Source organism: Micromonospora sp. NPDC049175 (assembly GCF_043197345.1).
In the GTDB taxonomy this organism is placed as follows: Bacteria; Actinomycetota; Actinomycetes; order Mycobacteriales; family Micromonosporaceae; genus Micromonospora.
The window spans coordinates 29,691-84,288 of sequence record NZ_JBICSY010000003.1 but is presented as its reverse complement, the minus strand read 5'-3'; the positions used below and the strand labels follow the sequence as shown (position 1 = coordinate 84,288).

The window sequence follows — 54,598 nt, the reverse complement described above, 5'->3', positions numbered from 1 at the left end:
GGCGTCGAGGGTCGGGTACTCGTCGGCCCGCGCGGCGATGTGGTCGCGGGCGGCGGCCCGCGCCCGCGGGTCCGCGGTCCGGTGCCAGGTGGCTTCGGTGAGCGCGGCGCCGATGACGTAGTTGGCAAGCATCCGCGTGGCCACCGCGAGCGGAAGTCCGCGACAGCCGCCGCGCACGAGCGCCGCCTGTAGGAACTCGGTGCGGGCGAGGACGTTGGGCCCGAGCATCGGGCGTCCGACCAGATTCGGTGCCCAGGGATGGCGCAGCATCGCGGCGCGCCATGCTCGGACGAGGAGCCGGGCGTCCTCCAGCCAGTTGTCGCTCACGTCCGGGATGGGCACGTCGCCGAAGATCCGGTCGACCGCCAGGTCCAGGACGTCGTCCTTCGTCTTCACGTGCCAGTACAGGGCTGTCGCCGTCACGTCGAGCTGCTGGGCGAGGCCGCGCATGGTCAGACCCTCGACCCCACGCTCGTCCAGCAGGGTCACCGCGGCGTCGACGATGCGTCCGAGGGTCAGCGGCGCCTTCCGTCGCGTACGAGATGGCTCCTCGCGTAGCCACACGGGTGGTGGCGTGCGGCTCTCTCGTGGCCCGCCCGGAGGCGTCGGCGGTACGCCCGGATCTGCGCTGGTCATGGCACCACCCTAGTGCAGTGGACAGGAAACTTAACGTCGGTAAGCTAGCTGAACATCAGACGGCAATCCGTTACGTCGGCAAGGAGGTTGGCGAATGCCCCTGCTCCGAATCCACCTCGACAGCGACCGGATCACCGCCCAACGCGTTCTGCGGCTACACCAGGACGGCAAGACACACCACGAGTCGCGGGAAGCGGCACGGGCGGAGGCGTGGCGCCAGGGTCGTACCCCGGCCGGCGACCCGACCTTCGTCGGCATCACCAACGGCCGCCGCCACGTGCAGCTGCTCTACGACGTGGAGGTCTATTCCGACACGGCGGGTTGAGCGGAGCCTGCGGCCGTCCCCTCGCCAGGGGGAGCGCGCTCCCCTGCGCCGGGGAGGAGGAGTCGTCCACCGCCGCAGATCATCGACTCATGACTGCCGGTGTGTGGCTGCTGGTCGCCGAGACGGACGGCAGGGCGAGCCGGCGTGACACCGTCCACAGGGGAGTGACATGTCCGACCGTACCGCTCGTCCGCACCGACCCCCAGCCGCCGACCGGGTAGGACGGTGGGCGCTGGCGTGCGGCCTCTTCCTCGTCGGCGAAGGGGCCCTGCGCCTGTTCTGGATTGCCGGCGGTCGATGGGCGTACACCGCCTGTGACCGGACCGATCTGGTCGATCCGGCCGGGGGATGCGGCGCCGACCGCGTCGAGACACTGCCCTTCTGGGCGGGCTGGGGACCGCTGGCGGTCGGCGTCGCCCTCGCGCTCGTGGTCGTGGGCGCGGTCCGCCTCCCCGGCCGGGCCGCGACCACGGGTGGCTGGCTCGCGGCGGCACTGCTTCTGGTCACCGCGTTCCCGCTGCACCTGCTCTTCGAGGTCCCGGCGGCGTTGGCGGGACGCCCCTCGGACTGGCGTGACCTCGGCGCCCGGCTCGCCCTGCTGGCCGGTGGAATCCTCTTCGCCGGGGTGGCGAACGCGTCAGGCCCCCGACGCGGGCCGGTGACTCCCGGCTACCGGCCGGTGCCCCGGTGGACGCGCCGCTGGGCGTACGTGGCGGCCACGCTGCCGGTGGTCGGCTGGGCCGTACCACACGGGCTCTGGGTGCTCGGGGTTCCGTTCGGCATCTCCGAGCGGGAACTGCACGACATCAACAACACCCTCTCGACGGCGACGGGGGTGGCGATCACCGTCGTCCCACCGCTCGCCGGGCTGCTCGTTCTCGGGCTGGTGCAGCGGTGGGGGCAACAGTTTCCGCAGTGGGTGCCGGGGCTGGGTGGTCGTGCGGTGCCCCGGCTGCTGGCGGTGGCACCGGCCGGGGCCGTGGCGCTCACGCTCGTCACCTACGGCGTGCTGAGCAGCGTGGTGTTCGTCGGCCGGCTGGTCGCGGGCGAGCTGCCCTGGTCGGACCTGCTGGACGGGTGGGCGGTGACCGCCACGCTGCTGGTGTTCCTCGGCTGGGGCGTGGCGCTGGGCGTCACGACCGCCGGCTACGCCCTGACCACCCGATCGCGTCAATCCTCCACCACCTGAGCCGAGCAATCCGGCCATACATTGACACTTATCGTTACGACAGTGATAGTAACTGCACACACAGCTCCCCTCGGATCGCCTGCGGGGCCCATGGTCGGCGGGCAGGCGCCATCACCACACCGCCGCGCCGGGAGCGTGATCGACGCATCCGCTGGAGGAGTGAATGAGAAGAAGATCGAAGATCTGCGTGGGACTGGCGGCCGCCGTCGTCCCGATCACATCCATGCTCATGGCGCTCGGCGCGACACCGGCGGACGCCGCGATCGGCGGTTCCGGCCCCTATCCCGCCGACTACGAGACCTCGACCAGCCTGGCCAACCACACCATCTTCCGGCCACAGACACTCCCGTCCGAACGCCTTCCGATCGTCGTCTGGGGCAACGGCGGCTGCTCGGCCAACGGCCTCTCCCAGGGCAACTTCCTCCGCGAGATCGCCTCCCACGGCTTCCTCGCCATCGCCAACGGGGCTCCGAACGGATCCGGCTCCACCAACTCCCAGCAGCTCACCCAGTCCATCGACTGGGCCGTCGCGGAGAACTCCCGGCAGGGCAGCAAGTACTACAACAGGATCGACACGACGAAGGTCGCCGTCGCGGGCTTCTCCTGCGGAGGCCTGGAGGCCTACGCCGTCTCCAACGACCCACGCGTCACCACGACCGGCATCTTCAGCAGCGGCTTGTTGAACGACGCCGACGACTACCAACTCCGGAGACTGACCAAGCCGATCGCCTACTTCGTCGGCGGACCCAGCGACATCGCCTACCCGAACGCCATCGACGACTGGGGCAAGCTGCCAGCCGGGCTGCCCGCCTTCATGGGCAACCTGAACGTCGGGCACGGCGGCACGTACGACCAGCCCAACGGCGGTGAGTTCGGCCGGGTGGCGGTGCTCTACCTCAAATGGCGACTGAAGGGCGACACCACCGCCGGTGCCAACTTCGTCGGCCCCAACTGCGGTCTGTGCCGCGGCCAGTGGAGCGTCCAGCAGAAGAACCTGACGCTCGACGACGGCACGCCGCCGACCACGCCACCGCCCACCACGCCGCCCCCGACCACACCACCTCCGACCACACCACCCCCGACCACGCCGCCGCCCGGCGGCACCCCCGCCTGCACCGCGGTCTACTCCGTCCAGGACCAGTGGAACGGTGGCTTCGTCGCCAACGTCACCGTCACCGCGGGAACCACCGCGCTCTCCGGCTGGCGGGTCTCCCTCAACCTGCCGAGCGGAGCTTCGGTCACGTCGGTGTGGAACGGCGTTGCCACCGGTAACAGCGGCACGATCACCGTCGCGAACCAGAGCTACAACGGGCGACTGGCCGCTGGCCAGACCACCGCTTTCGGCTTCCAGGGCACCGGAAACGGCACCGGGACCACCGCCGCCTGCACCGGAAACTGAAGCGCACCGGATCGACCAGGCCGCCCGGCGGGCCGCTGCCACAGCGGTCCGCCGAGCGCGCTGTGGTCCTGTCACCCCCCGAGTTGCGAGGTCCACGGGCAGAACACCTAGCGCAGTTGCGCGATCCTGGCCCGGGTGTCGGCCGGCGCCTCGGGGTGCCCGCGCTCGACGCCGGCCCGGACGTCGGCCAGTGTCGTGCCGGTCAACTCCCGCCGCCAGGCCAGGTCGGCGCCCCGCATGGCCTGGGCGAACGCGCAGGACTGCCGATAGTCGACACCCGCGTGCTCCCCCGGCCCGTGGCGGAGGATCTGGTCGCACTGGAACAGCTCCTCGGGGCCCTCGATCGCGGTGACGATGTCCAGCAGGGAGACCGTCTCCGGCGCACGGGCCAGGTGGAAACCCCCGCGCGGACCCGAGGTCGACGTCAGGATCCCGGCCCGGACCAGGGCCTGCAGCAACTTGTTCAGGTAGGCCGGCGGCAGCTCGTAGAACGCCGCGAGGGCGCCCGTCGGCACCGGGGCGTCCAGCCAGCTCAGGTTGAGACACGTGTGGAGGGCCCGTTCGACACCCTGACTCATCCGCATAATCCTGGACCCTACCTGTCCAGGAATTGGGATCAGTGTCACCCTCTCTGGCCTCGACCGTTTCTGGACATCTAATGTCTAGAAATCAGCGATCATCGAGGGAGTCGACAATGACACTGGTACGCGCGGCCCAGGCCGAGGTCCTCGACAGCGACCCGACCAGCGTGATCACACTGCTCCTCGACCCGGAGCACACCGATGGCGCCCTGACCAGCAACCGCACCCTGCTCAAACACGGAGCCGACGGCGCGCCACCACACCTGCACACCCGCTCCGGCGAGCTGTTCTTCGTGCTCGACGGCGCCCTCGAGATGCTCGTGGGCGACGAGTTGCACACCCTGCACCGGGGAGACACGCTCTTCGTCCCGCCGAACACCCCGCACGCCTTCGCCGCCGCCGACGGACAGGACGCCGACTTTCTGGTGGTGATCACCCCCGGCAAGCCCCGGTTCGACTACTACCGGCTGCTCGACACGGTGCACCGGGGCGAAGCCACCTGGCAGGACGTCCGCGAGACCCAGGACCACTTCGACAACCACTACGTGGACAGCCCGCTGTGGGCAGGCCGACGCGGCTGACCACGAGCCGCCGACCACGCGCCGACGGATCGGGGAACCCCGCCCCGCGGTGACGTGCCCCCTGCGCGTCGACCGATCGGCGCGCAGGGGGACGTGAGCCACCATGCCGGACTCACCCGGCTCGACGGGTCAGCAGCCGATCCGGCTGGTCCCCATCGCGACGTCGTCGTACCAGAGGGTGTCGGCCCCGCCGCCGTAGCTCTCCCAGCCCAGCTTGAGGTCGGTGAGCTGGGGCCGCCAGGTGCGGTTGTACCACTGGCCGTCGATGTCGTGCGTCGGTACGCCGTCCGCGGTCAGCCCGGCGATGGCGGTGCCGTCCAGCCAGGTACGGAGCTGACCCGCCGAGCCGTCCACCATGAACTCCAGGCAGGTCCACCGGTTGGTGGGCAGCGGAATGCTCTGCGCCACCCCCGCCGGGCTCTGCTCGGGCAGGGTCGCGTCGTCGGAGGCGCGGTTCCACTGCAGGGCACCGTTCTGGCCACCGATCCGCAGGTCCTTGTTGCCGTCGGCGGCGTCGGTCATCGCCATCATCGTGGTGTGCTCGGTGGGCTGGGCCGTGGTGTGCCGTACCCAGATGCGGCCGTACCGGACACTGCCCAGGCTGCCGAGGTTCTTGGTGGACCTGATGAAGACGTGGTTGCAGTAGCCGGCCGCGCCGTTGATCCGGACCGCCCGGCTGCCGCTGTGCGTGGTGGCCGTGTCGATGGTGGCCGTGCCGGCGCCGGAACAGTCCGGGTTCACCACGGTCCAGTCGCCGGATGGTGTGGAGCCGGTCTGGTTCTCGAAGCCGTCGCAGAGCACCGCCCCGGCACACCCGGTCGGCGGCGGGGTGGTCGGCGGCGGCGTCGTGGGCGGCGCGCTGGTGGGTGGCGGCGTCGTCGGTGGCGCGCTGGTGGGTGGCGGCGTCGTCGGTGGCGCGCTGGTCGGCGGCGGCGTCGTCGGGTTCAACGTGGTGGGCACGCCGGTCGGGCTCGGCCCGGTGCCGTTGCACGGTACGCCGTTCAGGCTGAACCCGGTCGGCGCGCCACCGCTGGCGCCGTACGTGCCCTGCACGCCGAACTCGGCGACCCCGGCGGCCGGGATGCTGCCGTTGTACGACATGTTGCGGGCGGTCACCGTCGAGCCGGACTGGCTGACCGTGGCGTTCCAGCCGTTCGTGACACGTTCGTCGCCGGCGTACGTCCAGGTGACGGTCCAACTGGAGACGGCGGTGTCGCCGGGTGACACCTTCACGTTTGCGGTGAACCCGCCGGGCCACTGGTTGGGCGTGTAGTCGACCCGGCAGCCCTGGGCGGCTGCGGCCGGGCTGGTGAGCAGGACCGTTCCGGTCGCGGTCACGGCGGCCAGTGCGGCGACGACCGCCAGGGTCGGACCGGGGCGGGCGCGGAGAATCGTCATGAGAGGTCCTTCTGCCATCGAGCGGGAGGGTGGCGGCGCGGCGGCGCGCGTCCTGGACGGACGCGGCACGCCAACGCGCCCTGGATGCGGCGCGGCGGCGCGCCACAACGGCTGGTCGGTGCGTACGACCGCGGTGCCCGGCTCGGGTTGGACCTGTCAGTCGCCGACGCCCGGTTACCCGGAACCTCGGCGACGCCCCGCCTCAATCTATTGACGCGAAGCGATGTAATCAAGCGCCACCCGTCCGGGTGGGATCACGCCACGTGACGGCCGCCCACGCGTTATTCGGTGGACCGGTCGGCCCCGGCCGTGCCAGCGTGACCCGAAGCTGGACCCGGGCCACCATCGGCCCGGCGTCACCAGGGGCAACGAACGACCGACGGGAGCACGGCGATGCGCGGACTCGAAACCTTCCCGCCCATCCGGACGCGAGCTTTCGAGGACCCGTCAGCCCATGCAGACCATCAACCTCGGCATCGTCGCCCATGTCGACGCCGGTAAGACAAGCCTGACCGAACGCCTGCTGCACGCCACCGGCGTCATCGACCGGCTCGGCAGCGTCGACGCGGGCACCACCCAGACCGACACCGGCGACATCGAGCGCCGCCGGGGCATCACCATCCGCAGCGCCGTGGCCGCGTTCGGACTACCCGACCGCCAGGTCAACCTGCTCGACACCCCCGGGCACAGCGACTTCGTGGCCGAGGTCGAACGCGCGCTCGGGGTGCTCGACGCGGCGATCCTGGTGCTGTCGGCCGTCGAGGGAGTGCAACCGCACAGCCGACGGATCATGCGGATCCTCCGATCGCTCCGGCTACCCACACTGATCTTCGTGAACAAGATCGACCGGGTGGGCGCCCGCACCGACGAGCTGGTCGCGGACGTGCGCCGACTGCTCACCCCGGCCGTCGCCCCGCTGGGCACGGTCCGCGCGCCCGGCACCCCCGAGGCCGCGTTCCGGCGAGATGATCCGCGGTACGACCACGGCGGCGCCCACCGGCTCGCCGAGGCCCTCGCCGAGCACGACGACGAGCTGCTGGCCGCCCTGGTGGACGACCTGCCGCCCGACCCGGATCGGATCGACAGGGCGCTCCGGGTCCAGGTCGCGGCCGGGCGGATCCACCCCCTGCTGTTCGGCTCGGCGATGTCCGGAGCCGGCGTACCGGAGCTGCTGGACGCCATCGCGACCCTGCTCCCGGCGTCACCACCGGCGGAACCCGACCCGCGAGCCCGGGTCTTCGCCATCGAACGCGACCCGGCCGGCGAGCGCGTGGCGTACCTGCGCTCGTACGGCGGGCAGCTCCGGGCCCGCCAGCGGGTCGTCGCGTACCGCCGGGAGCCGGACGGCCGGGTCACCGCGACCCGCGCCCGGATCACCAGGCTCGACGTGGTCGGCGCGGCCACCGACCGCGCCGAGCCGACCGGGCGGGACCATCCGCCGGCCGCGCTGACCGCCGGGTACATCGCCCGCGTCGCCGGCCTGACCGGGGTACGCCTCGGCGACCAGCTCGGCAGCCCGGCCGGCCTCGACGGGCGGTCGTACTTCCCGGCGCCGACCCTGGAGGCGGTGGTGCGACCCCGTGATCCGGCCCGGACGCTGGCCCTGCACGCCGCGCTGCTGGACATCGCGGACACCGACCCGTTCATCCGGACCCGGGTGGCCCCGGACGGCGGCACGAGTGTGCTGCTCTACGGAGAGGTGCAGCGGGAGGTGCTGGCCGCCACGCTGGCCGAGGCGTACGGGATCGAGGCCGAGTTCGGGTCGGGTCGACTGATGCACGTCGAGCGGCCAACCGGCACCGGCGCGGCGGTGGAGATCATCGGGCACGGCTTCTTCGGCACGGTCGGGCTCCGGGTCGAACCCGGCTCGGGGGTGGACTACCGGCTGGAGGTCGAACTCGGCTCGCTGCCGCTGTCGTTCCACAAGGCCATCGAGGAGGCCACCCGGGCCGCTCTCGACCAGGGCTGCCACGGCTGGCCGGTCACCGACATCCGGGTCACCCTCACCCACAGCGGCTACTGGTCGCCGATCACCACGGCCGGGCACTTCCGGGACCTGACGCCGTACGTGCTCATGCGGGCGCTCGCCGAGGCGGGCACCCGGGTCTTCGAGCCGTGCCGCCGGTTCGAGGCGGAGGTGCCGACCGACCGGCTCGGCGCGGTCACGTCGTATCTGGGCCGGCTCGGCGCCCGGATCGACGGCACCGACGAGAGCGCCGCCGGTTGGCGGATCGGCGGGGTGCTGCCGGCGCGGCGCGAACCGGAGGCGCAGCGGCGGCTGCCGGACCTGTCCAGCGGGGAGGGGCTGTGGTCGTCGGCGCCCGGCGGGGACCGCCCGGTGTCCGGCGACCCGCCGTGTCGCCCCCGCACCGACGGCAACCCGTTCGACCGGGTGGAGTATCTGCGCTTCCTCGCCCAACCACGGAGCCGGCCCTGAAGCCGGCCGCACGGGCGCGCTCAGCCGACCTCGGGGGCGCGGCGAGCCGTACCGAACCGCCGTTGGTAGGCGGCGGGACTGATCGACAGCTTCCTGGCGAAGACCCGTCGCATGCTCTCGTAGCTGGGGAACCCGGCGAGGGTCGCGGCCTGTGTCGCGGTGTGGCCCTGGTCGAGCAGCGCCCGGGCCAGGTCGAATCGGATGCTCTCCACGTAGCGGGCCGGGGTCGTGGACAGCTCGTCGTGGAAGAGCCGGGTGAGCTGTCGGGTGCTCACGTTGAGGCGTCTCGCGAGTTGACCGAGTGAGTGGTCGCCACGGGGGTCCGCCGTCACCAGGTCGGTTACTCGCCGCAGAGCCGGTGAGCGCGGCGGCGGCCCCTGCAACGGCGCGGAGAACTGGGACTGGCCGCCCGCACGCTGCATGTACACCACGAGGGCGCGGGCGACGTCACGCGTCAGGTCTGGCCCGTGGTCCTCTTCGACGAGGGCGAGCGCCAGATCGATGCCGGCGGTCACTCCCGCCGAGGTGTACGTGGTGCCGTCGCGAACATAGATCGCGTCGGGCTCGACCCGGCAGGTCGGACACCGGGCGGCGAGCTCGTGCGCGACCTGCCAGTGCGTGGTCGCGCGCTTGCCGTCGAGGAGGCCGGCGGCGGCGAGGACGAACGCCCCGGTGCAGATCGACGCGACCCGGCCGGCCGTGGCCGCCGGTATCCGTGCGGCGTCCGCCAGGTCGACGGGGACGTGGGCGCGCGGGTAGTGATCCGACCCGGCCACCAGCAGGGTGTCGAAAGCGGGCCCCGGGGAGACGGCATCGTCGACCGCCATCCGAATCCCGAGACTCGACGTGACGTCCGCGCCGGTCGGCGACAGCAGCATGATCCGGTAGTCGGCGCCGAACCGGTTCGCCTCCTTGAACACCTCCGCCGGGCCGGCGACGTCGAGCAACGTCACTCCGTCGTAGACGAGGATCGCGACGGAATGGGGGCCGCCGTTCACCACCGCGGTCTGCTCGGCGCCGGACGCGCGCGGTGGGAGGCCCGGCTCCGACGGTCGCGACCGGCACCGGGCCGGCGAGCCGGAGGAATGGACACGATTCATCTGTAGCACGCCGCCGTGTGACGGGCCGCACCTCCGCGATCTCAGCCCGTCCGGATATGAGGGTTTCCTGGCCGGAGAAAGGCGGCGGCGTACGACGATCGGGGGGCAGCATGGGGTCGCAAGCAGCTACCGACACGTTTCCGAAAGGCCAGGAACCATGCCAGAGGTCATCGCGGGGTTGGCGATTCCGGACACCGCAGCCGTCACGGAGGCGACCAGGCACATCCAGGAGACGGCCGGGCCTCTCCTCTACCACCACTCCCGCAGGGTCTATCTCTTCGGCCTGATGCACGCGCACCGGCTTGGCGTGGAACCGGACCCGGAGTTGCTCTATCTGTCGGCGATATTCCACGACTCCGGTCTGCTGACCCCCTTTTCCGACGTCGAGCAGCGCTTCGAGATCGATGGCGCCGACCACGCCCGCAGGTTCCTCCTGGACCGGGGGTTCCCGACGGCCGCCGTCGAGACCGTCTGGACGGCGATCGCGCTGCACACCACGCCGGGTGTTCCCGACCGGATGGGCCCGGAGATCGCCACCACCTACCTCGGTGTCCTCACCGACGTGCTCGGCCTCGGCCTGGACGGACTGGACCGCGGTCAGCTGGACGCCATCCTCGCCGCCCATCCACGGGGTGACTTCAAGGACGAGTTTCTGCGAGCCCACGTCGACGGGCTGAAGAATCGTCCCGACACCACGAACGGCACCGTGAACTCCGACATCCTCGAACACTTCATCCCCGGCTTCCAGCGGGTGACGACCGTCGAGCGGATCGTCGGATCGCCCTGGCCGAGCTGAGCCGCCGGTCCCCACCGGCACGCCCACCGACGAACTCTCTGGAAAGGCTTCGAGCATGCGAGCGATCACCGTGCGCGACCGTAGCGCGGGTGTCGGCGGGCTCACCCTGACCGACATGCCCTACCCGCACCCCGCGGAGAACGACGTCATCGTGCGCGTGCACGCCGCCGGCTTCACGCCCGGAGAGCTCGACTGGCCGGCAACGTGGTCCGATCGCGCCGGCCGCGACCGGACCCCCACCATCCCCGGGCACGAGCTGTCCGGGATCGTGGTCGAACTCGGCTACGGCACCACCGGCCTCACCGTGGGCCAGCGGGTGTTCGGACTCACCGACTGGGCCCGCAACGGATCCCTGGCCGAGTACTGCGCGGTGGAGGCCCGCAACCTCGCCCCGCTCCCGGCCGGGATCGACCACACGGTGGCCGCGGCGCTTCCCATCTCCGGACTGACCGCGTGGCAGGGGCTCTTCGACCACGCCCATCTGACGACCGGCCAGACCGTCCTCATCCACGGCGCCGCGGGTGGCGTCGGCTCGATCGCCGTCCAACTCGCTCGGGAGGTGGGCGCCCACGTGATCGGAACCGGCCGCGCCGACGACCGCGCCGCCGCGCTCGCCCTCGGCGCGCAGACCTTCGTCGACCTGGCGGCGGACGAGCTGCGGCACGTCGGCGAGGTGGACGTGGTGCTCGACGTCATCGGCGGCGACATCCTCGAACGATCGACCGACCTGGTACGCCCGGGTGGAACCCTGGTCACCATCGCCATGCCGCCCACCGTCCAGCCGAGGAACGGGCGAGCCATCTTCTTCGTCGTCGAACCTGATCGCGCCCGGCTGACCGACCTCGCCCAGCGCCTCCGGAGCGGGCGGCTCAACCCCGTCGTCGGCGCGGTGCGCCCGCTTTCCGAAACGGCCGCCGCATTTGCCCCCACCCGCCGTACACCCGGCAAGACGATCATCCAGGTGGTGGACGGACAGGGGACGCCGCAGTCGTGACCCGTACGCGATCGTCAGCGGCGCGCTGATCGCCGGCACAGACCCCTGGTCGTCCACCGTGGACCCCGCCGTGGGTGGTTCGCCAACGCCTAGGCTGTGGTGACCGAGCATGCCGAGAATGAGGAGTGCGCCCTGATGCGCTCGACGACGATCCTGTTGGAGCGCCTGCTCGCGGCCGGGATGGGCGAGGTCGTCGCGGTGGAGCCGGTGGCCGGCGGGGTCGCGGCGGTCGCGGGCATAGCCACCCGTCGGGACGCACCGCCGGTGTTCGTCAAGGCCTTCGCCGACGCGCCGGCCGACGGCGTCTTCCGGGCGGAGGCCGACGGGCTGGCCGCCCTGCGCGAGCTCGGCGGCGTGCCGACACCCGAGGTGCTCCTGGCGGACCGTGGACTGCTCGTGTTGTCGGTGTTGCACCCGAGGCCGCACAGCGAGACCTTCTGGGAGCGGCTCGCGCACCTGCTCGCCGACATGCACCTGAACACGACCCATCCCCGCTTCGGTTGGCACCACGACAACTGGCTGGGCCGCCGCCGCCAGGTCAACACGTGGCAGGACGACGGCCACGTGTTCTTCGCGGAGCACCGGCTGCTCCGGTGGCTCGGGGAGCCCCGGGTGGAGGCGGCACTCGACGCCGCAGACCGGGCGGCCCTGGAACGGCTCTGTCACCGACTGCCCGACCTGCTGCCGGACCGACCCGCGTGCCTGACGCACGGCGACCTGTGGACCCAGAACATCCTGGCCACCGCGGACGGGCAGCCGGCGCTCATCGACCCGGCGGTGTCCTACACGTGGGCCGAGGTCGACCTCGCCCACGTGTGGTCCACCTCGCCCCCGCCGGAGGCGCGACGGTTCTTCGAGGTCTACGCGGACCTGACCGCGCTCGACGCCGACTGGCGCGCTCGGATGCCGATCATCCAGCTACGACAACACCTCGCCGTACTGGCGCAGTTCGACGACGACTGGGGCGCGGCCGACCAGATCCGGGCCGTGCTCGCCCCGTTCCGGACGCGTACCTGACCCGTGGAACGGGGACGGAACCCCTCGAATACGGTGACCTGAAAACGGGGGGTGAGCCATGGCGCCGGAGGTATCGCCGCGAAGGGCCAGGGCCGTGCTCGTCGCGCTGTCCCTCGCCGCGTTCGCGTTCATCACGACCGAACTGCTGCCCGTGGGCCTGCTGACCCACATCGCACCCGATCTCGACAGGTCCCGCTCCCAGGTGGGTCTGCTGGTCAGCGGGTACGCCGTCGTGGTCGTGCTGGCGTCCGTGCCGTTGGCCCGGCTGACCCAGCGGATCCCCCGACGGCACCTGCTCGGCGGCACGATGCTCCTGTTCGCCGCCGCGAACGCCACCGCCGCGCTCGCGCCCACGTACACCGTGCTGGCCGGCTCCCGACTCGCCACCGCCCTCGCCCAGGCGCTGTTCTGGTCCGTCGCCACGGCGACCGTGACCGGCCCCTTCCCGGTCGCCGTACGCGGCCGGGTGGTGGCGCTGTTCGCGACCGGGGCGACGCTCGCCCCGGTGCTCGGCGTACCCCTGGGCACCTGGCTCGGGCAGCACGCCGGTTGGCGGGCGGCGTTCGCGGCGCTGGCCGGGGTTGGTCTGGCCGTCGCCGCTGCGGTGCTCGTCTTCCTGCCCTCCTATCCCCCGGCCGCCGGCGGCGCCTCCCGGGGGACCGCACCGGACGGACGGCGCTTCATCCTGTTGCTGGTCGCGACCGCCCTCGGCATCGGCGGCTTCATGACCCTGCAGACCTACGTCACACCGTTCCTGCTCGACGTCAGCGGCTTCGCCGACGCGGTGCTGGCGCCGCTGCTGTTCGCCGCCGGCGCTGCCGGCGTGGTCGGCACGCTGGCCGCGGCCCGGACCCTGGACACGTGGCCGACAGCCTCGTTGCTGACGCCGCTGAGCATCGGCACGGCCTCGCTGTTCGGCCTGTACGCGCTCGGCGCGCTCCGGCCCGGCGCGGTCGCGCTCCTCGCCGGGATCGGCCTCGCCTACGCGGCGTTCGGCTCCGCCGTGCAGAGTCGGATGCTGCAACTGGCCCCGGGCAGCACCGACATCGCGTCGGCCGGCGTCAGCACCGCCTTCAACGCCGGCATCGCCGGCGGTTCACTGCTCGGCGGCGCCCTCCTGCCGACCTCGGGGCCACGCCCGTTGGCTCTCGTCGGCGGGCTGCTGACGCTTGTCGCCCTCACGCTGCTCGCCGTGGACTCGCGTGGCGGCCGCACCGTCGGGTCGGAGCCGACCGTCGCTCGTCGTGGGAAACCCGATCCGTGCGCCGCTGCGGTCACCCACTCCCCCCGCTGACGACCGCCATCATGATCAACATACGCCGCCGCCGCTGACTCATCAGCGCGAAACAGGCGGCGAGCACCACCAACTCCACCTCGGCCCACTCGCCGGTGACGTCGACGCGGATCGGCCCACTCGATCGGCGAGAAAGACGCACCGCGATGCGGTGCCCGTCGCGTACCAGCTCACCGCCGCCACGACCGGGCGACCAACGCGCCACCCCGCCGGGCCCCGGCACGTGTGACCGACTCGGGTCGAGCCGCACCGCCACGCCGTGCTCGCCCCGGGCGATGAACCCGATGCGTCGACGGTCGGCCGGTTCGACAGTCCAGCGGCCGGTGCCGGTGCGGATCTCACCGCACCGCCAGGTCCAGCCGGTACGCAGCGAGGCGCACGGCCCGGAGTCGAGGACGAAGGCGCCATCCTGCTTGCGTAGGGTCAGCGCGGTCATCGGTCCAGCCCCTTCGGGCGCGGCCGGGACAGGCCGAGGATGAGGGCGACGCCGACGCTCAGGTGCAGCAGCGCGAGAGTCGCCTTCGCTCCCCCGCCGACGCCGCTCGGCGGCCCGACCAGGAGCGACAGCAGCAGGACGGCACCCGCGACCGAGGTCCACCAGACACGGGGACGGTTGGTCAGGCGTTCCAGCGCCGCGAGCAGCGCCCAACCGGCCAGCGCCGCGACCGCGGCGGCCACGACGACCGCGGCCACGGTGACCTGCCGGGTCGAACTTCCCGACCGGACCGCCAGGTCGACGCCCGCCACCGAGTGCAGAAGCGCGAACTCGGCCGTCGCCACCAGGATCGTGCCGGCCGCCACGGCGGCTCGTCGTGGGAGAAGGTTGTTCGTCATGCTCCGAGTCTGCGGACCGGGGCCGGCCGGACACGTCGGTCCGGACGCCGCGGCACGTACGTCCGCCGGCGCTGAGGCGTACTACCAAAGGAGGTGGTCCGCCCCGCCGCGAGCCCAGTAGCCTGCGCGAATGGATACGGCGACGTGCGAGGTAGCGCAGCCGAGGATGTGGCGTTCCGTCCCGGTGGGCGTGACGACCGTGGCGGTCGGCGTCCTCGTCGCGTCCATGCTGTGGTCCGCCGTCCGTTCCAGCTCCGCCGCCCTGGTCGGCACCGACGTCGCGCTGGCGGTGACCGCCCTGACCCTCGTACCGGTGGTCGTCCGCCGCCCGGAGATCGGTGGCGTGCTCGCCGGCCTGCTCGTCGCGCTCTCCCCGGTGGCCACGCCGGTGGCCAGCTTCGCGGTGCTGTTCACCGCCCGCAACCGGCCGTTTCGGCAGGCAGCGACGACGGCGGCGGTCGGCGTGGCGGGCGAGGCGGTACAGGCGTTCTGGCGGCCGGTGCCCAGCCTGCCGTACGGGTGGCGGCTGCTGCTGATGGCGATCGCGTACGCGGCCCTGCTCGGCTGGGGCACCTGGGCGCAGGCCCGGCACGCCCTGCTGGCAGCACTGCGGGATCGGGCCCGGCGGGCCGAGCAGGAGCAGGAACGACGGGTCGTCGAGGCGCGGGCGGCCGAGCGCAGCCGGATCGCGCGGGAGATGCACGACGTGCTGGCCCACCGGCTGTCACTGCTGGCGGCGGCCGCCGGCGCGATGGAGTACCGGCCCGACGCCCCGCCCGAGCGGCTCAGCGCCGCCGCCGGGGTGATCCGGGCCAGCGCGCACCACGCCCTCGACGAGCTGCGCGAGGTCATCACGCTGCTGCGCCGCGACGACGCCGAGTCGCCGACCGACGCACCGCCCGGGCAGACCCTCGCCGACCTGCCGCGCCTGCTCGACGAGGCTCGGGCCGCCGGGCAACAGATCGAGGTCGACGACCCGCTCGGGCCGCCGGTCGAGATTCCCCCGGCGGTGGGCCGCACCGCGTACCGGATCGCACAGGAGGCACTGACGAACGCCCGCAAGCACGCGGCCGGGCAGCCGGTCCGGCTGGTGTTCGGCGGTGCGCCCGGCTCCGGCCTGAGCATCGCCGTGAGCAACCCGACCACGCCCGACAGCGGCGCCACCGGCAGCGTCGGCACCGGCCTGATCGGGCTCGCCGAACGTGCCGCGCTCACCGGTGGTCGCGTCGCGCACCACGTGGACGCCGCGGGGCGTTTCCACCTCACCGCGTGGCTGCCGTGGCCGACGTGACGGGTCCGATCCGGGTCGTCATCGTCGACGACGATCCCCTCGTCCGGGGGATGCTCACGCTGATGCTCGACGGCGCCGACGGGATCGTCGTCGTGGGCGAGGCCGCCGACGGCGCCACGGCCATCACCGCTGTGGACCGGCACATGCCCGACGTGGTGCTGATGGACATCAGGATGCCCGGCGTCAACGGCATCACCGCCACCGAGCGCCTACGTCGCCGGCACCGGCCACCCGAGATCATCGTGCTCACCACGTTCGACACCGACGAGCACGTGGTGCGAGCCCTCCACGCCGGTGCCAGCGGCTTCCTGCTCAAGGACACCCCGCCGGAGCAGATCAGCCAGGCCGTCCGCGCGGTCGCCGCCGGTCACCCGATGCTGTCTCCGGGCGTGACGCGCCGCCTCATGCAGCGGGTCGCCTCCGGGGCCGCGTCCTACGAGCGGGCGCGCGAGCGCCTGGCCCTGCTCACGCCCCGGGAACGCGACGTCGTGCTGGCCATCGCCCAGGGGCGCTCCAACGCCGAGATCGCCGGCGAACTGCTGATGAGCGTGACGACGGTGAAGGCCCACGTCTCGCACATCCTGACCAAGCTGGATCTCGACAACCGTACCCAGATCGCCCTGCTCGCCCACGACGGCCGGCTCCTCTGACCAGGTCTGGGCGCTCGGATCGAGCAGCCGATCGCGGAGTGCCGGAGCCGTCCGCGCCCCACGAACGCGGGTCGAGTCGGGGATACTCTCGCCGTGCGCAACGACCTCGACCAGATCGAAGCGGCATTCGTCGGCACGCCACTTGCCGGTCTGCCGATCGGGCACGGCCCGTCGGGCACGGTCCTCGTCGCCGACCTCGACCCCGAGCGCCTGCGGGAGGCGTGGCAGGCGGCCGACGCACTGGTGCCGGTCACCGGACGGCTGCCGGTCCTGGTCACCGACGACTTCGACGACACGATGACGATTCGGCCGGAGCCCGAGCGGGGGCCGTCGACGTCGGAGCTGCACGCGTTCGTCGAGGCCGCGCGGTCCTCCGAACCCTGGTCGGCCTTCCGCCACCACGGCGAGGACCACGTGGCCGACGAGGACGAGATCGAGTTCCACGCGCGCGGCGTGGCCGGTGTCGACCTGACGGCCCTGGTGACGGATGTGGTGCTGCCGACTCCGGTCCCCGAGCTGGAACGGACCCTGTACGAGCGGCTGCTCGCCGACACCGAGCTGCACGCCCGGGGTGCTGGACAGCGTGCGGTTGGTGACGCAGTACGACTACTGGTACACGCCGGACAGCGTTCAGCTCATGTTGCTGCCCACCGCTGACGTGCACGCTTCCGCGTACTGGGTGGACTTCTTCGGTGCGTTGACCCGGGAGGACCAGCAGCAGCTCGCCGAGGTGCTGGCGCAGTGGCGGCACCTGTGGGATGCCCGTCTGGTCGCGTCGTGGGGCACCATGCTCCAGTTCCAGGTGGGTCGTCGCCCGACGCCGGGCGACGACGCGTGGGCCGCGGCCGGCCAGCTGAAGGCACTCGCCCCGAACCTCGAGCTGAGCCGGTGGGAGGTCGCCGTCGCCCTGCCCGCCGGAGACGCGTGGTTCGTGCACAACCGCCCCTGACGTTGATCGACTCGGTCTTCCTGAAACCGCGGTGTCCGGGCTCGACGGACACCCCGGTTTCAGCGAAGCCGGTGCCGAGGTCCTGGATCAGGACCCGACGGGGACGCTTGTCGTGGTGCCGTCGGCACCACTGACACGTACGTCGGTGGCGGCGGCGGGAAGGAGCGCCGCGTTACGGCCGGCGTCCTGCCACTGCCCGTCGCCGACGCGGTAGCTCAACGCCGACCCCTCGGCGGCGACCAGAACACCCTGGTCGTCAGGCAGTCGTAGCCGCACCGGCAGCGGCGCCAGCCAGTCCACAGTCGTGCTGGCGACCACTTCGAAGGGCAGGTTCCTGCCGGCGAGCAGGGCGATGACGCGGGTCGGGTCGTCGTCGTACTGGATGGTTTCCACGAGGAGCCGCCGGCCGTCGGGGGTTGCCCCGTAGACCGACAGACGGGGAGATCCGTTGTGCGTGTGCGCGCCCCCCGGGTCGAGGTAGTCGGCGATGGCCTCGGTTGGCGCGCTCACCTGCTCGGCAGCCGGGTCGCTGCCCCACACCTGCTGCGCGCCCGGCAACAGGTGGCGGAACAGCGGTGACGCCGGCCGGTCCTGGCCGTCGGGCGCGAGGATCAGTTCGGTGTTGCTGATGTGGATCGCGTTCGCCCGGCTGACCGGCGTCCGGGCCAGCGCGACGGTGAGCTTCGTGCGCTGCGGCGGCACCGACAGCACCGCCGCGCCGTCTCGGAACGCCACCGGAGTGAAGGTCCGCTCGACCCTGCCGTCGGGCAGATACCGCAGGTCCGCAGAGAACTCCACCTGCTGCCCGAAGTCGAGCACCAGCAGCACGTCGCGCTGCGAACCCAACAGTGCCGCCTGCTCGAGGCCATCAGTTCCGGAATCGTCAAGTCGCGTCAGGGTGTCGACGCGTGGGCCGTCGGCGGTGGGTTCGACGAACCCGACAGATCTGTCGTTCGTGGTGTCCCCGGCGACGTAGGCGGCCGGGCCAGCGGGTGTGTTACCGGCCCAGACGACGTGCGGCTCGCCGCGCATCCCCTCACCCATCTGCTTCAGCTGGCGCTCCCACGCCTCACGGACCTGCCGCAGGTAGCCGTCGTCGTCGGCCAGGTCACCGCGGGTGGGCTCGTCGAACAGCGGTGCCACGGCCGGCGCCGCACCTCCGTCGCCAGCCAGTCGGAGCCCGCCGGCCACGGGGAGGGCCACCACGGCCACGCAGACAGCCGCCAACACGGCCCGGCGGCGCACCAACCGGCGCCCTCCACCCCGACGTACCGCAGCCAGCAGCTCCGCCGGGACGGCCAGGTCATCCGTCGCGCGACGCAGGATCTCGCGCACCTCACTGTCGTTCATTGTCATCGCGCACTCCTGGTTCCAGTGATGGGCATGGCGAGACCTGATTCCGCGAGCGCCTCCCGCAGCCGGGCCAACCCACGCGAGGCGTGACTCTTCACCGCACCCGTGGAGCACCCCATGGCCGCCGCGACGTCGGCGACCGGCAGATCTTCCAGGTAACGCAGCACGACCGCGGCCCGCTGCCGAGCCGGCAACGCCCGCAATGCCCCGACGACCAACTCGCGAACCGCGACGGCGTCGGCGTGGTCCCGGGCAACCCCGTCGTGGTCACCCAGCGCCCGCTCCGGACGCCGGGCACGCCAACGCCACCTGTTGATCGACCGATTCACCAGCGCACGTCGCGCGTACGCCTCCGGGCTGCTCCGCACCCGCCGCCAGCGCACGTACACCTGCTCCAACACCTCCTGGAGCAGGTCCTCCGCCGCGTGCCGATCCCCGGTCAACAGGAAGGCAACCCGCAGCAGCACCACCGACCGTGTGCGAACGAAGTCATCGAACTCCGCCCCACGCGAATCACTCATCGGACCTCCCGGGCCTCGTCACCAAGCAAGACACCGCGTCGGCCCGCGCGGTTTACCGGTCCGGCGATTCGTCTGACCGCCGGGTTTCGCCGCCTGTCGCTTTCGGGTAGCGGATGGTTCATGAACCGCAATCTCGTCAAGGCACTCCAGGTTGCCTGGGGCATGCCGGAGTTCCGCAGCGGGTTGCGCCACCTCATCGATCTCGACGAGGTGGCGGTACTGCTGGCCACGTTGTCCGTCGCGGATCATGACCGCGAGGTCGAGCGCAGCCTGGTGAACCTGCTGCGCTCGGCCCTGGACACGATGGAGATTCGGGAAGCCGTGTTGCTGCTGCTGGAGCAGGACGAGGTGCGCCGGCCACTCGTCGCGGCGGCGGTGGAGCCGCTCGCCGACCGCCCGGGTCAGGCCGCCGCCATCGCCTCGGCGGCCGACGATCCCGCGGTGCGGCGTGAGCTGCGAGCCGTGCTGGACAGCGCCACCGTGCGCGAGCTGATCTGGCAGGCGATCGACAACCAGGCACGCGACAACCGGTTCGGTCTGATCCGCCAGGTTGCCGTGCTGTTCGTGCGACATCCGAGCGTCCGGCGGCTCGTGTGGGCCGCCCGTCGGCACGGCGTGTTGCGCGAACTACGTCGCAAGCCCTGATCCGCGTGCGGGCGGCGGGCAACCGTGAAGCTGGCGGCCTCTCACTCCGGCAGGCCGAAGTGCTGGGTGAGCGAGGCGCGCAGCGTAGCGGGGTCCCCGGCGGACCAGGCGACGAAACAGTCGGGGCGTACGAGCAACGCGGTCGCTGTCGTGCCCTCCAGGGGGCCGGTGATCACGTCGACCCGGTCTCGCCACGGCGCGGCAACCGCGCCGTAGGCACCCGTGGAGTCCAGCAGCAGCGGCCGGGCGGCGCGGGTCAGCTCGGCGAGGCGCACCGGGCCGTGGTCACCGTGCACGACCACGTCGGGTGCGGAGCGACCGGCCAACGGGTCCGCGGGGTCGGCGGGGTAACGGACGTCCGCGCCGGACATCAGCGCCGCGATGTGCCCGGTCACCTCCGGCTTGCGCAGCAGTTCGGCGAAGAGTTCCCGCAGGCCGGTGATCTCGTCGCCGGGGCCGACGAGCGCCGACTGGGCCTGGGTGGACATGACGACACGTTCGGCGACGGGGCGACGCTCGCTCTCGTACGTGTCGAGCAGGCCCTGCGGCGCCCAGCCGCGAACGGTGGCGGCGAGCTTCCAACCCAGGTTGACGGCGTCCTGGAGGCCCAGGTTGAGGCCGGGACCGCCCATCGCGGGGTGCACGTGCGCGGCGTCGCCGACCAGCAGCACCCGGCCGGCGCGGTAGCGGGCGGCGATGCGGGTGTTGCCACCAGCCAGCCGCCGCAGCAGGCCGGGGCCGTCCGGTGCGCCGACCGGGACGTCGACGCCGAGCACCCGGGTGACGCTGGCGCGTAGCTCCGGCAGGCTCATCGGGGTCTCGTCGCCGGGCGGCGAGTCGGGCCACTCCGTCGTGCTCAGGATCGCCGGACGGCCGGGAAACGGGGCCCAGACGATCAGACCGCGTGCGGTACGGGTGTGCTGGAACGGCGGGACGACGCCGTAGCCGGGGACGCGCAGGCCGCCGGTCTCGGGGTCGAGGGATGACGCGGGAACGGTCACGCTGGCGGTGCGGGAGACCGACAGGTCGTTCGTGACACCGGGGAAGTCGATGCCGGCGAGGCGGCGCACCGCGCTGCGGCCACCGTCGGCGCCGACGAGGAAGCGGGAGCTGAGCCGCGTACCGTCGGCGAGGTCGACCTCGACCGCGTCGGGGCGTTGGCGGAGGTCGACGACCTCGTGGCCGCGGCGCAGGTCGACGCCGAGCTCGGCGGCTCGGGCGGCGAGGGCGGCCTCGAGTTGGGCCTGCGGCACACCGAGCGCGTAGTGCGGGTTGTCCGCGAGCATCGTGAGGTCCAGCGGGAACGCGCCGAAGACGAAGGCTGGTCGTGGGCTCGGCGGGGTGCTCTCGCCGCTGAGCCGCGCGTAGAGGTCACGCCTGTCGAGCAGGCGGACGACCTGGCCCACGAGGCCGTTGGCGCGGGGCTCGCCGGTGGGGGTGGCGTGACGTTCGAGGACGACCGGGTGGATGCCGGCGAGGGCCAGTTCGCAGGCGAGCATGAGGCCGTTGGGGCCGGCCCCGACGATGAGGACATCGATCATTGTCGTGATCCTTTTCGGGCGTGCGTCATCGCCACGGCAGGCGCGGCGCGCGGCCGGCCCACCGCGGGGTACGCGGCTGAGGATGTGGGTGCGGTGGTGCGTGAGCCGAGGTCGGGCGTCAGCGGGGTGGTGCCGGGAGGCCGGCGGCGAGCTGGGTGAAGGCGTCGGTGATGAGGCGTTCGATCGGGGTGGGCGGGTCGGCGCCGTCGAGATAGTGCTGCATGGCGACGGCGACGGCGGCGCTGGCGGCTGCCGCGACGAGCCTCGGGTACATCTCGGTGGCGAGGTCGGTGCCGGTGCGCTCGGCGACCGCGGCGGCCAACTCGGCCTCGGCGACCGCGACGGCCCGCAACTGCTCACCCTGGAGCGCGGGCTCGGCGAGCATGGTGCGGACGCCTGCCACCCACTGGGCGTGTGCGGGGGACGGCATCGCCTCGACTTCGGGGCCGCGGGTGAACTGCTCCAGCGCGGCCTGGGTGAGCGCCGCCCAGAGCGGCTCGTCGGCGGGGCGTTCGCGGAGCGCGGCGGCGGTGCGCAGACTGCGGTCGAGGTGGCGGGAGGCGATCGCCTCGGCCTTGCTGGAGAAGTAGTTGTTGAAGGTGCGCGGGGACACCCCGGCCGCCTCGGCGATGTCTTCCACGCGGACGTTGTCGTAGCCGCGCTCCACGGTGAGGTGGATCGCGGCCCAGCCGAGCGCCGCCCGCGTCTCGGCCTTCTTGCGCTCCCGTAGCCCCGTCATGCCATCACGGTAGCACTACTTGCGCGTCCCGCAAGTATGCGTGTCACGCAAATATTCACCCACCGACTCGGCGTCCCGCTTCCGGCTGACCGGAATCGTGGATCGCCTCGACGCACCTGGCCAGCAGGTCACGGAGCTGGTGCCGCTCGGCGGGGCTCAGCGCGTCGGCGATCCGCCGCTCGATGCGCACCGCTTCACGGTCGCACCGGAGCAGCGTGGCGCGACCCTTCTCGGTGAGGCTGGTCTCCAGGACGTGGCGGTGCCAGGGGTGCGGCGAGCGTCGTACCAGCCCTCGATCCTCCAGGGCCTTGAGGACGCCGGTCATCGCCTGGGGCGTCACCAGGCAGGCCCGCGCCAGCGCGGCTCCGGACATGCCGGGGTTGTCGGCGAGGGCGAACAGTGCCGCGTACTGAGCGACAGTCAGCTCGGCCGGACGCAGCGCCGCGGCCTTGGCCGCCATCAGCGCCTGTTCGGCGCGCTTGATGTCGAAGCCAAGGCGTTCGTCGGCAGGCATTTCCACAACGGGATCGTATCGGGTTGAACAGGTGTCAGGATCGTTGCTACCGTCAAGCCCTTGATGGGCATCAAGATGCGGAGGCATCGTGAAGGACAAGGTCGTACTGATCACCGGCGCCACCAGTGGCGTCGGCCACCACCTGGCCCGCGACCTCGCCGTCCGCGGGGCCACACTCCTGCTGCACGGACGGGACCAGGCCCGGCTCGACGCCGTCGCCGACGAGTTGCGCGCGTTGACGCCGGGAGTGCGTACGTACCTCGCGGACCTGGCCGACCTCGACCAGGTCCGCGCTCTGGCAGCACGCGTACGCGAACGCGAGCCTCGACTTGACGTCCTTGTCAACAACGCGGCCGTCGGCGCGACCAACCCGACCCGACGCGACGTGAGCCGACAGGGCCACGAACTGCTTCTGGCCGTGAACCATCTCGCGCCCTACCTGCTCACCACCGAGTTGTTACCGCTCCTGACCACATCCGCTCCGGCCCGCGTCGTGAACGTGGCGTCGATGGGTCAGGCCCCCGTCGACCTCGACGACCTCGGGTTCGAGCACGGCACCTACGACGCGGTCGTCGCGTACTGCCGGACGAAGCTCGCGATGATCATGTCCACCTTCGACCTGGCGGCCGAGGTGCCGTCCGACGTGGTGACAGTCAACGCCGTACACCCCGCCCACCTCATGGACACCCCGCTGGTGCGCGCCGGCGGCTTCACGCCGATCACCACCGTCGACGCCGGGGTGCTGCCGACACTGCGGCTCGTCGCGGACCCCGCTCTGGACGGAGTGTCCGGTCGCTACTTCGACCGGTTCGACGACGCCCGGGCCCACCAGCAGGCCTACGACCACACCGCGCGACAGCGGCTGCACGCGGCGACCCGGGCGCTCGTCGCCGGACCGGGGCACTAATAGGTGAAGGTCCAGAGGAAGTAGAAGCCCGGTGCGTTGGGGCCGTACTGGCGGTACTCGCAGTAGTACCAGCTCCACAGGCCGGTCCGGACGCCCTCGCTGCCGTAGCTGTTGCAGAACTGACCGTCGGAGTAGACATTGCGCAGCGTCCCGCCCTGCGGGTCCGCCGCGGCCGGAGTGGCGCCGGCCCCGACCAGACCACCCAGAGCGAGCGTCGCCGCCACCACCAGGGTCGCCCATCTGCGTCCGCGCATGAAGTCTCCTCCCACCACCGTCCACGGCAGACCGAGGCTCCCCATCGAGCCAGGGGCCGGGACATCGAAGTTTGTGAAAGTAAGGCTTGCATGGACGTGCGTGAAGCGATTCCCGACAACGGGCGGCGCCAGCGCGATGATCCGCCAGCGTGATCTCCGTCGAACGGGCAACCGCCCTGGCCACGCGGGGTCGCGTGCCCGGGAATGCCTCCAGCGTGCCGAGGCGGGGATCGAGGCGCTTGGCGACGACGCGTACGGAGAGCTGATCAAGAGTGGCCGGGATCGGCTGGCGCGGCAGTTGGCCACCGCCGATGAGGCGTACGGGTCAGGCGCGGTCGACGAGGTCGAGTCCGGTCAGGTCGGCCGAGAGCGCCCAGAGCCGGGCCGCCGTACCGCTGTCGTCGGGGCTGCCGTCGGTGACCTGACAGTCCACGCAGTAGTCGCCGCCGTACGAGTCGAGGTCGGGTGACGTGGCGGCCCAGACCTGGGTCGCCGCGCCCTGCTCGACGGTCTTGAACAGGCCCGGCGCGGGCGTCCCGTCCACGTCGATCCAGCCGGCGGCGACCATCTCCTCCACCGCGAGGTGTCGTTGCAGCGGAGTCTGGATGTAGCCGGGGTTGACGGAGAAGGCGCGGACCCCGTGCGGTCTGCCGAGCAGGCCGAGGTGGCGGGCGAACAGGATGTTCGCGAGCTTCGACTGGGTGTAGGCCTCCCACTTGTCGTAGCCCCGCTCGAACTGCACGTCGTCCCACCGGATCCGCCACGACGGGTCGCGCCCGGAGGCGACCGAGACGACACGAGCAGCACCGGAGGCGGTGAGCGCCGGCCACAGCAGGTTCACAAGCGCGTAGTGGCCGAGGTGGTTGATCGCGAACTGCGCCTCCCAGCCGGGTCCGACCCGGGTCTGGGGGCACGCCATGACCCCGGCTCCCGCGATCAGGATGTCGAGGGCGGGATGACCGCGGAGAAACCGTTCGGCGAACGCGCGGACGGAGGCGAGGTCGGCGAGATCGACCTGGTCGACCTCGACCCCGGCCACGCCGCTGAGCGCCTGCTGTGCCGCGTCCGGTCGGCGAGCGGGGACGACGACCCGAGCCCCGGCCCGGGCGAGCGCGCGGGTGGTGGCCAGACCGAGACCGGAGTAGCCGCCCGTGACGACGGCGGTCCTGCCGCTGAGGTCGACTCCGGCGAGGACGTCTTCGGTCGTGCTGTGGGCGCCGAACATGGTGTGGGTCGTGTCGCTGGTCATGTCAGCGAAGCTAGGTGCTGGACCGCGGTCTAGGTCAACGGGCTACGGTCGGCGTCGTGTCGGAGAATGACCTGAGCATCGGACAGGTGGCGCGGCGCACCGGGTTGAGCGTGCACACCCTGCGGCTCTACGAGCGCAGGGGCTTGTTGGCCAGCGAGGTGCGGCGGGACGGGTCCGGCAGGCGTGTCTACAGCGCCTGGGACGTGGAGTGGTTGGCGAACTGCGTGAAGTTCCGCGCCTCCGGGATGCCGCTCGCGACGATCAGCCGCCTGGCCCAACTCGTCCGCGAGGGCAGCGGCAACGAGGCCGAACGGCTCGAGCTGCTGCGCGAGCACCGGCGTCACATCATCGAGCAGCTCGCGCGGCTGGGCGACTGCCTCGATCTCGTGAACGGCAAAGTGGCCAGCTACGAGGAACACCTCGCCGCCGGCGCGACCGGAGATCCCTGGCAACAGCAACCCCGGACCACGGCGCAGGCCGAGAGGTACGCGCTTCCCGTCCCCGAGACCCTCCGACACCAGGGCGACGGTGCAGAATCTCGGGGTGAGTAGCCGCGAGGAAGTGTTGCAGGGCAACGTCACGGCCGGGGTCGTGCGAGTGGGGGACACCGTTCGTCGGCCCGCCGGGCCCTGGACGGAGACCGTCGACCTGCTGCTCGACCACCTGCACGCCGTGGGGTTCACCGCGTGCCCTCGTCCGCTGGGCCGGGACGAGCAGGGCAGGCAGGTGCTCGAATACGTCCCGGGCGAGATGGGTGCGGCGTCCGGCACCTACTCCACCCCCGAGCTTCGCTCGATCGGGCAGTTGCTGGCGCACCTGCACGAGGCGCTGGCCAGCTTCGTACCGCCGGCCGGCGCGAGCTGGAACCAGGCCATCCCGCCCGACCGGGAGGAGCTGGTCTGCCACAACGACGTGGCGCCGTGGAACCTGGTCAGGTCCGATCGGGGCTGGGTGCTGATCGACTGGGACGGGGTCGCGCCAGGCTCGCGACTGTGGGACCTCGCGTACGCCGCGCAGAGCATGGCCGGTCTGCGCGCGGACCGGCCGGTGCCGCAGTCGGCGGCACGGCTGCGGGCGTTCGTCGACGGCTACGGTCTCGACGACGCCTCCCGTCCGGCGCTGGCCGTGCTGTTGGGCCGCCGCGCCAGGGCCATGTACGACCTGCTGCGCGAGGGCGCCCGCCAACAGCGTCAGCCGTGGGCCAGAATCTGGACCGAGGACGGTCCCTACTGGCTGGCAACCGCCGACTACCTCGACGCGCACCGCGACGCGTGGCGGGCGGGGCTGGAGTGATCAGGGTGGGACCCGGCTGGTCGACGTCGTCCGGGACCGCGAGGAACCCACGCGGGATGGGAGGATTTCGGCGTGGCAGCCGAAGCGCCGCGCACTGCGCAGCAACGGAAGCAGGACACGCTCACCCGCCTCGGTCGCGACCTGGACGCGTGGGTCGCCTCAGCGGACCGGGAGGGCAACGCCCACCTGGTGCCGCTCTCCTTCCTCTGGGACGGCGAGGCCCTGACCCTGGCCACAGCCGAGTCCAGCCCGACCGCGCGCAATCTACGTGCCTCGCAACGAGTGCGGATGTCGGTCGGTACGACCCGCGACGTGGTGCTCATCGAAGGCACCGTCGAGACGTTCTCGCGCGAAACTGTGCCTGTCGATCTGGCCGACGCTTTCGCCGCGAGGCTCTGGGACGCGCGCGTCGGCACCACCCGCTACGCGTACTTCCGAGTGACACCTCGGCGGATCCAGGCGTGGCGGGAGGAGAACGAGATCGCCGGTCGTGACCTGATGCGTGCCGGTCACTGGCTCGTCTGACCGCTGCCGCAACGCCTCGGCCGCGTCACTGCCGCAGAGCTTGGCCGAGTGGCTACGCGCTGCCGGTTCGGATGAGCAGGTGTACGCCACAGCGGCCTGCCGGGTGTACCGGTGGGCGGAAGCGCGCGGCGGGCACGCTGCCGTGCTCGACCTCGTCGACCGCCTCAACCGCGGCGAACACTTCCCCGCGCTCGTCGATGGTTGACCTGCGGAGGGGCTGCCGGACCGGCCTGCGCGCACCTGGGCGGCTACCGGAGGTGGCGTCGCATCCACACAAGCGTGGCGTCGGCGATCTCGCGCCAGCCGCTGTCGATCGGCATCGAGTGCCCGCGGTCGGGGAACTCCTGGTAGTCGGTGACCGCCGAGGAGGCGCGGTATCGCTTGACCGTGGCCCGGACGACGGCCGCGGGCGCACTGTGGTCCCTTCCGCCGGCCAGCACGAGCAGTGGTCCCCGGGCCGCGTTGGCGGCGTCGATCGTCGCCGGTGAGCGCCGGGAGAGGTTCGCGGACACCAACTCGAAGACCGGTCTGCCGGGTGATGGGATGACCCACTGCCGGTACAACGTGTCGGATTCGGTCGTGGTGAGCGCGTTGCCGTGGCTGTATCGAAACTGCCGTGTGGTCGGCGACAACGCCCGCCGCCGGTTGGCCGGGTTGCGCAGCAGGGGCCAGCCCACCGGAATGCTCGACGGCGCACGGTTGGCCACACCCTTGATCGGTGGAGGTTGCAGCGCCACCGCCGCCACCGCGAGGTCCTGATCGAGGAGGCGCTGGGCCACCAGGCCGCCGGTCGAGTGGCCGATGATGACCGGCCGTGTGCCGAGCGTGCCGGCGATCTGTGCGTAGTGCGAGACGATGTCGTCGATGCCGATGCCGGCGACCCGGTCCGGCTCCTGCCGCGCTTCCGCGACCGTGTTCGGCTCCCCCGGCCAGCCCGGATTCAGCGGGGCATATCCCGCCGTCCGAAACAGCTCGACCCAACTGGCCCAGGACGCGGCGTGCAGGAACATGCCATGGACGAAGAGCACGGGCGTGCCTGTCGCTGCCATCTCTTCCCCTCCCGTGGGCGTCCGGACCAGAGGCCGCGGCGCTCCACCGCCAGAAGCGATGGCGCGGCCTCGATCAGGGGTGCCAGGTGGCAACCTTACGAACCGGCGCGGCCGGACGTCGTCCCCCAGCCGAGGGATCACCTCCCGCAGGCGGGTGCCGGTGGGCACGGCCCGCGCCGTGCGCCGCACGGCAGATCCGGAGGTACGCGTCAGGTCGGGCCGGCGAGGTGAGCCGTACGCTCCTGGACATGTCTGACGTCGCGGCGCGATTCGCCCAGCTCGCCGACGAATACGAGTCCCGGAAACGGGAGGCGACCGCGCTCGTCGCGTCGTGGGACTGGTACACCTGGCCCGGTCTTGATCTGCGCCCGTTGCGCTTCGAGCGGGACCTGCTCAGGCCCGGGCGTCGCCTGGATGCTCGTCCGCCGGTGGATGCGGACGTCCTGCGGCTCGGGTTCGATGCCCAGGGCCGGGTGGCAGTGGTCCAGGAGTACAGCGGTTTCCTGCACGGCCGCCTGTACTACGAGACATTCTTCCGCCACGGCCACGAGGTTGTCGAGGAGGCGCACTTCGACACGGACGGCCCGATCTACCTGCACGAGTACCGCTTCGACGATGGGCTGATGCGCGCGGCGAACATGGTCGCGCGGCACGGCTCGGGGCGCGAGACGTACACGTACACCGATGGGCGGATCAGTCGCGTCGAGATCGAGCGCCACGGCCGTCCAGCTGCCATCCTGGTGGCCGAGCATGACGACCACGGCCTGCGCGCGCTCGTCGAGGTCACCGGCAGAAGGTCGCGGGAGCTGTACGTCCGGCCCCCGGCGGGGTTCGACCTCGACGCGGCGTGCCGCGCCCTCGAAGACGAGTTGGTGGCCCTGATTCCGGACGCGGCGGCGCTGCTGCCGGTCGACGACCCGGTCGCCTGTCTCGCCCTCAGTTATGCCGGGCCCGCGCAGCTGTCGCTCGGCATCAGCGCCGCCACCACCGACGAACGGGACGAGCTGCGCACGGTGGAAACCCGCGCTGCCTGGTCGCCGGCGGACTTCGACACCAGCACCGACATCGACCTCGGGCCGTCGCGGCTGATCCGGCAGGAACTCGCCCTACTCGACGCGGACGATCTCGACGTCTCGGCCGGATCCGAGACCCTCCGGCGACTGTTGTGCGCGGTCGCGGCTCGGCTGAACCTGCGCGACTGGTCGGCCACGCTGCCGGTCACCGACGACTTCGTGGTGTACGCGGTCGACCTCGAACTGGTTGACCTGGAACGGAACCTGACCAGTTGCCTGCCACCGGACCGGCTCGCCCTGATCCGCGAGCGGGGCCTGCTGTAGCGGTTCGCTCCGCCCGCCGGACTTCTTACCGAACCATGACGTGCCCGGCGGCCGTTGACCGTTGAGCGGTCGTCGGCCCGTACCGAGGGGAGACAGCACATCACCGGAGCCGTTTCCGGCTTTGAGGAGATTCCGATGAACCGCAGAAGAAACGGGACCGCGCTGGTCCAGACCCGGCCGGTCCGGCTCGCCATGGCCGTGCTCGTGCTGGCGGCCACCGGTGCGCTCACCGCCACCTTCGTCTCCAGTGGCGGCCGGGGCACCGCGGATGCCGCCACCAGCCTGGACCAGTTCGTGCCCATCGAGAACGTGCCGCCGAACGTGCGGAACCCGAGGCCGGCCGCCGGTGGGTCGACAGGCCGGTTCACCGTCGACTGCGGCACGAACGAAAACGGCAAGTTCAGCCCGGACAACCCGGTGGCCCAGCCCGGCATCCGCAACGGCGCCGAACACGTCCACGACTTCGTCGGCAATCTGGCCATCACCGCGAACTCCTCGGACGCCGACCTGGACGCCAGTGGCACCACCTGCCGCAACGGCGACAAGTCGTCCTACTTCTGGCCCGTGGTGCGCATCGACAAGACCGTCCGCAGCGGCAGGCACGTCCAGCAGGCCCTCGCCCAGACCCAACCGATGGTCGTCTGCCCCTCGGTCGGCAAGAGGCTGCGGGCCGTCCCCGCCTCGGCCCGCGACACCGTCGACCGCCTGCTGGCCGAACTGGAACGCCAGCAGGCCGCCGCGAACCAGCGGATGACCGCCAGCCGGGGCCGGATCGACGCCGCGTTCAACCGCGAGGTCCTCGACGCACTGCGGGCCCGCCGGGCCGTACTGCTCAAGGAGATCAGCACCACGATCACCGCCGGCGGCGGCAACCAGCCCGGCCTGGTCTCGCTTGTCGACTGTGACGTCAGCTACGACGACATGCACGCCCGGATGCCCGACAGCGCCCACCGGGCGAGCGCCAACGCCGCCCAGGCCGCGAATCCGCGAATTCAGTGCCCCGCCGTACGGGACCGGCTGCCTGGCGTACCCAATCGGGCTCTTGCCGAGGTGAACCGCAACCTCGACGACCTCGACCGGCAGGTCTCCGAGGCCAACGAACGTCTGGTCAGCAGCCGTGGCCAGGGCGGCCCGGCCTTCGTCGACAACGCCATCCTCGGACCGCTGCGCGCCAAGCGGGCCGCCGCGCTCGACCGGATCGCCATCGCGATCGGCCGGCAGGGCGCCCGACCGCAGGGTCTCGATGCGCTCGCCGCCTGCAGGCTGGACCAGGCCCCCGCCACCCCGGCGGCACCGAGCAGCGCGCCCGGCACGGCAACCGCACTGCCCGATCCACAGGGACCCAACTTCGAACTGCCCGGCAACACCGGCGGCATCGTCCGTCCGGCGCAGGTGCTGATCGAGTACCGCGGCAACCCGGTCACCAAGGTGGTGCCGATGCCGAAGTTCCTCCGGGCCCTCACCGGCGACGCCAAGCCCACCAGCCGCGGTCCGGCAAACGCCCGTGCCACCTGGACCTGCTCGGGCTTCACCGATCGGCTCTCCGACAAGTACCCGATCTGCCCCGCCGGCAGCCGGGTGCAACGCGTGCACGACTTCCCCGGCTGCTGGGACGGCAGGAGCATCGACAGCGACAACCACCGCAACCACGTCGCGTTCGCCGACCGGGCCACCGGCGCCTGCCCGCAGGGCTTCCAGGCGATCCCGCAGCTGCGCATCACCGTGGCCTACGACATCGCTCGTGGCGTGCAGGTCAAGGGCCAGTACGCCCTCGACTCGTTCCCCGAGGAGAACCACAACCCCTTCTCCGACCACAACGACTTCGTCAACGTCAACTCCGCCCAGACCATGCAACGCATCGTCACCTGCATCAACAAGGGCAAGACCTGCTCCTGACCCTCGGGGGCGATCGCCACGACACCCGTTGCCGGTCGCTCCGGTGACGGGTGTCCTGGCGGCGGGTATTCGTGGCCGGCTCTGCCGCCGTCGGACGGGGCGCCGCGCCCAGACGAGATCACCAGATTGTTGACGGCGCAAATTTCCACCGGTAATCTCGGATCCATCCATCGATGCCTATCGAGGTGGGTGCTCCGTGCTGCTGAAATCCCTCGCCCCCGCCCTGTCCGTCGCCGGCGTACTGGCCACCGCCCCCGCCTCGGCGGCAACCACCCAGGCATCAGCCGGACAATGGCTGCCCGGCAACTGCCCGCGCGGCACGTTCTGCACCTGGCCCAACTGGGACCACCCGGCGGAGGGCCCGATCGCGACTCCGTCTCTGGTGACCAGCAGCGAATGGTCCGGCAACGTCCCGGCCTTCAACTTCTACAACCACACCTCCCGGAACGCCGAGATCAGCTGGTCCTACACGTACCTCAATGGGTCGCAGATGTCCGGCGTACTGTGCGCTCGCGCCGGCGAAGGAGGGGACCTGTATGTGCCCATGTTCGCGACGAAGGTGAGCTGGCAGACGCGCACCTGCTGATCCTGGGTCCCGGCGGTGAGCGGCGTGCGTGTCCACCGGGCTGCCAACACCACCGAATCGAAGCGGCTTGGCCGGATCATGGGCCTCGCGTTGCTCGCCGCCGCTGTCCTGCTCGTCGTAAGGGGCATCGTCACTGAGGGCTTCCTGTTGGTGCCGCGTAGCAAAGTCGGGGCGGAAATCGACTCTCCCGATCGCTACACTCGCCGCAACTCCGGCACCGCCCGCAGATCTCAGCCTGCGCCATTCCCCCGACGAACGGAGACGCCTGTGACCCTCGACAAGGCGGCACCCCCCGGCATCGACCCCAGCATTCCCAGCGTGGCCCGGGTCTATGACTTCTTCCTGGGCGGCAAGGACAACTTCGAGGTCGACCGGCAGGTCGCCGAGCACGCCCTGCGGATCACGCCCGACGGGCCGGCGGCCGGCCAGGCGAACCGGGCCTTCCTGCGTCGGGTGATTCGCTTCCTGGTCGCCGAGGCGGGCATCGACCAGTTCCTCGACATCGGATCGGGGCTGCCCACCCAGGGCAACGTGCACGAGGTCGCCACCGAGCACAACCCGAAGGCTCAGGTCGTCTATGTGGACAACGATCCGATCGTCCTGACACACGGCCGAGCCCTGCTCGCCTCGGAGGGCACCGCGACGGTGATCCAGGCGGACGTTCGGGCCCCGCAGGACATCCTCCACCACCCGGACGTACGCCGGTTCGTGGATTTCGACCGGCCGATCGGTCTGTTGCTGTTCGCGATCCTGCACCACCTCGGTGACGACGAGGATCCGCGGGCGGTGGCGGCGGCGTTGATCGACGCGCTGCCCTCCGGCAGCTACGTGGCGATCTCACACTTCCGCGACCCCGCCGAGCGAGACCCGGAGGGCTCCCGCAAGGCCCGCGAGGTCGAGCGGGTCTTCAACGAGTCGCTGGGCACCGGCCGTTGGCGTACCGACGAGGAGATCCTCTCGTTCGTCGATGGCCTGACCGTGCTGGAGCCGGGACTGGTCCCGCTCGCCGAGTGGCGTCCGGAGCCGGATGCGCCCGCTCCGACGCAGACCGACACCTATCACACATTTGTCGGGCTCCTCGCCCGCAAACCGTAAACCTCGGCGCGATGCGGTCCGTCGGCGAGCGCGTACGCCGCCGACGGACCCGCCGCGGACCTGTGGAGCCGGTCCGGCCAGGCCTCAGGTGTGTGCCTGCTGGAAGGCGCGGCAGAAATCCCTTTCGGTCACCCGTCCACTGCCGCCGCCCCCAACGGAATAACCGCGCTGCGACAGGGTCTGGATCGGGTTGAGCACCTCGTTCATGAAGTGCCGGGTCCACTCGCTGACGTCCTGTTCCTCGTAGGCCGAGAGTGGGGCCAGGATGGCCAGGCTTCCGCCGGGCCACTTCAGGGCACCCCAGAAGACGCGGTACGAGCCCACCCGACTGATGATCAGGCCGTCGGCTCTGACCTCGTGGTCCTCGGCGAGGCGGGGTGCCACCTCGACCAGGTCACCGACGATCTGCCCGAGATCACCGGAACCCTGCACGGTGATCACGAGGCCTACCGCCCCGACGACCTTGTGCAGGGTCTCCACGGGCGTGCCTTTGGCCTGGTGCGCCAACTCGAGGGGGAACATGTGTGGGCTACCTCCGTGGTCGGGGCGGAACGCGTACCCGTGCTGTCCGCGTCTGGTCGGTCCTCGTCTGTGGTTCCTCGTCCGGGTGCGGGTCGCGGTGCAGGAGCGGGATCAGCGATACGGCGCCCCTGCGCAGGGGAAGTGTCGTCGGCCCGGCAACGGCGATGATCTCCTCGGCGCGCGTGACGACGTCGACAAGGGTGGGCGGCCAGCCGCAGTCGATCCACGGTGGCGCGTCGCAGGGTGCCTCGTCGGCGGCCGACGACGGCGTCCACGGCAGGACCGGCTCGACGGAGAGGGTCATCGACGGCAGCGGTGCGACGAACGGGGCGTCCCGGTCGACCTCCGACGGGCGCGCCGGAGTCAGCGGTGTCGGCGCGACGCGGCGCAGCGTGCCGGCTATTCGCAGCGACTCGAGCACCTCGGCGAACTGGCGGTCGCGGCCACCGAGACGAGCCGATTCCAGCACCTCGTCGTTGGCGTGGTCGAGGGCGGCGCGCCACCCCGCCCGCTCGCTGACGTGCGCGAGCCGCCACGACATCGACTGCATCGCCGCCCACGCGCCGGCCAGCAGGTCGAACCGCTGGCCACTGTCGCTCGGATGGGTCAGCCCCTCGTTGAACGAGGCCTGGGCGTAGGCCAGCCACTGCCCCGTTCTGCGGTAGTGCTCCTGTGCCTGCCGAAAGTTCGCGCGGGCTTCGCTCACGTCGCCCCGGTGGCGGGCGACGGTCCCCAGGCCGAGCCTGGCGTCGGCCGCCTCGTGCTCGTTGCCCACCGACTGGAAGTGCTCCAGCGCGTGGGAGTACCTGAGCTGCGCCTCCGGCAGGTCGCCCGCCCGAAACGCGACGAGGCCCAGGTTGTGGTTGGCGCGCGCGGCCCGCTCCGCCAACGGTTCCTCGGTCTGCCAGTGTTCCAGGGCGGCGATGAGGTGGGCGCGGGAGCGCTCGAAGGACTTCACCCCGGCCAGCGCCAACCCGGTGTTCTGATCGACTTCGGCGAGCTTGCCACCGAGTTCGCTTTCGTCGCACGTCTCCCGGTACAGGTCACCCGCCCGGCCCAGGTGTTCGAGGGCGAGGTGCGGGCGGCCGAGTTCGATCAGTACGGCACCGAGGTTCACGAGCGTGTCCGCCGCATGACGACGAAACCCGCCCCGCAGCAGGGCTTCGGCGGCCGCCCGGTACTGATCGGCGGCGACGTCCAGTTCGCCGCGCTGAAACGACACGTTGCCCAGGTTCTGCCCGACGACGGCCACCTGTCGATCCAGGTCGAGGTCCCGGTACAGAGGCAGTGCCGTCTGGTATCGGTCGGCAGCCTCCTCCAGGTCTCCCAGGAAGAAGGCGGCATTGCCGACGTTTGTCGTGGCGTCGGCGATGCCCTTCCGGTCGTCGCAGGCGGTGAAGGCGGCGAGGGCGGCAAGGTAGTGCTCGCGAGCCTCCGACCAGTCGGCGCGGCCGAACGCGGCCACGCCGGCCGCCAGGCTGGCCTTCGCCGCCTCGGCGGCGTCGCCGACCGGTCGCACCGGGGGGACGTCGTGCCGTGGTGACCGGGGCGCGGGCGACCGTCCCGTGGGCTGGTCGAGCCCGGGGATCGTGGTGACCGCGGCGTCCGGGACGTCGTAGGTGACCAACGCCGACCACACCAACGGGGCGTGCTTTCGGCGTTCGGCGTCGCTGCTCGCGGAACGCCAGCACCTCAGCCGATCCCGTTGCCACTCGCCGACGGCCCGGACGGGATCGGACGTTCCCAGCGCCGCGTCGACGGCCAGGGCGAGCGCGGTCGTGGCCGACCCGATCGGCGTGCCGCCGGCCACGAGGCGCTCCGAACCGTCGCTCGGCAGGCTCCAGCGGGTGGCGATCACGGTACGCGCGCCTGCGTTCAACGCCGCGAGGGTGAGGCCGATCTGCTCGGTGTACCCGGCGTCGTCGGACTGACAGGCGACGAAGCCCACTCGGCGAGGGGCGGGCCACCGCGTGGGGTCCCGGAGCCACTGTCCGGCGGTGAGCCGCGAGTCCCCGGTCGCCGCGTCGACGGCCAACTCCAGTCCTGCCGAGGTCGGCATCATGGGGTCGGTGGCCGAGGCGTGGCCGACGAACACCAGGCGGGCCCACGCCTCCGACCGGAGTGCCGCGGACAGCTCCGCGGGTGAGCAGCCAGCCGTCGTACCCGCACCGAGCAGCGCGTCGCCGTCGCCACTGCGGCGGTGCCACGCCTCGGGCACCCCGTCGGGGTAGATGCGTCCGCCACCGGTTCGACTTCCGGCCGCGGTGGGGTCGACGACCCGTACGGCGGGGCCGCTGCCGGCGAAGGGTCGGGCCGGCCTGGCCAGGTTGACAAGCAGGGCCGGGCTGATTCCACCGAGAACACCGACCCGTTCGACGAGCCGGACGTCCTGGTCGTCGTCGATGACGAGAAGCTCCCACGGCACGTTCGACAGGCCGGGGCCGGGAGCTACGACGAGAGTCGTGTCGTCGGCGTCCGCCGTCCTGATCCGATCTCGAAGCTCCGGCGGCAGCAAGATGCGGCCCAGCTCGCGGAACAGCGCGAGGTTGCTGGTCGGGTCGACCATCGCACCGGTCCAGGCGCGTCGTGCGGCGGCGTTGCGGAGCGCGACCCGTTCACCGAGGAGCTCTATGCGGCTCGCGATCGCGGCAGCCGTCGAGGCGGGATCGTCGCCCTGCGGGAGTCCCTCCCCGATGCGGCGGTCGACGTCGTCGAGCGCCGCCCGTTCCGTGGCGACGAGGCCCGGAAGCGAGGCCGCCAGGGCGGCCAGGGGTTCGGTCAGCCGGTCGAGATCGATGGAGCCAACGGCCAGTGGGGTGACGCTGTCGGGCAGGCGCGTGTCCGCGCTGAGCCACCAGTGGGCCTGCTCGGCGGTCTGCCAGAAACCGAGCCACCACACTCGCCCAGGTACGTAACCCTCCACGCGATCCTTCCCACACTCACGGTGCGCGGGTCTGCCAGCATGTCCGCATGACGCAACTGATCGTGCCGCTGGACGACGGTTCCTCCCTGGTGCTGGACGGAGTTGCCGGCGAGGAACTGTCCGACGGGGCCCACACTCTCGGCGTCGCCGACTTCCTCCGTGACGCCGTCCTGGCCGGTGTTGCCGGGAACTTCACCTACGACGTACTGAAGGCCGTGGCGCTTCAGTTGCGCGCACGTGGCTTTCTGGCCCCCCGTCCACCGGCGAGCGCCGCGAGCATCGCATCGGCGATCACGGTCCACCTCACGTCGGTCGGGTACCGGACGATCGAGACCTTGCAGGTCATGCAACTGGTGGACGGGTCGTGGTCCGCGGAGGGTACGGCCGATCAGCGTCCGTTCGAGGTTCGCACCGACCCCGAGGGCCGAGTCATGCAGATGCGGGTGCGGTAGCGGCTCGTCAGCCGTTGCCGCAGTGCGGGCACTTGCGCACGCGATCCGACTTGGGCTGCCCGCAGTAGGCGCATTCCACCGTTTCGGCGATCATGGTGCTCCTCTCGACGCTACGTGAACCGAGGTCACCGCTTCGACACCGTACGCTACGCGCCTGTGACGCGGCAGCCATCGCCCGAAGGGTGACCCGACAGTCCACTGAGAGGTCCTAACCGCGATCGGTCGGAGGCGGGTGATGATGAGACGACCAACACTGATCCTGACCGTGGGACTCCCCTGCACAGGCAAGACCACTGCTGCTCGGCGCATCGAGAGGGAGCGGAGAGCACTTCGTCTCACGAAGGACGAATGGGTGAAGGCTCTCTACGGTCACGAGAATCCGCCATCGGCTCAGGACGTGATCGAAGGACGACTCATCCAGATCGGGCTGCGCGCCCTCGACCTCGGCACCAACGTCGTGATCGACTTCGGCCTCTGGAGCCGTGCCGAGCGCTCCGCGCTACGACAGGCGGCAGCGGACCTCGACGCGATGGTGGAGATGCGCTACTTCGAACTCTCCGCAGCCGAGCAGCGCAGGCGACTCGATCGGCGTCAGGCCAAGGCGCCGGACACGACCTGGCCCATGTCCGACGAAGAGCTTGCCGAGTGGGCTGCCACCATCGACATCCCGACGCCGGGCGAGCTTGACGGCAGCGAACCCATTGATGACCCACCGGCCGGATTCGCGACATGGAACGAGTGGCGCGCACACCGCTGGCCACCATCGGTCTTCTGATGTGCGCTCCTGGCGGCGCGGCCGCCTCGATGGTGGACCGGTTCGTCGTGGCGGGGCCGCATCCTACGGTTGGGAGAATGGCCGTTCGGCGAGCGCGTCGACGTTGCGGAGCCGGGCGAACACTTTGTCCAATGTGTATCCCGCGGTGAGCCCGAGCGGAATGAGCAGCCAGGCGAGCCGCCGAGTGGCCTCCGCGTCCAGCGGGTCAGGGTTGGTGAGGGTCTGCGAACCCATGTACAGCATGGTGGCCAGGGTTCCGGCGCCCAAACCGCGGGCGAGCGCCCACGGAAGGTTCGGCTCCTCCCCGGAAGCGTCGTTGATGAGGGCGCCGGCAGCGGCCATCAGCAGTGAGCCGCCGATCAGGTATCCCACCGCCGTGAGGGTCGTCCCGGTGCCGTAGGCCAGGACCACGGTCAACAACGCCACGGCGATCGCTGCCGCGGCGACCAGGCCGTTCACGGTCCGCGCACGTCGGACGCGGGATTGGTCCCGCCGTGCGGCCCGCTCCGCCTCCCGCATCCGGGAACGCTGCTCCGACAGGCTGGCGACCAGCTGCTCGGCCGCGTCGTCGCCCCAGGGCGCCGCCATCCGGCTGATCGCCTCGCGCGTGGCATCGTTCTGGTGTCGGTCGAGGTGCTGCCAGACGCTGAGCGCGGCGCCTCCGAAGTGGGCCATCGCGACGAGTGGGATGCGCCGGGCGACCGCCAGGATCCCGGCGATCCGGGTCGCCCGCCCGCCACCGACCACGATGAGGCCGTCAGCCTCGAACACCGCGCGGTAGTACGACACCTCCCACTCCTCGGCCGAGTCCGGTAGGACGCGCAGGACGTGCGTGAGATGCGGCGGAACATCGAACGGCGTCACCCGGTCGAACGGCGCCCTCACCATGACGGATGCGCCGTCCTCGACCCGCACCGCGGCCAGGTAACCACGGACGACATCCTTCTCGATGTAGTTGTCACTGCTGGAGAACACGATGAGATCGCACCCGGCTCGCGCCAACTCCCGGCCGACCGCCTCGCAGGCGCCGGGCACGAGGTTGATCTCCCTCATGTCCGGCGTGTAATCACGGTCCGGGTTGGCGCTACCGACGACGGCGATGGACGGACGCATCGGGATCTCCTCGGATGGGCTGCGAGGGGCGGACCGCTGATCGTACGCATCAGATGGCGGACGAAGAAGAACATGCCCTCGATCGGCACTACCCGCATCCGCTTTCGACATCGCTGTTCGGGATCGGTTTGACTCGAAGCGGCCGATCGGACAGGTTGGTCCGTACCCCACTGTCCTATTGAACCTTGGAGGCGGCGTGGCCACGCAGACGACACCCGACGACTCCGCGGTCCCTATCGTCTCGTGCGACATCGTCGGCCACTCCGCAACCGTTGACATTCAGGTTCAGGAGAGCCGCATCGCCGCCGTCAACCACATAGTCGCCGCGGCGATGGAGACCGTAGGCGCGGACAAGGCCGTATGGGCATCCGGTGGGGACGGTGGTCACGTCATCTTCTGTGGCGCCGGATGGCAGAAGGCCGCGCTTGATCTCGTTGTGGCGCTGCGCAGGTGGTCGGTAAACGAGAAAGTTCCCTTACGGGTAACCGCGCATGCCGGCCCGGTGCGATTTCTGGCCGGCGCGGACGGCCGCCGGCAACCGGTAGGCGCCGGCATCAACACAGCGGGATGGCTCCTGAGCCGCGGGCCGGCCGCTGGCGTGTTGGTATCCCGCGCGTTCCGCCGGGCGATCGAGGACGCAGACCTTGCCACGCGTGTTGTCTTCGATTGCGAGCGGAGGCTCCGTGACAAGAGTGGCCAGGAACAACACCTCGAACTCATGTCCGTTGGCGAGGACCGCTCGGCCTGGGATGACCCGACGGAGGAGGACCGCCGACGGCTGGGATCCGCGGAGAGAGCGGGTGCGGGATGGGAGACCATCTACTGGGCGAAGCGCATCCTGCAGATTGACAGCAGCGACGGGGAGGCGGAAGCGGCGATTCGGAAGCTGCAGCGCCGCCATCTGGGCTATCTCCGGGCGGAGGTACGGGGACAGCCGAACCCGTTCTTCGAACACCTCACACAGACGGATCTCCGCGACGTCATCTTGGCCGGTCAACTTGTCGAGAGGGCCTACAACGAATATGTCTGCCGCACTGGCGATGGCGGCGAGACGATGTTCGTCATCCTGCGTGGCCAGGTGGGGGTCTACCTGCCCGGCAGAGAGGACGACGCCGCGAGCCTGGCGCAACCGGATTTCATCCACGAGGAGGGTGAGATCGTCGGTGAACTGGCGTTCGCCATGTCGCGGCGCAGGACGGCCGATCTGGTCGCACTGACCGACACGACCCTGCTTACCTTCGACATCAAGGAGCTGAAGGCTCGGCTGCCCGCGGACGTGTGGACAAACGTACGCGCGTTCATGCGGGCGCGAGCGCTAGAGCACGTCGGGCCGCGAGTCCAGTTCCTCGGAGGAAACGACAACTCCCGCCCCCTCGCTCGCGCCGGGCACTCCTGGGAACACATCCGCGCAAAGATCGAGCAGCACTGCGACCTGATCCAGATAGAGCGTACGAGGTCAACGCATTTCGCGTACGACCTGGTGCGGGATGCTTACCGCAAGGAAGACAACCAGGGGCGCAACGTGGAGGGCGATCCGAGCACAGGTCATGGCGCGTACCTGCTCGTCGGCGGACAACTGCGAGAGGCAACACGGTCGGAACCTTCCGATCTCGACAGACGGCCGCTACCGGAAAGTGAGGGCTACCCGCTCCTGTGGGTCAACCTACCCGGCACCATTGTCCTGCCGAAGCGCGAATTCCACATCGAGGAAGAGCCGGTGACGGTTCTTCACCTCCGTGAGAGCGGGCTCCTTGGCTTGGACGCCCAACAGCGCGACGCCTTCTACCGAGATCTTCGCCTGACCGCCGCCAGTTGTTTCGAGTACGACGCGTTCATCTCGTACAACGGGGGCGACGCGGAAGCCGCTGATCGGTGGCAGAGCGCGTTGAAGGACGCAGGACTGCACGTGTTCCGCGACGTCCCGAGAACCGGCGAGGAATTCCCGCACCGGATAGCGGAGGCGATCCGCCAGTCGCGGGCACTCGTGGCGCTTGTGTCACCTCACGTCATGGTGAAGCCCGAGACCGAGAACTGGGTCGTCAGAGAGATCAATGCGCATCGGTACTACTTTGATCACAGCCGCGTGTTCCCAGTCATCCTTCCCGGCGGCAACCACAAGAACATCGTGTCCGGCTACGCGCCGATCAAGGCGGATCGAGACGAGGCCGCCGCGATGACGCGGCTGATCGACGAGTTGAAGGGCCTGCGCGACGGCCTACGGGAGCCCCCGTACAGCCTCACCGAGAAGCCCGGAGCGCCGCACGCTTTCCTCAGCCCGCCCGCCGAGTGACACCGCTGCTCGCAGCCTCCGACGCCCGTACCCCGTCGACGATCGAGCGGTCGGCCTGCCGCGTCACGCCACCGTCGCGACGCTCCGCTTCCCACCGCAGACGGGCGGGCTCGATCTCGGGTCACTCCTCCGGGGCGATCAGCCGGTCGTCGGTGTCGTCGCGGACCGTGATCGCCTCCACCGGGCAGGACTCGGCGGCGTCGAGGACGACCTCGGCCGGGACGACGACGTCGGCCAGCGGCGCGGACCGGCCGCCGACCATGCGGAAGTGCTCGGGCGCGGTGCCGGCGCAGATGCTCGTGCCGATGCAGCGGTGCGAGTCCACCCCGATCCGCCACGCGGTGCTCACCAGGCCACCGGCATGCCGAGCAGGCCCCGCACCAACATGCCCCGCTTCCACTCCAACTCGGCTTCCCCGACGGCGAGCCGCAATCCGGGCAGGCGGGTCACGATGGTGGCGACGGCGACCTGCAACTCCATGCGGGCCAACTGCGCGCCGACGCAGTGGTGCACGCCGTGCCCGAAGCCCAGGTGCGGGTGCTGCTCGCGGTCGAAATCCAGCCGGTCCGGGTCGGCGAAGACGGTACCGTCGCGATTCGCCGAGGACAGTGAGCCGAGAACCGGCTCACCCGCCCGGACCAGCACCCCGCCGACCTCGACGTCCTCCTTGGCGTAGCGGGCGAAGGAGGAGCCGACGCCGAGCGGCACGTACCGCAGCAGTTCCTCGACCGCGGCGGGCACCAGCGACGGGTCGGCCCGCAGCCGAGCGAGCTGGTCCGGATTGTGCAGCAGGACGTAGACGAAGTTGGGAATCTGGGTCACCGTGGTCTCGTGGCCGGCCGCGAGCAGCCCGCCGGCCAACTCCACCAGCTCGGTCTCGCTGAGCCGATCCTCATTCTCGTCGCGGGCCCGCACCAACGCGCCGAGCAGGTCGTCGATCCCCGGCTCGCGGCGGCGCTCGGCGACCAGATCTCCGATGTAGCCCCAGAGGCTGTTCAGGTACTCCTGGATCGTTTCCATGGGCAGGCTGGTGGTCGAGACGATCGCCTCGGACCAGGTGTGGAAGCGGTCGCGGTCGGCGTACGGGATCCCGAGCAGCTCGCAGATCACCTGGATCGGCAGCGGCGTGGCGACGTGCTCCACCAGGTCGGCCGGAGGACCGAGCCGGACCATGGTGTCGACAAGAGTGTCGGCGATCTCCTGGGTTCGGGGTCGCAGCGCCTCGACCCGACGTGCCGTGAAGGCCTTCGCCACCAGCCGGCGCAGCCGGGTGTGATCGGGCGGGTCCATGGTCAGCATGCCGCTGTACTGCTGGCGTGGGGTGAGCCTGGGCTCGTCGCGCTGGACGGCCGGGGCCCGGCCGAACCGCACGTCGCCGAGGACGGTGCGGACGTCCTCGTAGCGGGTGGCGAGCCACGCCTCCTCGCCGTAGGGGAGCTTCACCCGGGTCATCGGCTCGTTGTCGCGCAGCTCGCCGTAGGTCGGGTCGACGACGAGGCGGTCGGGCACACTGAACGGGTACGGCCGCGCGGGCGGAACGATTCGGCTGTCGGTGGTCTGCGCGCTCTCCGTCATCCGGATTCCTTCGTCGAGACGGCGTGATCCTCAGGCCGGCGCCACATTCGTCGCGGCACCGGATTGCCAGCGTCCGGGGTTGACGGACGGCGCACATCAACGCTCGGTGATTCGTCGATATCGGATCGTAGTGGCAGATGTCGATGATCGCCATGGCGGCCGTGCACGATGGGAACCTCGGCGCGGACCGGGTATTTTTCACCCGTGACCGAGTACGGCACTCTGCTACACGCCTACGGCCTCGCCGTGGACACCCCCGGCCATCTGGCGGCGCTCGTCGGCGACGACCCGGCGGCCCGCGCGAGGGCGCTCAAACACCTGCGGTCGGCGATCATCCACCAGGGGACACCGTGGACGGCGACCCCGCCGGCCGCCCTCTCTGTGGCCGCGCTCCTCGCCGACCAGCGGGTGGCCGATCCTGGCATGCGTGCCGAATTGCTCACCTTCCTGGCCGCGGTGGCCGAGGCGGGCAGCAGCGCGGACAGAGACCTGCCCGAGCCAGACTTCGACGTGGACGCCGCGCTGGCCCAGGCCCTCGCCGATGGCGACGAGGAGGGGATCTGGGAGGACGGGCGGCTGCAGGGCGCCCTCTACGTCCGGGCCGTACTCGGTTGTCGGCAGATCGTGCCGACGTTGCTGGCCACGGCCACCGCGGCGTTGTCCGATCCGTCCCCGCAGGTCCAGACCGCGGCCGCGCAGGCGATCGCCGCCTGCGGTGGGGTGGCGCCTCTCGCCTCGGGGAACTGACCCGGGCCGTCGCCGACCACGACGGCACCCGGGCCCGGAGCCGGTGGCTCCGGGCCCGTCAGCCTCCTGACGCGGAGGGCCGGTACGTGTCGCGGGTCAGGGGCTGGTGCAGGACAGGCCGCCGGGCGCCGTGCTGCTGCCGTTGACCAGGAAGCCGAAGGTGGTCGAGGCGTTCGCGCCGAGAGACCTGTTGTATTCGGCGTTGCGGACGCTGACCGTGCCGCTGGTGCCGGTGTTGATGCCGTTCCAGACGTTGGCGATGGTCTGCCCACCGGCCAGCGTCAGCCGTACGGTCCAGCCGCTGAGGGTGGTCGAACCGTTGTTGGCCACGGTGACCTCGCCCTGGAAGCCACCGCTCCAGTTGTTGACCATCCGGTACGTCGCGCTACAGGCACCCGGCGGAGCGGTGGTCGGCGGAGCAGACGTCGGCGGAGCAGAGGTCGGCGGAGCAGAGGTCGGCGGAGCGCTCGTCGGCGGAGCAGACGTCGGCGGAGCGCTCGTCGGCGGAGCGCTCGTCGGGGTCGTTCCCGGCACGGTGGTGGAGGCGGCGTTGAGAGCGTTCAGGACTGCGGTGTACGCCGCCTTGGGGTTGCTGTTGCGGTCGAAGAGCAGCGGGCTCTCGTTGCCCCGCCAGGAATCGCTGTCCCGAATGCCCCACGTCGTGATGCCCACGCAGCGCGGGACGTTCATGCAGGCCTGCGTCAGGCCCTGGTACTGGCTGGTCGAGGCGTTCGTGACGTCGGCCTCGGTCAACGCCACGTCAACGTCGAGGGCGGCGAAGCTGGACAGCGTCTGCTGGAAGTTGCCCGGCAGCGAACTGCCACCGGTGAAGTGGGTCTGGAGGCCAACGCAGTCGACCGGGACGCCGCGGGCCTTGAAGTCCCTGATCATGTTGTAGACGCCCTGCGTCTTGGCGTACGTCCAGTTCTCGATGTTGTAGTCGTTGTAGCACAGCTTCACGCTCGGGTCGGCGGCCCGCGCGGTCCGGAACGCCACCTCGATCCAGTCGTTCCCGGTGGCCTGCAGGTTCGACGACCGCCGGCTGCCGTTCTCGGCGTAGGCCTCGTTCACCACGTCCCAGTAGGCGAATTTGCCCTTGTAGTGGGCCATGACGCCGTTGATGTGGCTGATCATCGCTGCCCGCAGGGCGCTGCCGCTGAGACCTCCCCAGAACCTGGGCTGCTGGCCGTGCCAGGCCAGGGTGTGACCACGGAAGCGCATGCCGCGCTCGGTGGCCCAGTTGTAGATCGCGTCACCGCGACGGAAGTCGAACTGGCCCGGGTTGGGCTCGGTCGCGTCGGGCTTCATCTCGTTGACGGCCGTCATCATGTCGAACTCGCGGTTCGCGATGGTCAGGAAGCCCGAGTCGGTGAGACGGTCCGACCCCATGGCGGCGCCGAAGTACCGGCCGCTGCGCTCGGCGGCGGCCTTCAGGGTGGTCCCGGGCGGTCCGCTGAGATCGGCGCTGGCGAAGGTCGCCAGGGCCATCGAGGACACGGTGATCGCCAGGGCGCAGGCCCCACCCAGGAGCAGTCTGGCGGCACGCCTGGTTCGGCGTTTCGGTTGCGCGGGTACGTCGTTCATCTGTGCTTTCTCCTCGGTGTTCTGTCTGGTCCATTGCGCTGGACCAGCACGCCGCAGGTGACGCCGAGCCGGCGTCAACCCAGCCGCGCCCGAATCGGTGGCCACCGCCGGCGGCCCGGTCCGCCCGGTGGATGGCGATCACTCCGCGCCGTACGCCCTGCGGAGTAACACTGCCCCGCCGCGATGCTATATCGAATCCATTCGATCTGCTTGGTCCATCAGGGTCCAGGCCGGTCCGTTGGCGTCCGCGCCTACCGTCACCCAACTGCTGGGATGGTCAACTAGGATCCGGTGACCACACCGGAGGGGTCAGATGGAGACATGGCGTGTCGTGGCGGCTGTCGTCACAGGCCCGGCGGTGAGCCTTCTGGGTGTCGCCCTGGCCACCAACTTCCGCGGTGTGACGGAGTGGCACATCCGGCGGTCGATGTCCGCCGCGGGCGTGCTACGGCGAGTTCCGCCGTGGCGCTGGCTACCAGACGCCCCGCACGAGGAGCGTCTGGCGCGCTTCATCCTGCTGGACCGGCTGGTCGGCATAGCCATCGCGGCGGGCGGCGTCATGATCTTGGCTACTGTCGGCTACAGCGTCTTGACCGGTCAACCGATGCAGACGACGAAGTAGACGGCATCGCCGGACCGACCACGACGAAAGAGCCCGACCATGAAGCTGCCGCCCGGAGTCACAGGCGTCAACCCGCCACCCGGCGCCGAAGCGGACCTCAGGGTCTTCACCGCCGTCTGTCGCCACGCCGCCCGCGCCGTTGACGCCACCGTCACCGGCGTGACTCCTGCCGGCGTCACGCCGAACTTCCACACCGTCGATGTCGCCGACGACCGGCACCGCATCGCGATGCTACGACACACGATCGTGCCGTTCATCGCCTTCGCCCGCCCCCGGACCAAGGGCGACGTCATGCTGACGTTCGTCGACCACCCCGGCCTCGCCGCCGCCCTCACCGACCTGACCGACGCCCAGGCTCTCACCGTCGACCAGCTTCAGACCCCCCTGGCACAGGTCGACCTGAGCGCCCTCGACCGCGCCGAGCACGACCAGATCGGCTACTGGAAGCCGACCACGGTCGGTGAGCTGATGTTCAACTTCTGGGACTGAACGCCAGTGTCCTGAAACGGATCGGGGCAGCACGCAGAGACGGACGTACGAGGGCAACCTATTCGGCGATCTTCTGGCGGGTGGCGATGGCGGCGGCGTGCAGCATTTCGTCCGCGCGCATCTCGGCGTCGAAGTCGCCGATGTTCATCCCGGCTCGGTGCCGGGAGGCCACGAATCGATCCAGCCGGTCGAGTACCGGCCGCGCGTGCGACCCCATCGCGGCGAGGACCCGCAGCGCCTCTCGCCCGCACAGGTCGTCGTACAGGTAATCCGGTAGCACCCCCAGCAGTTCGGCGGCTACCGCTGGGCCCTCGTGGAGCCACAGCGCGCCGGCGGACCTCAACTGCCCGAATCCGGGAGCCCGGAACAGTGCCCACAACTGCCTGTGCTGGCGGGCAGTGAGCCCACCGTGCTCGACCAGCCAGGTCAGCAGCGCGGATGCGATCCCGTCCCGGCGAACAGGTTGTTCCGGCCGGCCGGCGAGATACGTGTCGGCCACCCCCCGGTCCGAGGTGACGTGGAGGAGGGCAAGTGTCGCGCCCTGCGTCGGATACCGCCGCAGCGGCGTTGCCGCGGCCGCGGCGGCAGGCCCGATCCTTCCCAGGACGTGGATCGCACAGCTCGGGGTGTCGTTCTCGGCCCCCTCGAGTCTGGCGATGAGTTCCGGCACCGCGGCAGCAGCAGCCGGGCCGAACGCGGCCAGGACCCGCATCGGCAGGTCCGGCGCGCACGTATCCGGCAGCGCGGCCAAGATCTGCCGGGCGGCGGCCACCGGCACCTGTGGAGCAGCGCCCGCTCGGGCAACCGCCGTGAACGCCTCGGCCAGGCGTGGCTCGTCGCTGTCGGAGAGCATCAGCCGTACCAGGTGCGGCACCGCCCGGTGGTCGCCGACGCTGCCCAGCGCGGTGGCGGCCACCGCGCCGAGTTCGGGATCGTCCAGCAACGCCGTGAGCTCGTCGGCGGCGAGACGGGACGCGGTCAACGAGGCTGCCACCGTGTGCAGCGCCGTCGACCGCACCTCGGAAATCTCGTCCTCCAGGAGGCCGGTCAGTATCGGCGTCAGCCGTCCGGGCGCCGCGCGCCACTGACGCATCGCCGCGAGCGCCATCCGTACGCCTTCGAGCCTGACCTGTGGGCTCTCGGACCGGTTCGTCAGCCGTTCCACCCAGGCGTAGCAGTCCTGCTCTCGATCGAGGCCGGTCAGCACCCGCGCCCAGTGCTCGCCGCCGGTCAGCTCGAGACGGGATCCTGGCCAGTTCAGCACTCCCCCGGACGGTTCGAGATCGGCGTGGATCGCGTCGTCGAGCGTCGGCCAGGCCGCCGGGTCCTCCCGGGTGAACACCGCGATATTCGCCAGTAGCCGGACGGCCGGGACGAGATCCCTCCGCAGACGTTCCAGGATGGCGTGGTGCTGCGCGCCCCTGTCCCAGGAAATGGCGTCCACGAGGGCGATCCGGGCGACCGGATCGGTCGAGGCGTCCAACGCTGACAGGGTCCGATCAGGTTGGGCGGTGGCCACCAGTAACGCCGCCGCGCTCCGCCGCACCTGCGGATCCACGTCGTCCAGAGCCGGCTCGGCCGCGTCTGCCACCCGAGGCCAGTGGGAGTTCCGGAGGCTCAACTGATAGAGCAGCGCGAAGATGGTCCGCCGTGCCGACAGACGGCGGTCGGTCGTGAAGGTCAGGAGGTGATGGATCACCGGCCCGTCCCGGTCGGCGTCCACCAGAGACCAGATGTGGGACCGCACCTCGTTGCCGGGAACGAGAACCTCGCCCGAGACGACGGCCGCTTCCAGCCATCCCCGGTCGCCCAGCGGCGTGCCCATCACCGTGCGAGGCGCGCGGCGCCCTTCCCGTACGTCATGAACCTGATCTTCCTCCACCGACCTCGCGGTGCGCAACGCGAATCCGCCTCCCGCCCGCTTCTCGGCCGCTTCTCGGCAGGTGGGCCACCCGCGGATGGTCGTCGCCGGGCCGGGCCGAGCTGACACTGACGCGCGTCGATGTTGCGACGGCGGACCCAGATGTGCTGGAATGGCTCATATCGCCGCAGCGCGGGGGCAACCGTGCTGAGAACGGCCAGCACGGGAGCAGCACCAGGCCGGCAGCGTGTCACTGCGACAGACGCTCGCATGCCCGACCGCCAGGTGGTCGAACACCGTGTCGGGCAGGCAATTTCGCCAGCCACAGGAATTCCCCGGTACGCGTCCACGACGGCCGACGCGCTCGACGCCTGACCTGCCCCTGGGCATCCGATCCGGCCTGCCGGCGCACCAGAACCGGCGACGAGGCGAGAGCCGGGCAGGGCACGGGGACCCGTCATCGATCCGGCGATCCGGGACAGCTCGCTCCACATCCACCTATAGATAGATCAGCATTGATATTTGAGTTAATAGATGCAACAGTGGCCTTGGGAGCGTTCCCATACTGACATCTCGTCCCGATGAACGGAGGATGAACAGTGCGTTTACACAAGCCCGCTCAATCCGGGGGACGACCCCGGTCAACCGTCCGTCGGTCCCTTCAGGCACTCGTCCTGATGTTCGCCATGGTGGTCGGCACGCTGCCGTTCACCGGCGCGGCTCAGGCGCACGGCACGGTCATCAATCCGGCGACTCGCGCGTACCAGTGCTGGAAAGCCTGGGGCAGCCAGCACATGAACCCGGCCATGCAGCAGCAGGACCCGATGTGCTGGCAGGCGTTCCAGGCCAACCCCGACACCATGTGGAACTGGATGAGCCAACTGCGGGACGGACTCGGCGGCCAGTACCAGGCCAAGACCCCGGATGGGCAACTGTGCAGCAACGCCCTCTCCAGGAACAACGCGCTGAACCAGCCCGGGGCGTGGAAGACGACCCCCGTCAGCCGCAACCTCACGGTCCAGATGTACGACCAGGCCAGCCACGGTGCTGACTACTTCCAGGTCTACGTCACCAAGCAGGGGTTCAACCCGGCCACCCAGCGGCTCGGGTGGGGCAACCTCGACCTGATCACGACGACGGGGCGGTTCGCGCCGGCGCAGAACATCTCGTTCAACGTCTCGCTCCCCGCACGCAGCGGGAACCAGATCCTGTTCGTGCTCTGGAGGGCGTCACACCTGGACCAGACCTACATGTGGTGCAGCGACATCACCATCAGCTGACCAGCAGGTCCGACCGGCACGTCACCACTCCGGCCCAGGGCGCGTTGACGCCCTGGGCCGGGTAGCTCTGTCGGTCACGCCAGGAGCCGGAACGATCCCCGACCACACCCTCCGCCACCTGCTCAAGGAGCTGAACATGCAGCGACGGCGTTATCGCCCGGCCACCATGCTGGCAGGGCTGCTCATCCTGACCCTGTCCGCGCTTCTGTCCCCACCGGCGTCGGCGGCCAGCACCGCGGCAGCCGGCACACCCCACACCCGTGCGGCGCCACTCAGCGAGCTGACCGTGGTATCCGAACGGGTGGCGTTCGGGCTGCAGCGTCCGATCGCGCTCACCGGGCTGGCGGACGGCCGGATGCTGATCGCGGAGAAGAACGGCACCGTCCGCGCGTACCACCCGGACACCGGCCTGGCAGCAGAGCCGGTGCTCGACCTGACCGCCCGGATCGACACGTCGGACAACGAACGCGGCCTTCTCGGCATCACGCCCGCGCCGAACTTCGCGCGGACCGGCATGCTCTACGTGGCCTACACGAGCCTGCCGGCCGGCGCGCTGACCCTGGCGCGAGTGCCCATCGGTGCTCCCGACCGGCTTCAGGTGCTGCTCACCCAGGAGCACGCCGAGTTCGGCAACCACAACGGCGGGCAGGTGGCCTTCGGCCGCGACGGCTACCTCTACTGGTCCCTCGGCGACGGCGGCAACGCGAACGACCCGTTCAAGTCCGGTCAGAACCTCGGCACCCTGCTCGGCAAGATCCTGCGGATCGACGTCAACCGCTCCTGCGGGGGCAAGCGCTACTGCGTACCCTCCGACAACCCGTTCGTCCGCACGCCGGGCGCGCGGCCGGAGATCTGGGTCTACGGGCTGCGCAACCCGTGGAAGTTCTCCATCGACCCGGTCGACAACTCGCTCTGGATCGGTGACGTCGGCCAGGGTCTGATCGAGGAGATCAACCACATCCGCCCGTGGCAGCGTGGCGCGAACCTCGGCTGGTCCTGCCGGGAGGGCACGCCGGTCTTCGACGAGACGCAGTGCCGGCCGGGCGTGCGGCTCACCGACCCGGTCGTCGAGTACGACCACTACATGACGGAGAACTGCTCGATCATCGGCGGCCTGGTCTACCGGGGGTCCGTCACCCCGGAGGCGCGGGGGACCTACATCGCGAGCGACTACTGCTCGACCCGCGCATTCGCCGTGCGTCCCAAGTCCACGGGTGGCTACGAATCCGCCGAGATCGGCACCTTCCCCACCCAGCCGACGGCGTTCGCCGCCGACGTGAACGGCGAGCTGTACGTGCTCAGTGACCTCCCGGGTTGGCTGAGCCGGGTGCGGTTCGAGCAGGTCCAGCCAGCCCCTGGCAGCGGGGTGACGAACCGCTGAGCGTCGATCGCATCCGCGGGCGCCACTGCCCGGTCACGGCGCTCGCGCCGCGCACCGTAGCACCGCACCCGAGGTAAACCGTTCAGCAGCAGAAGCCCGCTACCGGCAACTCTGGTAGCGGGCTTCTGCTGCTGAACCTCCGTGGACCTGGCGACGCACCCCGCAGGCGGCGAGCCCGGCAGCGGCGGCAGGCCGGCCTTCCTACATCGCGACCGGGAGCATCTCGATCCAACAGGACGCGACCTTCGGCGCCAGCAGGGCTTGGGCCTCCTCGGCGTCCGCCTCGGTCAGGAACACTCCGGCGCCGGAAATCTTCGGCCTCTCGTCCTGGCCCACATCCGCCATCAGGACGAAGACGTAGCGGAACCGGTCACGGCGCGTCTGCGGATCGTGCTCGGGGTTCAACGCGTCGACCAGATCCTGGACGGAGGCGGCGTTGAACCCCGCGTTCAGGCCGTCCAGCGGGTCTGTGGGCCATCGGCGCAGGTACGCGTCCGCGCTGTTGAAAAAGCTGCCCTGAACGCGGGACAGAATGCCCTCCTCCCAACCGACAGCCATGCTGACGACGTAGTCCGATCGGCCTTCGCTCTCCAATACGAAGACCCGGTACCCGTGGTCCGCACGGACGTCGGGGATTGACATCAGGATCAGGTGCGCTTCCTCAACGGCAGCGCACCTGATGACGAGCCCCGCGAAGCGATCACGGATCTTGATGGCCGCCAGCGGCTTGAACAGCAGGTCGATCGTCGTCTCGTGCTCGTCGTCGACTGGATTGCTCCGCAGCAGCAACTGGCCGTGGCTTGCCGAGTAGGCCTCCATCGCGAACCGACGGTCGCTACGGAAGATCTCGGCACCCGGGACCAGCTCATGATCTTGCTTGAGCCACGCGCTCGCCATCATCGGGCCATGATTCAGACCGCAGATCGCAGCGGTCAAGTGACGCCGCGGCAATCGCCTCGGTCGCGAAGCTGCCGCACCCCGGGGTCCCGGCGAGCAGCCGGGCGAGCCCGTCGCGAGGCACTCTGCGCGATTACCGCCCCGCAGCCTGACAACTTGTAGGCTGCAACGCCACGCATCGATGAACAGGGCCGAGAGGTGAGGCATGCCGGAGTGGACCGACGACCTGACGATCCCGTTGCCACCGGGCCGGACGGTGGCGGAGCTTGTGGACCTTGTGCTGCGGGAGACACTGCTCGGCACCTCGGGCGATGAGCTGGACCAGCAGCTCGTCACCGAGTTCGGCCTGTCGCACGAGGATGCGGAACTTGCGCGTGACCGGTCGTTGGGTGGCCTGGTTCGCGCCGCTACCGGCAACTCCCGAAACCAACCCGACCGCGGCAAGGACCCGATGGCGTGGGAGAGCTTCGAGCGCGGCCGGCGTGATCCATCGCTGGTGGCTCGCATCTATCCCCGGCTGGGGTAACCACGAGCGGCGGCGCGACTCGGCGGAGCAACTCGCGATCGAGTCGAATCGATCCACAATGAGTCGTCCGGCGTTGACTCGCGGCCGGGAAGGCGCAACGCTGTGGAAGCGCTCCCATCGTCGAGCTCCTATTCGAAAGGAAAGGAATGCTCGTGCGTCCCACCACCGCGTTACTCCCGGTCGTGCTTGCCGCGGCCCTTGGCGGTCTGGCCCTGCCGCAGCCCGCCCTGGCCGCGGCCGGCCCGGCACTGGCCGTCGACACCACCACCGCCCGGCACCAGATCAGCCCGTACGTCTACGGCATGAACTTCGCCGACGAGGCCCTCGCCCGCGACCTGCGGCTGCCGGTGCACCGCTACGGCGGCAACGCCACCACCCGCTACAACTTCCGTACCGACACCACAAACCGCGCTGCGGACTGGTATTTCGAGAACATCCCCAACGAGAACCCGAGTCCGGCCGACCTCCCGAAGGGCTCGGAGACCGACCGGTTCGTGCAGCAGAACAAGGCCACCGGCGCGGCCACGGTCATGACGATGCCGATGCTCGGCTGGATCGCCAAGGACCGGTCGCGATCGTGTGGCTTCAGCGTCGCCAAGTACGGCCCGCAGCAGTCCACCGACACCTGGGCGCCGGACTGTGGCAACGGCATCAAGCCGGACGGGTCACCTGTCACCGGCACCGACCCGGAGGACACCAGCGTCGCGGTCGGTGCGGAGTACGCCACCGACTTCGTCAACCACCTCAAGGGGCAGTTCGGCGCCGCCGCCGACGGCGGGGTCCAGTTCTACAACCTGGACAACGAGCCGGACCTGTGGCACTCCACCCACCGCGACGTCCGCCCGACCGGGCTGGGCTACGACGAGCTACGCGACCGCACCTACGAGTACGCCGCCGCGATCAAGGCTGCCGACCCCGGCGCGAAGACGCTCGGTCCGGTCGGCTGGGGCCTGAACTCGATCCTCTATTCGGGTCTCGACCAGGACACCTGCTCGCGCACCGGCTGCTGGTCGAACCCGCCGGACAAGGCCGCGCACGGCGGCCAGGACCTCGGCCCGTGGTACCTGGACCGGATGCGTGAGTACGAGCAGCAGCACGGCACACGCATCCTCGACTACTTCGACGTCCACCTCTACCCGCAGCAGTCAGGCGTGTTGGGCGACGCGGCCGGCGACGCCAACACCCAGGCGCTGCGGCTGCGTTCGACGCGCCAGCTCTGGGACCCGACCTACGTGGACGAGAGCTGGATCAACAGTCCGGTCCGGTACATCCCGCGCCTGCGCGATCTGGTCAACCAGCACTACCCGGGCACGAAGATCGCGATGACCGAGTACAACTGGGGCGCATTCGGGTCGCTCAACGGCGCGCTCGCCCAGGCTGACGTCCTCGGCATCTTCGGTCGCGAAGGGCTCGACCTGGCCACCCTCTGGACCGCACCCACGGCCGACCAGCCGGTGGCCAACGCCTTCCGCGTCTACCGCAACTACGACGGCAAGGGCGGCACGTTCGGCGACACCTCCGTCCAGGCGACGAGCGCCGACCAGGGCAAGTTGGCTGTGTACGCCGCCGAGCGCAGCGCCGACAAGGCGCTCACCCTCGTCGTCGTCAACAAGACCGGCGACGACCTGACCAGCCCGGTCGCCCTCACCGGCGCCTCCGCCAGCACCGCTGAGGTCTACCGCTACAGCGGGGCGAACCTCGCCGGCGTCGTCCGGGAGGCCGACCTGCCGGTGACCGCCAGCGGCCTCACGGCCACCTTCCCGGCCAACTCGATCACCCACCTGGTGCTGCCGCGCGGCACCACGCCCGGCGACACCCAGGCGCCGACTGCCCCGGGCAAGCCGACCGCCGGCACGATCACCGGCGACAGCGTCGCACTGGCCTGGACGCCGTCCACCGACGACACCGCCGTCACCGGCTATGACGTGCACCGGGTCGACACCAGCGGCCCGGTGAAGGTGGGCAGCGTCACCGGCACCACGTACACCGTGACCGGGCTGACGCCGGACACCCCGTACACCTTCGTGGTGACCGCACGCGACGCGGCGGGCAACGTCTCGGCGGCCTCACCCGGCCTGACCGTGCGGACCGCGCCCACCACCCCGACCGGCGGCTGCACGGTCGGCTACACGGCGAACAGTTGGCCGGGCGGCTTCACCGCGGCCGTGACGATCAAGAACACCGGCACCACCGCGATCAACGGGTGGAAACTCGCCTTCGACTTCCCCACCACCGGTCAGAAGGTCGAGCAGGGCTGGTCGGCCACCTGGAAACAGAGCGGTACGAGCGTCACCGCGGACAGCATGAGTTGGAACGGCAAGCTCGCCCCCGGCGCGTCCACGAGCATTGGCTTCAACGGCACGTGGAGCGGCACCAATCCGGCACCAACCGCCTTCGACCTCAACGGTCAACGCTGCGGGTGACCTGAGAGACACCTCCTCCGCGGCACACCCGCGGAGCAGTCCGGAGGGGGGCGGGGGGCCGCCCCGCCCCCGCCCCCCCCCCCCCCCCCCGCCCCCCCCCCCCCCCCCCCCCCCCCCCCCCCCCGCGGGTAAGGCGGAGGGGGACGAACACCGCCGCCCCGCA

56 protein-coding genes (1 of these 56 running past the window's edge) are annotated in these 54,598 nt (G+C 70.7%); 33 read left to right on the top strand and 23 right to left on the bottom strand.

All coding sequences use genetic code 11. The annotated features are described in order from the left end of the window. Positions 1-636 carry the 5' portion of a TetR/AcrR family transcriptional regulator gene (locus ACGFH8_RS14400; protein WP_393367227.1) on the bottom strand. 102 nt of this gene lie to the left of the window's left edge, so the window shows 636 of its 738 coding nt (coding positions 1-636); the start codon lies at positions 634-636; its stop codon lies off the left edge, out of view. A gap of 94 nt (positions 637-730) precedes the next feature. Between ACGFH8_RS14400 and ACGFH8_RS14395 the strand changes: the two genes are divergently transcribed. From ACGFH8_RS14395 to ACGFH8_RS14385, 3 genes are all read left to right on the top strand, one after another. Next, complete coding sequence (locus tag ACGFH8_RS14395; RefSeq protein WP_393367226.1) at positions 731-961, top strand: hypothetical protein; 231 nt, start codon at positions 731-733, stop codon at positions 959-961. A gap of 169 nt (positions 962-1,130) precedes the next feature. Beyond that, a complete protein-coding gene (locus tag ACGFH8_RS14390) occupies positions 1,131-2,150 on the top strand; it encodes a hypothetical protein (protein ID WP_393367225.1) in 1,020 nt (339 codons plus the stop codon). A gap of 163 nt (positions 2,151-2,313) precedes the next feature. After that, on the top strand, positions 2,314-3,549 hold the full coding sequence (locus ACGFH8_RS14385) for a cellulose binding domain-containing protein (protein ID WP_393367224.1): 1,236 nt from the start codon (positions 2,314-2,316) through the stop codon (positions 3,547-3,549). A gap of 107 nt (positions 3,550-3,656) precedes the next feature. Here the strand turns inward: ACGFH8_RS14385 and ACGFH8_RS14380 are convergent, their stop codons facing one another. After that, positions 3,657-4,127 (bottom strand): RrF2 family transcriptional regulator, encoded by a 471-nt coding sequence (locus ACGFH8_RS14380; protein ID WP_393367223.1) that lies wholly within the window; start codon positions 4,125-4,127, stop codon positions 3,657-3,659. Positions 4,128-4,243: 116 nt separating this feature from the next. Here ACGFH8_RS14380 and ACGFH8_RS14375 point away from each other — a divergent pair, with 116 nt between their 5' ends. Beyond that, positions 4,244-4,711 carry a cupin domain-containing protein gene (locus ACGFH8_RS14375; RefSeq protein WP_393367222.1) on the top strand — a complete coding sequence of 156 codons (468 nt, stop codon included), beginning with the start codon at positions 4,244-4,246 and terminating at the stop codon, positions 4,709-4,711. Positions 4,712-4,840: 129 nt separating this feature from the next. Here ACGFH8_RS14375 and ACGFH8_RS14370 read toward each other — a convergent pair whose 3' ends face one another. Beyond that, positions 4,841-6,109 carry a cellulose-binding domain-containing protein gene (locus ACGFH8_RS14370; RefSeq protein WP_393367221.1) on the bottom strand — a complete coding sequence of 423 codons (1,269 nt, stop codon included), beginning with the start codon at positions 6,107-6,109 and terminating at the stop codon, positions 4,841-4,843. 454 nt (positions 6,110-6,563) lie between these two features. Between ACGFH8_RS14370 and ACGFH8_RS14365 the strand changes: the two genes are divergently transcribed. After that, the gene (locus tag ACGFH8_RS14365) at positions 6,564-8,546 is read left to right on the top strand and encodes a GTP-binding protein (RefSeq protein WP_393367220.1); all 1,983 of its coding nucleotides are present in this window, start codon (positions 6,564-6,566) and stop codon (positions 8,544-8,546) included. Positions 8,547-8,566: 20 nt separating this feature from the next. Here ACGFH8_RS14365 and ACGFH8_RS14360 read toward each other — a convergent pair whose 3' ends face one another. Then, entirely contained in the window at positions 8,567-9,646 is a 1,080-nt protein-coding gene (locus ACGFH8_RS14360) for a GlxA family transcriptional regulator (RefSeq protein ID WP_393367219.1), read from the bottom strand. Between the two features lie 157 nt (positions 9,647-9,803). Between ACGFH8_RS14360 and ACGFH8_RS14355 the strand changes: the two genes are divergently transcribed. From ACGFH8_RS14355 to ACGFH8_RS14340, 4 genes are all read left to right on the top strand, one after another. Next, positions 9,804-10,442 (top strand): HD domain-containing protein, encoded by a 639-nt coding sequence (locus ACGFH8_RS14355; protein ID WP_393367218.1) that lies wholly within the window; start codon positions 9,804-9,806, stop codon positions 10,440-10,442. Between the two features lie 55 nt (positions 10,443-10,497). After that, on the top strand, positions 10,498-11,436 hold the full coding sequence (locus tag ACGFH8_RS14350) for an NADP-dependent oxidoreductase (protein ID WP_393367217.1): 939 nt from the start codon (positions 10,498-10,500) through the stop codon (positions 11,434-11,436). Positions 11,437-11,571: 135 nt separating this feature from the next. Beyond that, on the top strand, positions 11,572-12,453 hold the full coding sequence (locus tag ACGFH8_RS14345; protein WP_393367216.1) for a fructosamine kinase family protein: 882 nt from the start codon (positions 11,572-11,574) through the stop codon (positions 12,451-12,453). Positions 12,454-12,511: 58 nt separating this feature from the next. Then, the gene (locus ACGFH8_RS14340) at positions 12,512-13,747 is read left to right on the top strand and encodes an MFS transporter (RefSeq protein ID WP_393367215.1); all 1,236 of its coding nucleotides are present in this window, start codon (positions 12,512-12,514) and stop codon (positions 13,745-13,747) included. Here ACGFH8_RS14340 and ACGFH8_RS14335 read toward each other — a convergent pair. Together ACGFH8_RS14335 and ACGFH8_RS14330 are read right to left on the bottom strand one after the other, a co-directional pair. Beyond that, on the bottom strand, positions 13,728-14,183 hold the full coding sequence (locus ACGFH8_RS14335; RefSeq protein WP_393367214.1) for a hypothetical protein: 456 nt from the start codon (positions 14,181-14,183) through the stop codon (positions 13,728-13,730). The two genes, ACGFH8_RS14340 and ACGFH8_RS14335, sit on opposite strands and share 20 nt — an antisense overlap. Next, on the bottom strand, positions 14,180-14,581 hold the full coding sequence (locus ACGFH8_RS14330) for a DUF6069 family protein (protein WP_393367213.1): 402 nt from the start codon (positions 14,579-14,581) through the stop codon (positions 14,180-14,182). The genes ACGFH8_RS14335 and ACGFH8_RS14330 overlap by 4 nt, the downstream gene beginning before the upstream one ends. A gap of 130 nt (positions 14,582-14,711) precedes the next feature. Here ACGFH8_RS14330 and ACGFH8_RS14325 point away from each other — a divergent pair, with 130 nt between their 5' ends. The 4 genes from ACGFH8_RS14325 (at position 14,712) to ACGFH8_RS14310 (ending at position 17,471) form a co-directional block, all read left to right on the top strand. Beyond that, on the top strand, positions 14,712-15,872 hold the full coding sequence (locus tag ACGFH8_RS14325; RefSeq protein WP_393367212.1) for a sensor histidine kinase: 1,161 nt from the start codon (positions 14,712-14,714) through the stop codon (positions 15,870-15,872). Beyond that, positions 15,860-16,522: a response regulator gene (locus ACGFH8_RS14320; protein WP_393367211.1), complete on the top strand. Its 663-nt coding sequence runs from the start codon at positions 15,860-15,862 to the stop codon at positions 16,520-16,522. The genes ACGFH8_RS14325 and ACGFH8_RS14320 overlap by 13 nt, the downstream gene beginning before the upstream one ends. A gap of 93 nt (positions 16,523-16,615) precedes the next feature. Beyond that, complete coding sequence (locus ACGFH8_RS14315) at positions 16,616-17,179, top strand: hypothetical protein (RefSeq protein ID WP_393367210.1); 564 nt, start codon at positions 16,616-16,618, stop codon at positions 17,177-17,179. Further along, on the top strand, positions 17,160-17,471 hold the full coding sequence (locus tag ACGFH8_RS14310; protein ID WP_393367209.1) for a DUF4253 domain-containing protein: 312 nt from the start codon (positions 17,160-17,162) through the stop codon (positions 17,469-17,471). The genes ACGFH8_RS14315 and ACGFH8_RS14310 overlap by 20 nt, the downstream gene beginning before the upstream one ends. 87 nt (positions 17,472-17,558) lie before the next feature. On the opposite strand, the gene ACGFH8_RS14305 is transcribed toward ACGFH8_RS14310, so the two are convergent. Together ACGFH8_RS14305 and ACGFH8_RS14300 are read right to left on the bottom strand one after the other, a co-directional pair. Next, the gene (locus ACGFH8_RS14305) at positions 17,559-18,827 is read right to left on the bottom strand and encodes a hypothetical protein (protein WP_393367208.1); all 1,269 of its coding nucleotides are present in this window, start codon (positions 18,825-18,827) and stop codon (positions 17,559-17,561) included. After that, positions 18,824-19,345, bottom strand: a complete 522-nt coding sequence (locus tag ACGFH8_RS14300; protein ID WP_393367207.1) for a SigE family RNA polymerase sigma factor — start codon at positions 19,343-19,345, stop codon at positions 18,824-18,826. The genes ACGFH8_RS14305 and ACGFH8_RS14300 overlap by 4 nt, the downstream gene beginning before the upstream one ends. Positions 19,346-19,465: 120 nt before the next feature. Between ACGFH8_RS14300 and ACGFH8_RS14295 the strand changes: the two genes are divergently transcribed. Next, entirely contained in the window at positions 19,466-19,990 is a 525-nt protein-coding gene (locus ACGFH8_RS14295) for a hypothetical protein (protein WP_393367206.1), read from the top strand. A gap of 41 nt (positions 19,991-20,031) precedes the next feature. Here ACGFH8_RS14295 and ACGFH8_RS14290 read toward each other — a convergent pair whose 3' ends face one another. The 3 genes from ACGFH8_RS14290 to ACGFH8_RS14280 form a co-directional block, all read right to left on the bottom strand. Continuing rightward, entirely contained in the window at positions 20,032-21,531 is a 1,500-nt protein-coding gene (locus tag ACGFH8_RS14290) for an FAD-dependent monooxygenase (RefSeq protein WP_393367205.1), read from the bottom strand. A gap of 118 nt (positions 21,532-21,649) precedes the next feature. Continuing rightward, a complete protein-coding gene (locus tag ACGFH8_RS14285) occupies positions 21,650-22,270 on the bottom strand; it encodes a TetR family transcriptional regulator (protein ID WP_393367204.1) in 621 nt (206 codons plus the stop codon). 55 nt (positions 22,271-22,325) lie between these two features. Further along, the gene (locus ACGFH8_RS14280; protein WP_393367945.1) at positions 22,326-22,784 is read right to left on the bottom strand and encodes a MarR family winged helix-turn-helix transcriptional regulator; all 459 of its coding nucleotides are present in this window, start codon (positions 22,782-22,784) and stop codon (positions 22,326-22,328) included. An 88-nt stretch (positions 22,785-22,872) separates the two neighbouring features. Between ACGFH8_RS14280 and ACGFH8_RS14275 the strand changes: the two genes are divergently transcribed. Continuing rightward, complete coding sequence (locus ACGFH8_RS14275) at positions 22,873-23,691, top strand: SDR family NAD(P)-dependent oxidoreductase (RefSeq protein ID WP_393367203.1); 819 nt, start codon at positions 22,873-22,875, stop codon at positions 23,689-23,691. Here ACGFH8_RS14275 and ACGFH8_RS14270 read toward each other — a convergent pair. Beyond that, positions 23,688-23,945, bottom strand: a complete 258-nt coding sequence (locus tag ACGFH8_RS14270; RefSeq protein WP_393367202.1) for a hypothetical protein — start codon at positions 23,943-23,945, stop codon at positions 23,688-23,690. The two genes, ACGFH8_RS14275 and ACGFH8_RS14270, sit on opposite strands and share 4 nt — an antisense overlap. 325 nt (positions 23,946-24,270) lie before the next feature. Beyond that, entirely contained in the window at positions 24,271-25,194 is a 924-nt protein-coding gene (locus ACGFH8_RS14265) for an oxidoreductase (protein WP_393367201.1), read from the bottom strand. 56 nt (positions 25,195-25,250) lie between these two features. On the opposite strand from ACGFH8_RS14265, the gene ACGFH8_RS14260 reads away from it, so the two are divergent. The 4 genes from ACGFH8_RS14260 to ACGFH8_RS14245 all read left to right on the top strand — a co-directional run bounded on the left by ACGFH8_RS14260 (position 25,251) and on the right by ACGFH8_RS14245 (position 27,217). Further along, positions 25,251-25,745, top strand: a complete 495-nt coding sequence (locus ACGFH8_RS14260) for a MerR family transcriptional regulator (RefSeq protein ID WP_393367200.1) — start codon at positions 25,251-25,253, stop codon at positions 25,743-25,745. Continuing rightward, positions 25,738-26,487 carry a phosphotransferase enzyme family protein gene (locus ACGFH8_RS14255; protein WP_393367199.1) on the top strand — a complete coding sequence of 250 codons (750 nt, stop codon included), beginning with the start codon at positions 25,738-25,740 and terminating at the stop codon, positions 26,485-26,487. The genes ACGFH8_RS14260 and ACGFH8_RS14255 overlap by 8 nt, the downstream gene beginning before the upstream one ends. Positions 26,488-26,559: 72 nt before the next feature. Beyond that, positions 26,560-27,012, top strand: a complete 453-nt coding sequence (locus ACGFH8_RS14250; protein ID WP_393367198.1) for a pyridoxamine 5'-phosphate oxidase family protein — start codon at positions 26,560-26,562, stop codon at positions 27,010-27,012. 79 nt (positions 27,013-27,091) lie between these two features. Then, a complete protein-coding gene (locus ACGFH8_RS14245) occupies positions 27,092-27,217 on the top strand; it encodes a hypothetical protein (RefSeq protein WP_393367197.1) in 126 nt (41 codons plus the stop codon). A 43-nt stretch (positions 27,218-27,260) separates the two neighbouring features. On the opposite strand, the gene ACGFH8_RS14240 is transcribed toward ACGFH8_RS14245, so the two are convergent. Then, positions 27,261-28,061 (bottom strand): alpha/beta hydrolase, encoded by an 801-nt coding sequence (locus tag ACGFH8_RS14240; protein WP_393367196.1) that lies wholly within the window; start codon positions 28,059-28,061, stop codon positions 27,261-27,263. Positions 28,062-28,309: 248 nt separating this feature from the next. Here ACGFH8_RS14240 and ACGFH8_RS14235 point away from each other — a divergent pair, with 248 nt between their 5' ends. The 4 genes from ACGFH8_RS14235 (at position 28,310) to ACGFH8_RS14220 (ending at position 32,975) form a co-directional block, all read left to right on the top strand. Continuing rightward, positions 28,310-29,398, top strand: a complete 1,089-nt coding sequence (locus tag ACGFH8_RS14235; RefSeq protein ID WP_393367194.1) for a hypothetical protein — start codon at positions 28,310-28,312, stop codon at positions 29,396-29,398. A gap of 135 nt (positions 29,399-29,533) precedes the next feature. Beyond that, positions 29,534-31,294, top strand: a complete 1,761-nt coding sequence (locus tag ACGFH8_RS14230; protein WP_393367192.1) for a DUF1996 domain-containing protein — start codon at positions 29,534-29,536, stop codon at positions 31,292-31,294. A gap of 196 nt (positions 31,295-31,490) precedes the next feature. Next, complete coding sequence (locus tag ACGFH8_RS14225) at positions 31,491-31,880, top strand: hypothetical protein (protein ID WP_393367190.1); 390 nt, start codon at positions 31,491-31,493, stop codon at positions 31,878-31,880. 267 nt (positions 31,881-32,147) lie between these two features. Further along, a complete protein-coding gene (locus tag ACGFH8_RS14220; protein WP_393367189.1) occupies positions 32,148-32,975 on the top strand; it encodes an SAM-dependent methyltransferase in 828 nt (275 codons plus the stop codon). An 84-nt stretch (positions 32,976-33,059) separates the two neighbouring features. Here the strand turns inward: ACGFH8_RS14220 and ACGFH8_RS14215 are convergent, their stop codons facing one another. Beyond that, complete coding sequence (locus ACGFH8_RS14215; protein WP_393367187.1) at positions 33,060-33,497, bottom strand: hypothetical protein; 438 nt, start codon at positions 33,495-33,497, stop codon at positions 33,060-33,062. Between the two features lie 7 nt (positions 33,498-33,504). Continuing rightward, entirely contained in the window at positions 33,505-36,420 is a 2,916-nt protein-coding gene (locus tag ACGFH8_RS14210) for a tetratricopeptide repeat protein (RefSeq protein ID WP_393367185.1), read from the bottom strand. A gap of 47 nt (positions 36,421-36,467) precedes the next feature. Between ACGFH8_RS14210 and ACGFH8_RS14205 the strand changes: the two genes are divergently transcribed. After that, positions 36,468-36,872 (top strand): hypothetical protein, encoded by a 405-nt coding sequence (locus ACGFH8_RS14205; RefSeq protein WP_393367183.1) that lies wholly within the window; start codon positions 36,468-36,470, stop codon positions 36,870-36,872. Positions 36,873-36,879: 7 nt separating this feature from the next. On the opposite strand, the gene ACGFH8_RS14200 is transcribed toward ACGFH8_RS14205, so the two are convergent. After that, positions 36,880-36,966, bottom strand: a complete 87-nt coding sequence (locus ACGFH8_RS14200) for a zinc ribbon domain-containing protein (RefSeq protein ID WP_350823378.1) — start codon at positions 36,964-36,966, stop codon at positions 36,880-36,882. 141 nt (positions 36,967-37,107) lie between these two features. Here ACGFH8_RS14200 and ACGFH8_RS14195 point away from each other — a divergent pair, with 141 nt between their 5' ends. Next, positions 37,108-37,647: an AAA family ATPase gene (locus tag ACGFH8_RS14195; RefSeq protein WP_393367181.1), complete on the top strand. Its 540-nt coding sequence runs from the start codon at positions 37,108-37,110 to the stop codon at positions 37,645-37,647. Between the two features lie 63 nt (positions 37,648-37,710). On the opposite strand, the gene ACGFH8_RS14190 is transcribed toward ACGFH8_RS14195, so the two are convergent. Next, positions 37,711-38,760: a hypothetical protein gene (locus ACGFH8_RS14190; protein ID WP_393367179.1), complete on the bottom strand. Its 1,050-nt coding sequence runs from the start codon at positions 38,758-38,760 to the stop codon at positions 37,711-37,713. 196 nt (positions 38,761-38,956) lie between these two features. Here ACGFH8_RS14190 and ACGFH8_RS14185 point away from each other — a divergent pair, with 196 nt between their 5' ends. Beyond that, positions 38,957-41,050, top strand: a complete 2,094-nt coding sequence (locus tag ACGFH8_RS14185) for a TIR domain-containing protein (RefSeq protein ID WP_393367177.1) — start codon at positions 38,957-38,959, stop codon at positions 41,048-41,050. A 121-nt stretch (positions 41,051-41,171) separates the two neighbouring features. On the opposite strand, the gene ACGFH8_RS14180 is transcribed toward ACGFH8_RS14185, so the two are convergent. Beyond that, a complete protein-coding gene (locus tag ACGFH8_RS14180) occupies positions 41,172-41,399 on the bottom strand; it encodes a ferredoxin (RefSeq protein ID WP_393367175.1) in 228 nt (75 codons plus the stop codon). Continuing rightward, complete coding sequence (locus ACGFH8_RS14175) at positions 41,396-42,625, bottom strand: cytochrome P450 (RefSeq protein WP_393367173.1); 1,230 nt, start codon at positions 42,623-42,625, stop codon at positions 41,396-41,398. The genes ACGFH8_RS14180 and ACGFH8_RS14175 overlap by 4 nt, the downstream gene beginning before the upstream one ends. Before the next feature lie 204 nt (positions 42,626-42,829). Between ACGFH8_RS14175 and ACGFH8_RS14170 the strand changes: the two genes are divergently transcribed. After that, positions 42,830-43,372 carry a hypothetical protein gene (locus ACGFH8_RS14170; protein ID WP_393367171.1) on the top strand — a complete coding sequence of 181 codons (543 nt, stop codon included), beginning with the start codon at positions 42,830-42,832 and terminating at the stop codon, positions 43,370-43,372. Positions 43,373-43,468: 96 nt separating this feature from the next. On the opposite strand, the gene ACGFH8_RS14165 is transcribed toward ACGFH8_RS14170, so the two are convergent. After that, positions 43,469-44,956: an endo-1,4-beta-xylanase gene (locus tag ACGFH8_RS14165; protein ID WP_393367169.1), complete on the bottom strand. Its 1,488-nt coding sequence runs from the start codon at positions 44,954-44,956 to the stop codon at positions 43,469-43,471. Positions 44,957-45,269: 313 nt separating this feature from the next. On the opposite strand from ACGFH8_RS14165, the gene ACGFH8_RS14160 reads away from it, so the two are divergent. Then, entirely contained in the window at positions 45,270-45,578 is a 309-nt protein-coding gene (locus ACGFH8_RS14160; protein ID WP_393367167.1) for a hypothetical protein, read from the top strand. Between the two features lie 39 nt (positions 45,579-45,617). Then, positions 45,618-46,067, top strand: a complete 450-nt coding sequence (locus ACGFH8_RS14155; RefSeq protein ID WP_393367165.1) for a hypothetical protein — start codon at positions 45,618-45,620, stop codon at positions 46,065-46,067. 58 nt (positions 46,068-46,125) lie between these two features. Here the strand turns inward: ACGFH8_RS14155 and ACGFH8_RS14150 are convergent, their stop codons facing one another. After that, a complete protein-coding gene (locus tag ACGFH8_RS14150) occupies positions 46,126-47,892 on the bottom strand; it encodes a hypothetical protein (RefSeq protein ID WP_393367163.1) in 1,767 nt (588 codons plus the stop codon). A gap of 713 nt (positions 47,893-48,605) precedes the next feature. Between ACGFH8_RS14150 and ACGFH8_RS14145 the strand changes: the two genes are divergently transcribed. Both ACGFH8_RS14145 and ACGFH8_RS14140 read left to right on the top strand, forming a co-directional pair. After that, positions 48,606-49,208 carry a lytic polysaccharide monooxygenase gene (locus tag ACGFH8_RS14145; RefSeq protein ID WP_393367161.1) on the top strand — a complete coding sequence of 201 codons (603 nt, stop codon included), beginning with the start codon at positions 48,606-48,608 and terminating at the stop codon, positions 49,206-49,208. A 136-nt stretch (positions 49,209-49,344) separates the two neighbouring features. Continuing rightward, positions 49,345-50,589: a PQQ-dependent sugar dehydrogenase gene (locus ACGFH8_RS14140; RefSeq protein ID WP_393367159.1), complete on the top strand. Its 1,245-nt coding sequence runs from the start codon at positions 49,345-49,347 to the stop codon at positions 50,587-50,589. 201 nt (positions 50,590-50,790) lie between these two features. Here the strand turns inward: ACGFH8_RS14140 and ACGFH8_RS14135 are convergent, their stop codons facing one another. After that, entirely contained in the window at positions 50,791-51,489 is a 699-nt protein-coding gene (locus tag ACGFH8_RS14135) for a hypothetical protein (protein ID WP_393367157.1), read from the bottom strand. 202 nt (positions 51,490-51,691) lie between these two features. Here ACGFH8_RS14135 and ACGFH8_RS14130 point away from each other — a divergent pair, with 202 nt between their 5' ends. Together ACGFH8_RS14130 and ACGFH8_RS14125 are read left to right on the top strand one after the other, a co-directional pair. Then, positions 51,692-52,012 carry a hypothetical protein gene (locus tag ACGFH8_RS14130; RefSeq protein WP_393367155.1) on the top strand — a complete coding sequence of 107 codons (321 nt, stop codon included), beginning with the start codon at positions 51,692-51,694 and terminating at the stop codon, positions 52,010-52,012. 152 nt (positions 52,013-52,164) lie between these two features. Then, complete coding sequence (locus ACGFH8_RS14125; protein ID WP_393367153.1) at positions 52,165-54,435, top strand: glycoside hydrolase family 44 protein; 2,271 nt, start codon at positions 52,165-52,167, stop codon at positions 54,433-54,435. The last annotated feature ends 163 nt before the right edge of the window (positions 54,436-54,598 follow it).

Coding starts and splice junctions, on each gene's coding strand:
- ACGFH8_RS14395 (WP_393367226.1), top strand. CDS start 731: ATGCCCCTGCTCCGAATCCACCTCGACAGCGACCGGATCACCGCCCAA.
- ACGFH8_RS14390 (WP_393367225.1), top strand. CDS start 1,131: ATGTCCGACCGTACCGCTCGTCCGCACCGACCCCCAGCCGCCGACCGG.
- ACGFH8_RS14385 (WP_393367224.1), top strand. CDS start 2,314: ATGAGAAGAAGATCGAAGATCTGCGTGGGACTGGCGGCCGCCGTCGTC.
- ACGFH8_RS14380 (WP_393367223.1), bottom strand. CDS start 4,127: ATGAGTCAGGGTGTCGAACGGGCCCTCCACACGTGTCTCAACCTGAGC.
- ACGFH8_RS14375 (WP_393367222.1), top strand. CDS start 4,244: ATGACACTGGTACGCGCGGCCCAGGCCGAGGTCCTCGACAGCGACCCG.
- ACGFH8_RS14370 (WP_393367221.1), bottom strand. CDS start 6,109: ATGACGATTCTCCGCGCCCGCCCCGGTCCGACCCTGGCGGTCGTCGCC.
- ACGFH8_RS14365 (WP_393367220.1), top strand. CDS start 6,564: ATGCAGACCATCAACCTCGGCATCGTCGCCCATGTCGACGCCGGTAAG.
- ACGFH8_RS14360 (WP_393367219.1), bottom strand. CDS start 9,646: ATGAATCGTGTCCATTCCTCCGGCTCGCCGGCCCGGTGCCGGTCGCGA.
- ACGFH8_RS14355 (WP_393367218.1), top strand. CDS start 9,804: ATGCCAGAGGTCATCGCGGGGTTGGCGATTCCGGACACCGCAGCCGTC.
- ACGFH8_RS14350 (WP_393367217.1), top strand. CDS start 10,498: ATGCGAGCGATCACCGTGCGCGACCGTAGCGCGGGTGTCGGCGGGCTC.
- ACGFH8_RS14345 (WP_393367216.1), top strand. CDS start 11,572: ATGCGCTCGACGACGATCCTGTTGGAGCGCCTGCTCGCGGCCGGGATG.
- ACGFH8_RS14340 (WP_393367215.1), top strand. CDS start 12,512: ATGGCGCCGGAGGTATCGCCGCGAAGGGCCAGGGCCGTGCTCGTCGCG.
- ACGFH8_RS14335 (WP_393367214.1), bottom strand. CDS start 14,183: ATGACCGCGCTGACCCTACGCAAGCAGGATGGCGCCTTCGTCCTCGAC.
- ACGFH8_RS14330 (WP_393367213.1), bottom strand. CDS start 14,581: ATGACGAACAACCTTCTCCCACGACGAGCCGCCGTGGCGGCCGGCACG.
- ACGFH8_RS14325 (WP_393367212.1), top strand. CDS start 14,712: ATGGATACGGCGACGTGCGAGGTAGCGCAGCCGAGGATGTGGCGTTCC.
- ACGFH8_RS14310 (WP_393367209.1), top strand. CDS start 17,160: ATGTTGCTGCCCACCGCTGACGTGCACGCTTCCGCGTACTGGGTGGAC.
- ACGFH8_RS14305 (WP_393367208.1), bottom strand. CDS start 18,827: ATGACAATGAACGACAGTGAGGTGCGCGAGATCCTGCGTCGCGCGACG.
- ACGFH8_RS14300 (WP_393367207.1), bottom strand. CDS start 19,345: ATGAGTGATTCGCGTGGGGCGGAGTTCGATGACTTCGTTCGCACACGG.
- ACGFH8_RS14295 (WP_393367206.1), top strand. CDS start 19,466: ATGAACCGCAATCTCGTCAAGGCACTCCAGGTTGCCTGGGGCATGCCG.
- ACGFH8_RS14290 (WP_393367205.1), bottom strand. CDS start 21,531: ATGATCGATGTCCTCATCGTCGGGGCCGGCCCCAACGGCCTCATGCTC.
- ACGFH8_RS14285 (WP_393367204.1), bottom strand. CDS start 22,270: ATGACGGGGCTACGGGAGCGCAAGAAGGCCGAGACGCGGGCGGCGCTC.
- ACGFH8_RS14280 (WP_393367945.1), bottom strand. CDS start 22,784: ATGCCTGCCGACGAACGCCTTGGCTTCGACATCAAGCGCGCCGAACAG.
- ACGFH8_RS14270 (WP_393367202.1), bottom strand. CDS start 23,945: ATGCGCGGACGCAGATGGGCGACCCTGGTGGTGGCGGCGACGCTCGCT.
- ACGFH8_RS14265 (WP_393367201.1), bottom strand. CDS start 25,194: ATGACCAGCGACACGACCCACACCATGTTCGGCGCCCACAGCACGACC.
- ACGFH8_RS14240 (WP_393367196.1), bottom strand. CDS start 28,061: ATGGCAGCGACAGGCACGCCCGTGCTCTTCGTCCATGGCATGTTCCTG.
- ACGFH8_RS14235 (WP_393367194.1), top strand. CDS start 28,310: ATGTCTGACGTCGCGGCGCGATTCGCCCAGCTCGCCGACGAATACGAG.
- ACGFH8_RS14230 (WP_393367192.1), top strand. CDS start 29,534: ATGAACCGCAGAAGAAACGGGACCGCGCTGGTCCAGACCCGGCCGGTC.
- ACGFH8_RS14215 (WP_393367187.1), bottom strand. CDS start 33,497: ATGTTCCCCCTCGAGTTGGCGCACCAGGCCAAAGGCACGCCCGTGGAG.
- ACGFH8_RS14205 (WP_393367183.1), top strand. CDS start 36,468: ATGACGCAACTGATCGTGCCGCTGGACGACGGTTCCTCCCTGGTGCTG.
- ACGFH8_RS14200 (WP_350823378.1), bottom strand. CDS start 36,966: ATGATCGCCGAAACGGTGGAATGCGCCTACTGCGGGCAGCCCAAGTCG.
- ACGFH8_RS14195 (WP_393367181.1), top strand. CDS start 37,108: ATGATGAGACGACCAACACTGATCCTGACCGTGGGACTCCCCTGCACA.
- ACGFH8_RS14190 (WP_393367179.1), bottom strand. CDS start 38,760: ATGCGTCCGTCCATCGCCGTCGTCGGTAGCGCCAACCCGGACCGTGAT.
- ACGFH8_RS14175 (WP_393367173.1), bottom strand. CDS start 42,625: ATGACGGAGAGCGCGCAGACCACCGACAGCCGAATCGTTCCGCCCGCG.
- ACGFH8_RS14165 (WP_393367169.1), bottom strand. CDS start 44,956: ATGAACGACGTACCCGCGCAACCGAAACGCCGAACCAGGCGTGCCGCC.
- ACGFH8_RS14160 (WP_393367167.1), top strand. CDS start 45,270: ATGGAGACATGGCGTGTCGTGGCGGCTGTCGTCACAGGCCCGGCGGTG.
- ACGFH8_RS14155 (WP_393367165.1), top strand. CDS start 45,618: ATGAAGCTGCCGCCCGGAGTCACAGGCGTCAACCCGCCACCCGGCGCC.
- ACGFH8_RS14150 (WP_393367163.1), bottom strand. CDS start 47,892: ATGGGCACGCCGCTGGGCGACCGGGGATGGCTGGAAGCGGCCGTCGTC.
- ACGFH8_RS14145 (WP_393367161.1), top strand. CDS start 48,606: ATGTTCGCCATGGTGGTCGGCACGCTGCCGTTCACCGGCGCGGCTCAG.
- ACGFH8_RS14140 (WP_393367159.1), top strand. CDS start 49,345: ATGCAGCGACGGCGTTATCGCCCGGCCACCATGCTGGCAGGGCTGCTC.
- ACGFH8_RS14135 (WP_393367157.1), bottom strand. CDS start 51,489: ATGATGGCGAGCGCGTGGCTCAAGCAAGATCATGAGCTGGTCCCGGGT.
- ACGFH8_RS14130 (WP_393367155.1), top strand. CDS start 51,692: ATGCCGGAGTGGACCGACGACCTGACGATCCCGTTGCCACCGGGCCGG.